Raw genomic sequence first — 43,984 nt, 5'->3', positions numbered from 1 at the left:
CCGCGTGTTTGGCGTGTTGGATCGAGAACCCATCCCCAGCGTCGTACCAGCGAAAGCAGGGACGACGCCGGCGATCTACTCCGCAGCCGCGTTCTGCCCGGGGCCGCCGACGAAGCCGGCGGGATCGCCGAACCGTTCGACCATCACGGCGGCAAGGTCCTTGGTCTTGCTGGTGACGCAGGCGCCGGAGCGCACGGTGTAGCGATCCTGGTGCGCGACATGCGGCGGCGCCTCGCCCTTTTGCAGCGCGCGGGCCGCCTCCATCATCAGCTTGCGGAAATGCATGATGCCGAGATCGGTCGGGCCAAGATGCTCGCGGGTGCGGTCGGCGATCGGGCCCTGGCTGTCCTGCACCGCGGCGTCCTGCTCGGAGACGCCCTTGATGCCGGTATAGCTCTTGGTCCGCTGCAGCTTGCGATCGATCAGATAGTCGTTCGACTTGTTGCGCAGCGGCACGTAGTTCTCGTCCACCACCGCCATCACGCCGTTGCCGTTGGCGTAGCCTTCGCGTTCGGCGTCGGTCAGCGGCCGGTGCGGATTCCAGGCATAGGTGTAGATCCAGCAATTGGTGTCGGTGACCGGCACGAAGGTCTGGCCGAACATGTTCTCGCCCGGCATCGAGCTCGGCGCGTAGCTGTGGAACGGCATCAGGAACTGGGCGATGCGCCAGTAGATGTTATCGCTGCCGGTGAGCCGGCCGCCCGCGACCGTCAGCCCCGCCTCATGCGGATTGATCTTGATCACCGGCCGCGGGTCCTCGGCGATCCAGCGCATGTGGTCGGTCGCAACCCGCGTCAGCGGGTTGACGAAGTGCTTCTTGATGTCGAGGATCTCGTTCTCCTCCTTCTCGAAGGAGAGATGCGCGAAGGTGAAATGCGCGGTGTCGATCGAACCTTCCACCGCCTGCACCCAATTGCAGTCCTGCCACTTCTTGGTGACGAAGCGGTGCGAGGCCGGCAGCAGCGCCATCTCCAGCGCGGGCAATTCCGGCATTTGATCGGCCGGGCCCATATAGGCCCAGATCATCTCGCCCCATTCGCGCACCGGATAGGATTTGATGCGGATCAGGTCCTTGGCGTTGAGGTCCGGATAGGAGGTCGGCATGTCGACGCAGCGGCCGTCGGTATCGAACTTCCAGCCGTGATAGACGCAGCGGATGCCGCATTCCTCGTTGCGGCCGAGCCATAGATTGGCGCCGCGATGCGGGCAGTATTGATCGATGACGCCGACCACGCCCCTCGAGTCGCGGAAGGCGAGCAGCTCCTCGCCCATCACAACGATCTTCTTCGGGTCGCTGTCCGGCTCCGGCAGTTCTTCCGACAGCAGCACCGGAATCCAGAACCGGCGCAGCAATTCGCCCATTCCCGTTCCCGATCCGGCTTCGGTGAGGAACTTGTTGTCTTCGGCACGGAGCATGGCATTTCCCCGGGAGTTGTTTTTGATTTTCCCGGAGCTTGGCGTAGCGGATGCGGAACGTCAATGCGATTGGCTGCGCGGCCGGAAGCCCTGCCCCGCGCGCCCGTGGATTTACGCCGGCGTTCTGCGCAGCAAGCCGCGCCCGCTGAAACGGAGGTCAGGGCCGGCAGGCCTTCCAGCTCACGGTTTCACGTAGGCCCATCCCTTCTCCTGCAATTCCATCACGCGCACGACGCCGGACTTCACGACTTCAGCCTGCTTGATGATCGGGATGGACTTGTTCTCGGCCTTCTGCATCTTCTCCTGGGTGTTGCCGCAGGCCTTGAACGACACCTCGGGTGTACTGAGGGCCATTTCCTCGATCCGCGCCTTCACCGGCGACGTATCCTCGCGCAGCATGTGCAGGCCCGGGCCGAACGTGACCACCTCGATCTTCACCTTTTCGCCAAGGCCCTTGTAATACTCGGCCACGTTGGTTGCGTTGTTGAGCGTGAGATTCATGGCGGCAGCATCATTGGAGTTCACCTGCAGGATCAGATGATGCTCCTTTCCCTTCGGCGCGGCCGGATCGTGCATGCGGGCATATGCGGAGCGCTTGCGCGTTTCGGCGGTGGCCCGCGGCGCTTCAGGTTTCCGAGCCTCGCTCACCGAGTAAGTCGCGGACTGCGCGGCCGGCACCCAGTATTTTCCGCCTTGCTGGGCCGCAGCAAATGGCGTGGACGCCAGCATAGCGACGGCGGCGATCGCAATGAATTTCGCAACAGCTTCAAAATTGCACATCAAGCATCTCCATTTCGAAAAATCGACAAGCACACTTTCTCAATTGCCGGGCCTTGCGACGGCGAGCGGCCATTTGCAGACCGCTGCCATCCTCGCGCGCATCGCATCCAGCCCCGCGAGCGAGAATGTTGCATCATGGGCAACCCCGGCACCGCGTGAGAGGTGGACGGCAAGCACCGCGTTATCGGGAAGCGATTGCAGCAGGCGAACCACATCGCCGGCGACGGCGACGCCGGAACCAGCCGCCGGCACGGTTGCCGCGACCTGCACCGGCGCACCGTCGTTGATGCGATAGGAAATCACAGAGCCGTCGCCCCGGCCCGAGATGGCGGGTCCGGCGAAGGACAATTCGGTCCGCCCGGCGCGACAGCGGATCGACAGCTTCACGGACGAATCGACCGAATCGGACATCGTCGCAGTGGCGATCGGTGAATAATCGACCGGCGACGTCGTCTCGCTAATGGTCCAACGATTCGCCTTCGACGCTTCGCGGCGGGCCGGTTCGGCGACATGCGACAGCTTGTCGAGGCACTCCAGCCGCGCTTCACGTTCGAGCTGCGAACAGGCGCGCAGCTGTGCCATGGGATCTGTCATGGGACCTGTCATGGGATTTTCCACCCCTTGCGCCACGGCAACGCCGTTGATGACGGCGATTGCCACTACAAGCGGGGTGGAAAGCCTGGTCATTGCGATGCCCGTGCGGTCGACGTCTGCCGATCGAGCCACGCCTGCGCGGCGGGAAAGCGCGCGAGGCCGGGCACGGTCGCTCCGAGGTTGATCGATTTCCATTTCGGATCGAAGCCGGGTCCCTGCAGCTTGTCGATCCGCGAGAAGAGATGATCGACGAAACGCGCAACGCGCTCGAAGCGGTTCGAGTTGGCCGGCCAATTGAAGGCGACGAGGGCGGTAGGTACGGCGATCGTGGCGACATGATCGCCCTGCTTGATTAGATTTGGGTAATCGGCCGCATCGAGCGCCGCCGGCAGATAATAGTCCTCGAACTTGCTGTCATACGGGACCGGCAGGAACTTGAAGCCCGCTTCAAATCGGCCCTTCACGAATGCATCGACCGGCTTCGAGGTGATGAAGACGACGGCCGCCATTTCGCCCTTCCGCATCTGCTCGAGCGCGACCTGGTGCGGAATGAACGTCTTCTCGATGTCGATACCGAGGCGACTGAAGATCAGCGGACCTGAATAGGCTGCGGCCGTACCCTGGCTATTGAAGTTCACCTTCTTGCCGGCGAGGTCGCTCAGACTCTTAATCTCCGGACGAACGAAGATATGCAGCTCGGACGGAAACAGGTTCAGGACGTAGGTGATCCGCCGCTGGATGTCCGGCACCTGGCTCTTGTATTCCTCGAGCGCGTCGGAATTGATGATCGCAGCATCGATGCCGCGCAAATACAGCAGCGAGTTCAGGTTCTCGACGGGCCCTCGCGTCACCACCGGGAGGACATGCAGATTGTCGCCGTCGTCGACCACGCGGGCGATCTCCGCGGCGAGGCGGATCGGCGCGCCCTCGAGGAGGCCGCCGGCGAGGCCCACGGTCCAGGCATTCATCGCCAGGGCTTCGGGCCTCGGCTGAGGCGGCTTGGCCCGGATCACGTGCGCCTTGTGGGGCCGGTCATGTTGCGGCCGCGCATCCGCCGGAGGCGGCTGCAGCGCCGGGAGCAGCGACATCAGGCCCGCAAGCAGCAGCGGGCGAAATCCGATCAACCTTGTCATCGAGCAGCTCCTTTGCACGAGTCAGCGCGTTCGTCCTTGCCACTGGGATCGTTTGATCAACGCAGCGCCTCGAACCGCGCCTTTGCCTCCTTGATTCCACCGGCCTCGGCCTTGGCGTAGAGATCGCGCGCCTTGGCCGCATCGCCACGCGTTCCATAGGTTCCCCAGTTCGACAGGGTCAGCGGATCATAGGTTTCCGCGAGCGCGAAGCTTGCCTGGGCGCTGCCCGTCTCGGCGACGCTTTCCAGCACGACCCGCGCACCCCCGATGTCTCCGCGTTCCAGCAGCAAGCGCGCCCGCGCCAGCAGTCTCGCCTCCTGCGCACCGTCGTCAGGCGGGGCCGCGGCATTGCCCGCGGTGCGCGCCGCGGCGGCCCGGTCCTGAGGCGGCGCCACCGCTGCGCCCGCCGGCTCCTCCTGGATGGGCCGGCCAGCGTTGCCGGTGGTGGCAACCTGAGACGCGACAGGCGGCACTTTCACGGCGAACGCAGCCATGTCGCGGCGCGCCGACGCAAGATCCCGCTCCAATTGCTCGGTCCTGCCACGCTCCCGCTGCAACAGGCTGCGCTGCTCGGCCACGGCCTGCTCCGCGGCTTGCTTCATCCCGGCGGCTTGCAAGTTCGCTTCGGCTGCCCGCTTGGCCAGCGCATCGAGTTCGCTTTTCTTTGTTGCGAGATCACGCGTCAGCGCTTCAGCCCGCTGCTGCTCTCGCTGGAGCGACTGTCGCAACTCGGCGGTTTCGTTTGACTCCGCCTGCTTGCGCTTTGCTGCTTCGTCGCTGGCTTGGGCTGCCTGCGCCTCGTATGCGTAGACTTTGCTGCGCGCGGTGGAAAGATCCCGCGCCAGTGCATCGCCCCTCTCGTGCTCCTTCTGCATCGATCGGCGCAGTTCCACAGTGCCGGCTTCCGTCGTCAGCTTCAGCTTGGCAAGTTCGTCGCCGGCCTTGGCCGCCAGTGCCGACTGCGCCTCCACGTCACGACGTGCTGCCGCGAGATCCAGCTCCAGTTTCGCGGCCCGCTTCTGCTCCTGCTCCAGCAACTTCTGCGAGTCCGCTGCGCCGCTTTGCGAGGCCGCCTTCAGTTTGGCCGTTTCATCGCCCGCCTTCGCCGCTAGCGCTGATTGTGTCTCCACGTCACGCCGCGCCGCCGCAAGGTCCTGCTCCAGTTTCGCGGCCCGCTTCTGCTCCTGCTCCAGCGACTTTTGCACATCGGCAGCGCCGCTTTGCGAGGCTTTCTTCAGTTGGGCTGTCTCTTCGCTCGCCTTGGCCGCCAGCGCGGTTTGCGTCTCCACGTCACGCCGCGCCGCCGCGAGATCCAGCTCCAGTTTCGCGGCCCGCTCGTGCTCCTGCGCCAGCGATTTCTGCACGTCCACAGCGCCGCTTTGCGAGGCCTTCTTTAGCCGTGCCGCTTCATCGCTCGCCTTGGCCGCCAGCGCGGTTTGCGTCTCCACGTCACGACGTGCCGCGGCAAGGTCCTTCTCCAATTTCGCGGCCCGCTCGTGCTCCTGCGCCAGCGACTTCTGCACGTCCACAGCGCCGCTTTGCGAGGCTTTCTTCAGTTGGGCTGTCTCATCGCTCGCCTTGACCGCCAGCGCGGTTTGCGTCTCGACGTCTCGACGTGCCGCTGCGAGTTCCTGCTCCAGTTTCGCAGCCCGCTTCTGCTCCTGCTCCAGCGACTTCCGCACGTCTGCAGCGCCGCTTTGCGAGGCTTTCTTCAGTTGGGCTGTTTCATCACTCGCCTTGACCGCCAGCGCGGTTTGCGTCTCGACGTCACGACGTGCCGCAGCGAGGTCCTGCTCCAGTTTCGCGGCCCGCTCGCGCTCCTGCGCCAGAGGCTTCTGCAGGTCCGCGTTGCCGCCCTGCGAAGCCTGCTTCAGCTTCGCCGTCTCGTCGTTTGCCTTGACCAGCATTGCGGCCAGCGTGTCCACATCACGGCGCGCCGTCGCAAGGTCCTGTTCCAGCTGCGCGGCGTGGTCGCGCTCCCCTTGCAGCGACTTCTGCAAGACTGCAGTGCCTTGCGGAATGTCCTTCAGCGACTTTCTCAGTTTTTCGACTTCGCCCTGCAAGGCATTCTCGACCTGAACCGAATTCTCGCGTTCCTTGGTCAGCAGGCCCTGCAGCAATTCGACATCCCGCCGCGCTGTCGCGAGTTCGCGGGTGAGCCCGTCAACGCTTTGCGCTTGGGCTCCGGCCGGACCGGCGTCGCCTGGAGAGCTCGTCTTCGCTTGCGCAAGTTGCGGGGAATCGCCGGCGATGCCATTGGACTGCGCGCGCGCTCCGGCGCCGGCATCCGCAAGACACATCATCACAAGGGTTGCTGCGATCCATGAGGGAGCAGCCGGACGCATCGTCCTCGGAGGACATGGCAGTTGATCCGATTTGACGCGCAAGCCCGCACCCCGCGCGCCCAGTATCACCTGTCGCATGGTGATAACGCCCAGTCTGATGCGGCATCATAGGGCTCAGCGGCTCGCGGATACTATGACCCGCAAGGGTTACCCCTGTTAACCGCGCGCGTGGGGCCAGGCCGAGGCATCGCGCTCAGCCGCGCACTCACACCGGCCGTTCGCCCTTCACCGTGACGCGGGTGCCGGAGCGGGTGTGCGGCCAGTAGTCCCACATCGCGCGGTGCTGGGCGCAGCGATTGTCCCAGAACGCGATCGCGTTCTCGGTCCAGCGGAAGCGGCACTGGAACAGCGGATTCTCGGCATGTTGGTAGAGATAGGCCAGCATGGCGTCGCTCTCGTCGCGCGGGATGCCGACGATGAAGCGGGTGAAGCCGCGATTGACGTAGAGCGATTTCTTCCCCGTCACCGGATGGGTGCGCACGACCGGATGCTCGGCGCGGGGATATTCCCGCTTGTCGGCGACGCCGTAATTCGCATAGAGGCCACGATAGGTCTGCTCGCCGTCATGCAGCGCGGTCAGCCCGTCGAGATAGGCCTTCATGCGGCCCGACAGCGCCTCATAGGCGGCGTACATGTTGGCGAACAGGGTGTCGCCGCCGCGCGGCGGGCACTGCTTGATGTAGAGGATCGAGCCCATCGGCGGCTCGAGATCGCAGGACACGTCGGTGTGCCAGCCCTCGCCATTGGCGCGCGGTGAATCCTTGTCGGCATAGATCTTCATCAGCGCCGGATCGCCCTCATTGGGGGCTGCGGGATGCACGTGCAGCTCGCCGAACTTGCGGCCGAAGGCGAGGTGCTGATCGGGGCTGATGTGCTGATCGCGGAAGAAGATGACGAGGTTTTCGGCGAGCGCACGATGGATCTCGTCCATTTGGCGGTTGGACCGCGCATCGTCGCCGACCAGCTTGCCGATATCGACGCCGGAGATTTCCGCGCCGATGATCGGCGTCAGCTTCTCGACCCCGATGGTCTCATAGGGCTCGGATTGGTCGGCGAGGTGGCGGTAGCGCGGACCTTGCTTGCCGGACAGCGAGCTCATGGTGTTCTCCCGATGGTTCTTGTTTTGACCATCGTAGCCGGGATCAAGCCAAGCGCAATCCACGCCGCAAAACGTTTACAGCAATCTTCTTTCTTGCGTGCGTAGCGGCGCTAGAGCTTGAACAGGTGGCGTTGCAAGAGATTTAGGATCAGGCCGTCCTTGTATTGAGGTCAGCCGATCATAAGCCAAACTACGCTCGCCATAAGCATAGCGAAGGACACCACCACAGCGCTGACTAAGGCGATTTCAACGCCGTCTATGCCATCATGATGATCCACCCGCATCCGGTGTCACCTCCCCACGGGTCGAAAACCGACCCTGACTATTAACTTTTGGGGAGCGTTCAAGTTCCGGCGACTTGTGGCGTTTGCCATAGTGTCAAAGAGTTGTGTTTTGCGAAGACTCGCAACCCACATCTCGCGCCATCAAGGGCTGTGGCTATGGTCCCTGCTTTCGCAGGGACGACACCGAGTATGCGTCACCAGCGGAGTGAATTACTCCGCTGCGCCGGCCTGCTCGGGCAGCTTGGCGCCGCTGCCGTAACGCTGGTCGATATAGTCGATCACCAGCGCCTTGAAGTCGGCGGCGATGCCCGGACCGCGCAGGGTACGGAACTTCTTGCCGTCGACGAACACCGGCGCCGCCGGCGCTTCGCCGGTGCCGGGCAGCGAGATGCCGATATTGGCGTGCTTGGATTCGCCGGGGCCGTTGACGATGCAGCCCATGACCGCGACGTTGAGCTGCTCGACGCCCGGATACTTGGTCTTCCAGGCCGGCATCTCGTCGCGGATGAAATCCTGGATCGAGCGTGCCAGCTCCTGGAACGTGGTCGAGGTGGTGCGGCCGCAGCCCGGGCAGGCCGCAACCAGCGGCACGAAGGTGCGGAAGCCCATGGTCTGCAGCAATTCCTGCGCGACCTGCACTTCCAGCGTACGGTCGCCACCGGGCTCCGGCGTCAGCGAGATGCGGATGGTGTCGCCGATGCCCTGCTGCAGCAGGATGCCGAGCGCGGCCGAGGACGCGACGATGCCCTTCGAGCCCATGCCGGCCTCGGTGAGGCCGAGATGGATCGCATAATCCGAGCGGCGCACGACTTCCTGATAGACCGCGATCAGGTCCTGCACGGCGGAGACCTTCGCCGACAGGATGATCTTGTTCTTGGGCATGCCCAGTTCCTGGGCGCGGGCCGCCGACAGCAGTGCCGACTGCACCATCGCCTCGCGCGTCACAGCGCGGGCGTCGCGCGGATTCGGCGATGCGGTGTTCTCGTCCATCAGCTTGGTGAGCAGCTCCTGGTCGAGCGAGCCCCAATTGGCGCCGATGCGCACCGGCTTGTCGTTCTTGTTCGCGATCTCGATGATGTCGGCGAACTGGGTGTCGCGCTTGTTCTTGAAGCCGACGTTGCCCGGATTGATGCGGTACTTGTCGAGCGCCTCGGCGCAGGCCGGATACTCGGCGAGCAGCTTGTGGCCGATATAGTGGAAGTCGCCGATCAGGGGCGTCGTGATGCCGCGCTTGCGCAGGCCGTCACGGATGTGCGGCACCGCGGCGGCGGCTTCCTCGCGGTCGACCGTGATGCGCACCATCTCGGAGCCGGCGCGGGAGAGCGCGGCGACCTGGGCGATGGTGCCATCGATATCGGCGGTGTCGGTGTTGGTCATCGACTGCACGACGATCGGCGCACCGCCGCCGACGGCAACGTTGCCGACCATGACCTGCGTGGTTTGGTGCCGGGCTTGAGGACCTGCGACGTCGTCTTGCGGCAAAATCTCGGGCTTGTTCATGGCGTCTCGAATATCAGGTTTTGGTGACATTCACCAAGGGGGCGATAAGCCTTGCGCAGGGCAGGCCAAACGGTCAGGTTTCGGAGTGAATTCAACAGCTTATGCCGCCGATTGAGGCCAAACGCAAGCCATGCAGCGGCGTCCTGCATGGTCCGCTATATTGGGCCGAATTGGGGTGAATCAAAGGGCAAAGTGACAGCTTTTCATGTGATCTGGCGCATCTTAGCATCCACTTAAGATCATACCGGGAGGGCGTGACATGGCCGACTATGGCGAGCTGATCACCACGGCGGAACTCGCCGAGATCCTGACCCGGCCCGAGTTGCGGCTGTTCGACTGCACGACCTATCTGGAGCCGGCCCCCGCGGGCAGCGGCGTTCCCTATATTGTGGTCTCGGGCCGCCAGACGTTCGAGGCCGGCCACATTCCGGGCGCCAATTTCCTCGATCTGCAGGCCGAATTCTCCGACGCCCATACCAATCTGCGCTTCATGATGCCGCCGACAGCCCAGCTCGAGGCGGCGTTCGGCCGGCACGGCATCTCGGCGGCCAGCCGCGTGGTGCTCTATTCGATCGGGACCGCGATGTGGGCGACGCGGTTCTGGTGGATGCTGCGCTCGCTCGGCTTCGAGGGCGCCGCGGTGCTCGACGGCGGCATCGACAAATGGACCGCCGAGGGACGCGACATCGAGACCGGGCTCGCCGGCGGCTATCCGCCGGCAACGTTCCCGGCGCGGCCGAAGGACGGCATGTTCGTCGACAAGCATGACGTGCTCGCCGCGACCACCGAGCGCGACGCCGTGATCGTCAACGCGCTCGGCCCGCAATTCTACAAGGGCTTGGAGCCGAGCCGTTACGGCCGGCCCGGCCGCATCCCCGGCAGCGTCAGCGTGCCGGCGGCAACGCTGATCGATCCCAAGGCCAAGACGTTCGTGCCGCTCGAAGAGGCCGAGGCAACCTTCGCCGCGCAGGGCATCACGAAGGATAAGCGCGTCATCGCCTATTGCGGCGGCGGCATCTCCGCGACCATCGACCTGTTCCAGCTGCATCGGCTCGGTTACGACAATCTCACGCTCTATGACGGCTCGATGGGCGAATGGGCGAAGGATGCTGAGCTGCCGATCGAAGTGGGGTAGTGGACGGGGGCGTGATGCCTCCTCCGTCGTCCTGGCCTAGTGCGCAATTGCGCACGGGCGCCAGGACCCATAACCACCGAATTTGCTTGTGAACGGGAACGCGGCCCTAGCGTGGCGCGACAACCGGCATTTGGGGTAATGGGTCCTGGCTTTCGCCAGGACGACACTGAGTTTGATTTTGCATCGCCCGCCAAACAACGCGGTGTCATCACCCGGCGAAAGCGGGTGATCCAGTATTCCAGAGACAGCAGAGCTTGAGCCGAGAGGCCGCGGCGTACTGGATCGCCCGGTCAAGCCGGGCGATGACAACTCGTAGGGCGGATTAGCCGAAGGCGTAATCCGCCGCCTGGCGTTCGACGCAGAATGGCGGATTACGCTGCGCTAATCCGCGCTACAGCAGCGAAGCTTCACGCCGGCACGTTCGGGTCCGGCGTCACCTTCGGGTCCGGCTTGTTGACGAGATAGAGGCCTGCGATCACGAACAGCGCGGCGACGCCGAACGCCGGGGTCAGGGTGTCGTGCATGACGAAATAGGCCGCGACGACGCCGAACAGCGGCGTAACGAAGGTGAAGGCGGACAGCTTGCTCGCCGAATAGGTCTTCACCATCGCGAACCAGATCACGAACGTGCAGCCGACCACCCAGACCGCCTGATAGGCCAGCAGCGAGATCGACAGCGCGCTCGGCAGGTGCTCGATGCGCTCGCCTGCAATCCAGGCGGCGAGGCCGAGGATCGGGATCGAGATTGCGACTTGGTAGCCGAGCGCCTTTTCCGGCGCGGCCTTGCGCAACTGCGTGCCCTTGGCGACCAGCGTGGTCGCCGCCCACAGCGCGCCGCCGCCGACCACCATGAGATCGCCGAGCAGCACCTTGGCATCGACATTGGGCTGCGGCACGCCGATCGCGAGCGCGACGCCGGCAAAGCTCAGCGCCAGCCCGCTCCACTGCACGGTGGAGAGCCGCTCGCCGAGGAACTGGTGCGAGCCGAGCGCGACGAAGAACGGCGCGGTGTAGAGGAACACCGAGGCGCGCGACGCCGAGGTGAAGACGAGGCCGGTGAAGATCAGCACGAACTCGCAGCCGAACATCAGCCCGGCAATGATGCCGGGCACCAGCGTGCCGTCGCGCTCGAAGAATTTGACGCCGCGCAAATGGCCGACGATCAGCATGACCGGCAGCGCGCCCGAGGAGCGGATCAACGCCTGCAGCATCGGCGGTACGTCGGGCAGCGCGAGCTTGACCGCCAGCTGGTTGAAGCCCCAGCTCACGCACAGCATCAGCATCAATGCGATGGCGCCGGGCGGCAGCCCATGGCCGACGCTGACGGGCCTCGTGACGCTGGCTGAGATCGCTTGGGTCGACATGTTTCCTCGCGGGCCGGCTTGCTGCCGTGTTGTTCTGTTTCAGTCTCGATTTAAGCCGTCATTGCGAGGAGCGGAGCGACGATGCAATCCATGCCTCAGCAAGCGGGGAGATGGATTGCTTCGCTCCGCTCGCAATGACGGGGAAAGACTTCGGAATATCTTGGCGACAATCATTTCTGGCAATGCGCGCAGGTGCCGGCGATCTCGACAACGGAGAGCTTCGGGATGAAACCCGAGGCCCGCGCTGCCGCGGTCAGGCTTTGCGCGACGGGGGCGGCCGGGATTTCGCCGACCGAGCCGCAATGGTCGCAAATCAAGAACGCCACCATCGAGGTCTCGTCATGGTCATGCGCGCAGGCGAGGAAGGCGTTGCGGCTCTCGATGCGATGGACGAGGCCGTTCTCCATCAGGAAGTCGAGCGCACGGTAGACGGTAATCGGTGCCGGGCGCGGCATGGTCTTGGCCAGCTCGTCGATCACCTCATAGGCGCCGAGCGGCCGGTGGCTCGACAGCAGCGCCTGCAGCACCTGACGCCGGATCGGGGTGAATTTCTGCCCGCGGCGCGCGCAGACCTGCTCGGCATGCGCCATCGCGTCCGCGGCGCAGCGGCCGTGATCGTGGTCGGGGGCGGGAAAGGTCGGCTTGGCCAGGCTCATTGCCTCGATATGTAGCATTTTTGCGCTCGTTCCCATAGCCCGGCCCGGACCCAGTCCCTCGCCGCTATGCAGCCATGCCCCCAATGCGGAGCAGCCCTCCGTTAACCCGATGTGCAGAATTCATAAGCAAGCTTATTATATCCCAAGCTTATGGAGATGACATTGATGCGCGGTTCCGTGGACGCGAACTTCATGTTTACGCTGGGCGAATTGTTCCGGCTGATCCGCGTCTATGCGGACAAGGAGGCCGCGCGCTACGGCATCACCCGCGCGCAATGGGCCGTCCTGTCCAAGGTGGAACGCCAGGAAGGGCTGAAGCAGACCGAGCTCGCCGAGTTGCTCGAGGTGCAGCCGATCACGCTGACGCGGCTGATCGACAAGCTCTGCGACAATGGCTGGATCGAGCGCCGCAGCGACGAGAACGACCGCCGCGTCAACCGCCTCTATCTGAAGAAGGCCGCGCGCCCGCTGCTCGGGAAGCTCGCAGGCCTGCGCTCCGAACTCACTGCGACCGCGCTCGAGGGCATCAGCCCCGCAGACGCGCATCGCCTGCTCACTCAATTGGAATCGATCAAGGAAAACGTTCGCAATGCCATCCAAAGCCCAGCCGGCGAGCCCTCCCGAAAGGAACAGCGCTATGGCTGAACCCGTCCTCAAACTGGCCCCCGAGCAGAAGAGCAATCCGGGCGTATCGGCGCCGGCCGGCAAGGCCAGCCGCGCGCCGCGCCGTCGCCTGATGGCGGGGCTGCGGCGCTATCGCCGCGTGCTGCTGCTCGTCGTGCTGCCGATCGTGGCTGTGATCGCCGGCGGCGTGTTCTATCTCAATGGCGGCCGCTATGTCGGCACCGACGACGCCTATGTCGGCGCGCAGAAGGTGCTGATCACGCCGGAGATCTCCGGCAAGATCGACAAAATCGTCGTCAAGGAAGGCCAGCACGTCAAGAAAGGCGACGAGCTGTTCGAGATCGACCCGGTGCCGTTCCGCCTCGCGGTCGACCAGGCCAAGGCGGCGCTCGACCAGACCCGGACCACCTATGACAACCTGGTCGACAACATCAAGATCAACACCAGGATGCTGGAATTCGCCCAGCAGAGCATCGAATTGAAGAAGCGCGACGTCGATCGCAAATCGACGCTCGCCAAGCAGAATTTCGGCTCGCAGCTCGACCTCGACAACGCGGCGAACGCGCAAGTGACCGCGGAGAGCCTCGCGCAATACATCAAGCAGCAGATCTCCAAGGACAAGACGCAGCTGCTCGGCGATGTCGAGCTGCCGATCGAGAAGTTCCCGCCCTATGCCCAGGCCAAGGCGAAGCTCGACGACGCCCAGCGTAATCTCGACCACACCGTGCTCCGCGCGCCGATGGACGGCGTCGCAACCCAGGTCGACCAGATCCAGCTCGGCCGCTTCGTCAACGCGGGCGCGCCGGTGTTCTCGGTGATCGACGTCGACCATCCCTGGGTCGACGCCAATCCGAAGGAAAGCGACTTCACCTATGTCGCGGTCGGCCAGCCGGTGACGCTCGACGTCGATGCGTTCCCGAACCACGAATTCAAAGGCAAGATCGGCTCGCTGTCGCCCGGCACCGGCGCGCAGTTCGCGATCCTGCCGCCGCAGAACGCCACCGGCAATTTCGTCAAGGTGGTGCAGCGCGTGCCGGTGCGGATCTATTTCGACGAGAACGATCCGTTCGTGAAGAAGCTGAAGGCCGGCATGAGCGTCTACGCGACGATCGACACCAACCACCGCCGCACGCTGGCCGGCCTGCTCGGGCTGCGCACGGCCTCGGCGCACCCGGACCATCAGGACTGAGATGGAGCAAGATCGAAACCCAGCGCACGACCTCTCCCCTTGTGGGAGAGGTCGGATTGCATCGCCAGATGCAATCCGGGTGAGGGGTTACGCTCTCTCGTGGGACCTGATCCCCCTCACCCGCGCCTTCGGCGCGACCTCTCCCCGATGGGGAGAGGTGGATTCCCGCTGCAATCAGCGAACAGGACTGAACTGAATGAATGCACCGTCACCATCAGCCGTGCCCGGCATGCGCCGGAACATGGTGACGATCTGCGCGATGACCGCGACGATCATGCAGGCGCTCGACACCACGATCGCCAACGTCGCGCTGCCCTATATGCAGGGTTCGCTGTCGGCCTCGCAGGACCAGATCAACTGGGTGCTGACCTCCTACATCGTCGCCGCCGCGATCATGACCGCGCCGGTCGGCTGGATCGCCAACCGCTACGGCCGCAAGCGCATCTTCATCATCTGCTCGGCCGGCTTCACCATCGCCTCGGTGCTGTGCGGCCTCGCGCAGGACATCAACCAGATGGTGCTGTTCCGCCTGTTGCAGGGCGTGTTCGGCGCGGCGCTGGTGCCGCTGTCGCAGGCGGTGATGCTGGATTCCTACGCGTTGCATGAGCGCGCCAAGGCGATGTCGATCTGGGGCATGGGCGTGATGATGGGCCCGATCATGGGCCCCTCGCTCGGTGCCTGGCTGACCGAGACCTATTCCTGGCACTGGGTGTTCTTCGTCAATTTGCCGTTCGGCTTCTTCACTGTGCTCGGTCTGGTCATCTTCATGGACGAGACCAAGCAGGACCTCAATCTGCGCTTCGACTGGTTCGGCTTCGGCGCGCTCGCGGTCGCGATCGGTTCGCTGCAGCTCGCGCTCGACCGCGGCGAGCAGCTCGGCTGGCTCGAGTCCAACGAGATCGTGATCGAATTCATCGTCTCGGCGATCGGCTTCTATTATTTCTTCGCCCATTCGCTGACCACCAGCCGGCCGTTCATCCAGTTCGCGCTGTTCAAGGACAAGAACTTCCTCGGCGGCTGCGTGTTCATGACGGTGATGGGCCTCGTGCTGTATTCGACCATGGCGCTGTCCTCGCCTTACTTGCAGAACGTCGTCGGCTATCCGATCATCACCGCCGGCCTGCTGCTGGCGAGCCGCGGCTTCGGCACCTTCGTCGCGATGATGCTGGTCGGCCGTCTGATGCGCTACATCGAGGCGCGCACGCTGATCATCTCGGGCCTCGCGCTGACCGCGGCCTCGCTGTTCCAGATGACCGGCTGGACCGACATGACCCAGGCGAACGAGATTATCGTCGTCAGCGTGATCCAGGGCTTTGGCTTCGGGCTCGTGTTCGTGCCGCTGTCGACGGTGGCGTTCCTGACGCTGCCGAACCAGCTGCGCACCGACGGCACCTCGATGCTGACGCTGCTGCGCAACGTCGCGAGCTCGGTCGGCATCTCGATCGTGATCGCGCAGCTGACGGAAGGCGGACGGCGGATCTACGCAAAGCTGTCGGAGCAGATCAATCCGTTCAATCACGCACTGCAGATGCCCGACGTATCAGGCATGATCAACCTTAACACCGATGCCGGCCGTGCGATGGCCGACAGGATGGTGGCGGCGCAGTCGCAGATCATCGCGTTCTCGCACGACTATCAGCTGGTGATGCTGTTCATCCTGGTCTCGATCCCGCTCGCGCTGATGATCGGCTCGACCAAGGCCGCGCTGCGCTCGCAGTCAGCGCCGTCGGACCACGCCGCGGTGATGGAGTAGGTTGCTGCGGCCCTGTGCCCGATAGCGCGCCCCAACCGCTTTATCGGTGTCATCGCCCGGCTTGACCGGGCGATCCAGTATTCCAGAGACCGCAGTGCTTGAGCCGATAAGCCGCGACGTGCTGGATCGCACGGTCAAGCCGGGCGATGACAGTCTTTGACGCGGGCTGACATCGACGAAAGCGCAAGACACCGCCCCCGCAATCGCGTTGACTTTCCAACCTCCCCTCCCAATACTCGCCGAAAAACAAATACCCGTCACGCAGCTGACGGTTTCAGGGGAGGACGCGATGCCGACTTCACGCAGGACGCTGCTGAAGACTTCAGCGGCTGCCGCCGCTGCTTTCAGCTTCGATTGGACACGCGCGCAGGCGCAGGCCGGAGCGGTCCGGATCGGTGTGATCTACGATTTGACCGGCCCGTTCGCCGCCGGCGGCTCGGTCGCCTCCTCGATCGGCACCCAGATCGCGATCGATCTCGTCAATGAAAAGGGCGGCGTCGGCGGCAAATACAAGATCGCGCCGGTCAACGTCGATTCCCAGAGCAAGCCTGATGTCGCGATCAACGAAGCCAATCGCCTGATCGATCAGGAGAAGGTCGACATCCTCAACGGCGTGTTCGCGAGCTCGCACGCGGTGCCGCTCGCCGCCAAGGTCGAGCAGCAGAAGCGCATCCTCTGGATCACCACCGCGGTCTCGACCGCCGTGTTCAAGGACAAGAACCTGCAATACGTGTTCCGCGCGCAGATCCATTCCGACCAATACGGCCAGGCCTTCGGCGGCTTCCTCGGCGAGCACGCCAAGGCCAGGCTCGGCATGGAGCCGAAGGACGTCAAGGTGGCGCTGATCCATGAGGACGGGCCCTACGGTGTCGGCGTCGCCGCCGCCGATGAGACCTTCGCGAAGGAGGCCGGGCTGCAGGTCGTGCTCAAGGAAGGCTATTCGGCCTCCGCGCCCGACCTCTCGGTGCTGGTGACCAAGCTGAAGCGCGCCAAGGCCGATATCATCTCGCATGCCGGCTACAACCCCGACATCACGCTGTTCCTGCGCCAGGCGCGCGAGAGCGGGCTGAAGTTCAAGATGCTGTTCGGCGCCGGCGCGGGCTACAGCCAGCTCGACAAGCTGCGCGCGACCTTCGGCGCCGACATCGACAATTTCTGCAACATCGATCCCGTTCCGGCGCAGCTGCTCGATCCCGCCAAGCTCGCGCCCGGCGTCGGCGATCTCACCAAGACCATGGTTGCGCGCTACCGCGAGAAGACCAGCGCCACCGAAGTGCCGCCGCACTGCTCGATGGGCTTCAACCAGACCTGGATCCTGCTCAACAACGTGCTGCCGGTCGCCAAGGAGAAATATGGCGGCTTCGATCCCGAGGCGATCCGCAAGGCGGCGCTCGACGTCGACATCCCGCCGGGCGGCACCATCCAGGGCTATGGCGTGAAATTCTATCCGCCGGGCACGCCGATGTCCGGCCAGAACGAGCGCTCGACGCCAGTGGTGATGCAGAACGCCGGCGAGCGCATCACCGTCGTGTGGCCGACGAATATAAGGACGCAGGATCCGGTGTTCCCGTTGCCGAAGGGTTCGGTGTACGGGGCTTAGTGGTTGATCCTTGTCCCGGCTGGTTGGCAACCATCCCCGTCATCCTGAGGAGCCCGCACTTGCGGGCGTCTCGAAGGATCGACGGCCACCGGCCGGGCCGGGCATCCTTCGAGACGCGCCAACGGGGCCGCGCTTCGCGCGGACCCGTTGGCGCTCCTCAGGATAACGGATCTGACGTGGCACACGCGAGAAAGTAATCCCGCTGTTGCCGACAACCTATAGCACCACCCGCCTGCCCTCATCGGCGGCCCAATAGCCGGCGTAGTTCACCTTCGTCGTCTCATACGCCAGCGCGAGGTCGGCGAGCGGTTGCCGGCCGGTGGCAACGCATTCCATGAAGTCCTGGATCTCCTGCAGATAGCCGCGGGTCCATTCCTCCTCGAGGCAGACATATTGCCAGCCGGTTTTGCGGTCGACCTTCTCGGTGATGTAGACGCTCGCGAGCTTCTCCTCCGAGGTCTGGTAGCTCGTCAAATGCGTGTTCGGCGTGATGTTGGCGAACAGCGAGCCGCCGCTTGTATAGGTCTCGATCAGATTGCGCACGCCGCCCATGATCATGTCGCCGGAGAACACCGTCGCCTTGGTGCCATCGGAGAAAGTCGCGGTCAGCGTGCCCCAATCCTCGACGTCGACCGGATTGGCCTTGATGTAGGCGCGCTCCTCCGGCTTGAGGGCGGCGGTGACGTTGCCGACGTCGCAGGTGACGCTCACGACATTGATGGTCTCGCCACGCGCGCGGGCCTCGACCTGCTTGAGATAGAGCACCGCCGATAAGGGATGGCAGCCCATCCGGATCAGCGAGCCGCCGCCGGTCATCGACCACTCTGCGGCGTGCGCCGCATGCGAGCCGGAATGGCTCTCCTCGCCCTTCATGAACAGGATCTTGTCGCGCGTCGCGCGGATGATCTCCGCGGTCTTGGTCACCGCCGGCGCATAGATCCAGTCCTCGGCATACATGAACAGCCTGCCGGTCTGCTCGATCGCGGTGCGCGTTGTCTCCATCTCCTCCATCACGCGCTGGTACATCAGCGCCTTCGGCACGTGCCTGCCGATCGGCGCCTTGTCGCCGTCGCGGCCGAAATAGCCGCTGAACGGCTTCTCGCAGATCACATGCTTGCCGGCCTGCATCGCCTCGACGATCATCGCGGCGTGAAGATTCGGCGGCGTGCAGATGTCGATCACGTCGAGCTCGCGGTCGGCAACGAGCTCGGCGAAGCTGCGATAGGCATTCGTGATTTGGTGCTTGCGGGCGAACTCGACCACATGATCGCCGCGCGCCGCGACCGCCCTCACCTCGACATCGACGCCATAGATGCGCCGGTACGCATACATGTGCAGCTCCGACACGAAGCCGCAGCCGGCCAGACCGATCCTGATTTTTGTCATTATATGTCTCCGCCCTTCAGGCGGGCGGAGAGTAGCGTGCGGCCATCACCGCGTCGAACGCATTTGCCATGACGTCCGTCGAAGGCATCATGCTCGTGAACAATTCGAATGCGTCCGCTGCTGCGTAGATCGCGAGATAGCGCCCGGTCAGGACTTTGGCGCCCCTGGCCTTGGCTGCCGTGAGCAGCGGCGTCCAGAGCGGCGTGTAGACGGCGTCGGCGACCCACATCGACGGATGCAACAAGCTGTCCTGCACGGGGCTGTCGCGGTTCGGCAGCATGCCGACCGGCGTTGCGTTGACGAGACCAGTCGCGCCATCGAGCGCTGCCTCGACGCTGGCGACGCCACGAGCCGCATGACGGCCGGCCAACTGGCCGGCCAGCCGCGCGACCTTGGCGCCGTCACTGTCGAAGATGCGCAGTTCGCCGACGCCGAGGATGGCCAGCGCAAAGGCGATGGCCTTGCCGACGCCGCCGGCGCCGATCAGCGCGATCGGGCCGCGCGGTGCGGTGGCAAGCAGCGGCGCAATCGCGCGCACGAAACCTGATGCATCAGTGTTGTACCCGACCAGACGTGCGCCACGGGCGACGATGGTGTTGACGGCGCCGATCGCGCCGGCATCCGGCGCGAGGTCATCGAGCAGGTCGATCATCGCTTCCTTGTAGGGAAAAGTGACGTTGACGCCGGCAAAGCCGAGCCGCCTGATGCCCTCGAGCATCGCGCGCAGGTCGTTGCGCCCAGCGTTCTTGACCTCGATGAGCTGGTAGTGCGCGTGAACGCCGAGCGCGGCGGCGGCCTGCTCGTGCATCGCAGGCGCTGCCGAATGCGCGATCGGATACCCAATCAGACCGGTCAGGAAGCGGTCGCGCATTGTCCCTCACATCGACAGAGCTCAGCTCATGCGGTCAAGCCGAGCATAGCTGTCTTCCATGCCGTGCTCCATGCCGGTCGCGAGCATCGCCGCACGCGTCTCGGCATCCGGCAGCGTCATCCGCATGGTCATCACGGTGCCGTCACCATCAGGTGCAAAGCGGGTCTCGACACGATTGTCCGGCGTCGGATCGGGCAGATGCATGCGCTCGACATGCACGATGCGGCTGAACGGTTCGAGTTCGAGATATTCGCCAGTCAGATGAAAGCCGCCGCCCTTGCCGTCGGTCCACTCGTAGCGGATCTTGCCGCCGGGCCTGAGCTCGCTGATGCAGACCGGCATGGTCCAGCCGTCAGGACCGAGCAGCCATTTCTGCAACAGCTCCGGCTCGGTATGCGCGCGATACACCGCCTCGGGCGGCGCGACGAAGCGCCTGGTCACGACGATATAGCGGTCGCCTTCGGTCTTCAGCGTCAACTTACTCATAGGGCACCTTTCACTGCTCAGGCTTCATGGCGGCCAGCACTCCATCCAGCCGGTCGTAATTGGTTTCCAGCGCGCGGCGCAGCATGCCGAGCCACTGATCGATCTCGGCAACGGCCGTCGGCGCCAGCCGGCACGGCCGCTTGGTGCCCTCGACGCGCCGCACGATCAGGCCGGCGCCCTCGAGCACCTTGAGATGGCGGGAGATCGCGGGCTGGGTCAGCTCGAACGGCTCGACCAGCTCCATGACGGTCGCTTCGCCCAACGCGAGACGCGCCAGAATCGCCCGGCGGGTCGGGTCAGCGAGCGCAGAGAAGGCGGCGTCGAGGTTGGCCATGCTTGATCTCGTACCTTTTATATAACTTACTTGTTATATAAACAGATGCGCATAGTCAAGCGAAATCCGCTGCGGCGAAGGCGCGCAGCGGATTTCGGTCGTCTCTTCAATGCTGGATTGGCGTGCCGCGCCGGCTAGACGTCGAAGAACACCGTCTCGTTATCGCCCTGCAGATGGACGTCGAAGGTGTAGGCGTTGCCGCCTATCTTCTTCGCGATCAGGGTCGCGCGGCGATCGGCCGGCACCAGCGCGAGCGTGGAGTCAGTGGCATTGCCGGCTTCATCGTCGAAATAGATTCGCGTGTAGAGGTGCAGCAGCATGCCGCGCGCGAACACCGCGAGCAGGATGTGCGGCGCCTGCGGCTTGCCGTCGGCATCGGGCACCATACCGGGCTTGATGGTGTCGAACGCATAACCGCCGCTCTTGTCGGTGCCGCAACGGCCAAAACCCTTGAAGCTCGAGTTCGGCAATGCGCGCTTGTCCTGCGGATCGGAGAAGTGGCCTTGCGCATCGGCCTGCCAGATCTCCAGCATGCAATCCGGGATGACAGCGCCATCGCCGTCATAGACCTTGCCCTCGATGCGGATGCGCTCGCCGGATGTATCAGGGGTCAGCAGGTTGCTGGTGAAGGCGTCGTTCCACTCATATTCGCCGTTCGGCGTCAGGCCGTATTTGAAATAGGGACCGACGGTCTGCGAGGGTGTGATTCCATCAGGACGCTGGTTCGACACTTACTTGGTCTCCATCGGCGTGGCGTTGCGGCCGCGCAGCACGATATCGAAGCGGTAGCACAGCGCCCATTCCGGCTTGGTGTTGTCGAGATCGAACGAGGAGATCATCCGCGCCCGCGCCTTCTCGTCGGTCACGGAGTTGAAGATCGGATCGAACGGAAACAGCGGATCGCCGGGGAAATACATCTGCGTGACGAGGCGCGAGACGAAGGAATGCCCGAACACCGAGAAGTGGATATGCGCGGGCCGCCAGGCGTTGTGGTGATTGCCCCAGGGGTAGGCGCCGGGCTTGATGGTGATGAACTTGTAGTAACCGCTCGCATCGCTCTGCGTCCGGCCGGCACCGGTGAAGTTCGGATCGAGCGGCGCGGGATGCTGGTCGACGACGTGGATGTAGCGGCCGCAGGCATTGGCCTGCCACAGCTCGACCAGCGTGTTGGGCACGCCGCGGCCGTCCTCATCCAGCACATGGCCGTGCACGATGATGCGCTCGCCGAGCGGCTCGCCCTTGGCCTGGATGGTGAGGTCGTTGTCGTGCTGACGCACCGTCTCATGACCATAGACCGGCCCAGTCAGTTCCGAGAGCGTGTGCCGCATCGGAATCAGCGGCTTTTGCGGTGAACGCTTCACCGTCGAGCGATAGTCCGGCGACAACCGCGCCGGATGGGCCGCAAGCGATTGCAGCGGGTACAACAAGGTCATGGCGAATTCCTCCGCGGCTCACGCGCCCGGTGAGCTCACATCAGATCATTATAGTGCATAACCAAATTGGGGAAGGGCTGTTTTCAGCCCTTCCAAGCGATTGGATTAGTTCAGCTTTTCGATCGCGACCGCGACGCCCTGGCCGACCCCGACGCACATAGTTGCCAAGGCAAGCTTCCCGCCCCGCTTCTCCATGCCGTGCACGGCAGTCAAAACCAGCCGCGCGCCGCTCATGCCGAGCGGATGGCCGAGCGCGATTGCGCCGCCATGCGGATTGACGAAATCGGCATCTTCCTTGACGCCGAGCTGACGCAGGCAGGCGATGCCCTGCGAGGCGAAGGCCTCGTTGAGCTCGATCAGGTCGAAGTCCGACACCTTGATGCCGAGCCGCTCGACCAGCTTCTTGGTCGCCGGCACCGGGCCGATGCCCATGATGCGCGGCGGCACCGCGGCCGAGGCCAGGCCAAGGATCTTTGCGCGCGGGGTCAGGCCGTGCTTCTTCACCGCAGCTTCCGAGGCGAGGATCATCGCGGCGGCGCCGTCATTGACACCAGACGCATTGCCCGCGGTCACCGTGCCCGGATTGCGCACGATCGGCTTCAGCTTGGCGAGACCTTCGAGCGTGGTTTCGGGGCGCGGATGCTCGTCCTTGTCGACGGTGATGGGGCCGGCCTTGCCGCCGGGCACCTGGATCGGCACGATCTCCTCGGCGAAATAGCCCGATGCGATCGCAGCACCCGCGCGCTGCTGCGAGCGGATCGCCATCGCGTCCTGATCGGCGCGCGACACCTGGAATTCCTCGGCGACGTTCTCGCCGGTCTCCGGCATCGCATCGACTCCGTACTGCGCCTTCATCAGCGGATTGATGAAGCGCCAGCCGATCGTGGTGTCGTAGATCTCGGACGAGCGCGAGAAGGCTTCCGCAGCCTTGCCCATCACGAAGGGCGCGCGCGTCATCGATTCGACGCCGCCGGCGATCGCGAAATCGATCTCACCGGCGCGGATGGCCCGGCCCGCGGCGCCGACCGCATCGAGGCCGGAAGCGCAGAGCCGGTTCAGGGTCTGGCCGGGAACCGACTCCGGCATGCCGGCGAGCAGAAGTGCCATGCGCGTGACGTTGCGGTTGTCTTCGCCGGCCTGGTTGGCGCAACCGAAATAAACCTCGTCGACCTCGTTCCAATTGAGCGTCGGGTGCTTGGCCATCAGCGCCTTGATCGGCGCCGCGGCGAGATCGTCGGCGCGCACCTTGGCGAGCGAACCGCCGAAACGGCCGATCGGGGTCCGGACGGCATCGCAAATGAACACATCACGCATTGAATCTCTCCCTGAATGCCGCGACTTAGGCGCTGGATCGGCTGGAACTTGAGGGCAGTTTTAGGAGCGTGCCCGCGACAGGTCAATTGACGCGGCTGCGCGCCCCGCACGCAATACCGTGAGGGCTGTCATAACTGCACCGTGGACAGGGTGGAAAACCCCGGCTTCGCGGATAGGACCGCGCGACGAAATTTTGTAGCTTCCGCCATCTGGAGCCCCGGCGGTTCTGATGAGATCAGAACCGGGCTCCAGATTCTTCTTTGGACGCGTTTTCTTCACGCGAACCGGTGCCCACTTCTCTCGAAAACGCTCTGATGACCATCCAGCAGCCCATTCCCGTTCCGCCCGAAGCCACTCCCGCCGAGGCGACCTCGCGCGTCACGCCGATGATGGAACAGTACCTGGAGATCAAGGCCGCCCATCCCGGCCTGCTGCTGTTCTACCGGATGGGCGATTTCTACGAGCTGTTCTTCGAGGATGCCGAAATCGCCTCGAAGACGCTCGGCATCGTGCTGACCAAGCGCGGCAAGCATCAGGGCATGGACATCCCGATGTGCGGCGTTCCGGTCGAGCGCTCCGAGGATTATCTGCATCGCCTGATCGGCGCCGGACATCGCGTCGCGGTGTGCGAGCAGACCGAAAATCCCGCGGAGGCCAAGGCGCGCGGCAACAAGAGCGTGGTCCGCCGCGGCGTGGTGCGGCTGGTAACGCCGGGCACGCTGACCGAAGACACGCTGCTCGACGCCCGCACCAACAATTATTTGATCGCGATCGCGCGTGCTCGCGGCTCGGCCGGCGCGGATCGTCTTGGCCTTGCCTGGATCGACATCTCGACCTCCGAATTCATGGTGACGGAGTGCGCGACCGCGGAGCTTGCGGCAACCTTGGCGCGGATCAATCCGAACGAGGCGATCGTCACCGACGGGCTCTATAGCGACAATGAACTCGCGCCGACCTTGCGCGAGCTGCCGTCGGTGACGCCGCTGACCCGCGACGTGTTCGACAGCGCCACCGCGGAGCGGCGGCTGTGCGACTATTTCGCGGTCGCGACCATGGACGGCCTCTCCGCGATGTCGCGGCTGGAGGCAACTGCCGCGGCTGCCGCCGTCACCTATATCGACCGCACCCAGGTCGGCAAACGCCCGCCGCTGTCGCCGCCGGCGCGCGAGGCCGCCGGCACCACAATGGCGATCGATCCGGCGACCCGCGCCAATCTCGAATTGACGCGCACACTGGCCGGCGAGCGCCGCGGCTCGCTGCTCGATGCGATCGACTGCACCGTCACCGCAGCCGGCTCGCGCCTATTGGCGCAGCGGCTTGCGGCGCCGCTGACCGATGTTGCCGTGATCGCGCGGCGGCTCGATGCGGTCTCCGCCTTCGTTGCAGACTCCGCGGCACGCGAGGACGTCAGGACCGTGCTGCGCGCGGCGCCCGACATGTCGCGGGCGCTGGCGCGGCTCTCGGTCGGCCGCGGCGGCCCGCGCGATCTCGCCAGTCTGCGCGACGGCATCCTCGCCGCCGACCAGGCACTGGATCTGCTCGCACAGCTCGCCGATCCGCCGGCCGAAGTTTCGACCGTGATGGCGGCATTGCAGCGTCCGTCGCGCGATCTGGCGCGGGAATTCTCCCGCGCACTGTCAGAACAATTGCCGCTGATCAAGCGCGACGGCGGATTCGTTCGCGAAGGCTATGAAGCCGCGCTCGACGAAAGCCGCAATCTGCGCGATGCCTCGCGCCTCGTCGTCGCCGCGATGCAGGCGCGCTACGCCGAGGACACCGGCATCAAGACCTTGAAGATCCGGCACAACAATGTGCTGGGCTATTTCGTCGAGGTCACCGCGCAGCACGGCGACAAGCTGTTCGCGCCGCCGCTGAATGCGACCTTCATCCATCGCCAGACGCTGGCGGGACAGGTCCGCTTCACGACCGCAGAGCTCGGCGAGACCGAGGCCAAGATCGCCAATGCCGGCGAGCGTGCGCTCAATCTCGAGCTCGAGATCTTCGAGCGGCTGAGCACGATGGCGCTCGCCGCCAGCGACGATCTCCGCAACGCCGCGCATGCCTTTGCGATGCTGGACGTCGCGACGTCGCTGGCAAAGCTTGCAATCGACGACAATTATGTGCGGCCCGATGTCGACGGCTCGCTCGGCTTTGCGATCGAGGGCGGCCGCCATCCGGTGGTCGAGCAGGCGCTGAAGCGCGACGGCCAGCCGTTCATCGCCAATGCCTGCGATCTGTCGCCGGCGCCGGGACAGAAGTCCGGCCAGCTCTGGCTGATCACCGGTCCGAACATGGCCGGTAAGTCGACCTTCCTGCGGCAGAACGCGCTGATCGCGCTCCTTGCTCAAATTGGCAGCTATGTGCCGGCGTCGCGCGCACGGCTCGGCATCGTCGACCGGCTGTTCTCACGCGTCGGCGCCGCCGATGATCTGGCGCGCGGCCGTTCGACCTTCATGGTCGAGATGGTCGAGACCGCCGTGATCCTGAACCAGGCCAGCGAGCGGTCGCTGGTCATCCTCGACGAGATCGGCCGTGGCACGGCGACCTTCGACGGCCTGTCGATCGCCTGGGCCGCGATCGAGCATCTGCATGAGAGCAATCGCTGCCGTACGCTGTTTGCCACCCACTATCATGAGCTCACGGCGCTCTCGGCCAAGCTGCCGCGCATGTTCAATGCCACGGTGCGGGTCAAGGAATGGCAAGGCGACGTCGTATTCCTGCACGAGGTGCTGCCGGGCTCGGCCGACCGCTCCTACGGCATCCAGGTCGCAAAGCTCGCCGGCCTGCCGCCCGCCGTGATCACGCGCGCCAAATCGGTGCTGGCAAAACTCGAAGCCCAGGACCGCGGCCAGACCGCGCGCGCGCTCGCCGACGACCTGCCGCTGTTCGCCGTCCCCTCCCGCGCCGCCGCCGAGGACAAGCCGCCGAGCGAGGCGGATCTGCTGGTGGAAGCGGTGAAGGCCCTGCACCCCGACGAGATGTCGCCGCGCGAGGCGCTGGATGCGCTGTATGCGCTGCGGGCGAAGCTGCCGAAGGGGTAACAGTGCCGTAGGGTGGGTTAGCCGGAGGCGTAACCCACCGTTGTCGCGGCAAGAAAGATGGTGGGTTACGCTTCGCTAACCCACCCTACGCTCTCTCTACGCCTTCGCCTTCCTCCGCCCGATCTGCCACAGCGCCAGATTCCAGGCGATGCAGGTGGCGAGCGCGCAGCAGAGGCCTACGGCTGAGCCGAATTGCAGCACCGCGACATGCAGCACGGCGATGCCGAGGCCGAAGCCGAGCAGGCCCCAGGCGCTGTTGGCGAGCACGGCGGCGGTGGCGGGGCCGCCGATCCGCGGATGCAGGATCAGCATCATCGAGGAGAACACGATCGGAAACAGCGCGATCACGCCGGTGACGCGCGGCCCGACCCAGGTCGACGCGGTGACCACGGTGCCGACCAGGCTCGCGACCAGTGCGGCGCGTAGTGGAATGTCGTACCAGCGCCGCGCGATCAGCGGCATCTTGGCGACGTGCCGATACGGCTTGAGCAGCGGAATGCAGATCGCGAAGGCAATCGCATTGAGGATCAGCCCGCCGGCCAGCGTCCAGGCGAACTGGCGGATGATGGTGCCCAGCACCAGCCACAACGCGATCGCGCTTCCCGCGCTAATCCACATGCTGAAGCGCTGCGCCAGCACGGCGTAAGTGAGGCCCATGAAGATCGTCGCCGCATTGACCGGCAGGCTCGACAGCGCGCCCTCGGCGATGAAGGCGGCGTCATGGTCGAGCGCGAGGAAGGTGTAGGACGGCCCCGCCGAGATCGGTAGCGTAGCGATCAGCGCGCCGATCACCGGCCCCGACCGCTCCGTGATGATGGATGCGCTGACCACGAACGCGGCCGCAACCGCCATGCGCAGCACGAGGAGCAGGATGAAGTGGAGTTCGGGGGACATTCTGCGTCATCCCGGCGAAGGCCGGGATCCATAACCACGACTGGGCGTGAGGAACGAAAGCCGTCGAACAGCGCGGCTTGAACCGAGAAGACACGGCGTATGGGTCCCGGCTTTCGCCGGGACGACACCGGTTAAAACCGCTTAGACCCGCTGCATCGACACGGTCACCTTCGGGCCGTTCTTGATGGTCTGATAGACCACGCAATAGCGCTCGGTGAGTTTCAGCAGCAGATCGAGCTTGTCCTGCGGCGCGTCGGTGCCGACGTCGAAGCGGAGGCGGATCTCGCGGAAGCCGACCGGGGCCTCCTTGTCGACACCGAGCGTGCCGCGGAAATCGAGATCGCCCTCGGCGAACACGTTGCCGACCTTGAGCGGCACCTCGACGGCGGTCGCGACCGATTTCAGCGTGACGCCGGCGCAGGCGACCAGCGCCTCCAGCAGCATGTCGCCGGAGCAGAGTTCGAGCCCGGAGCCGCCGGTGGCGGGATGCAGGCCGGCGACCGCGAGCGCGCGGCCCGTTTCGACCTTGCAGGAGAGGCTTTCGCTGTCGATCGTACCCTTGGCCTTCAACGTGATCACGGCGGCCTGCGGGTCGGTCTTGTAACGCTCCTTGATCGGAGCCTGCATTGCGCGGAGTTCGGCGGAGTCCATGGTTCTGCTCCCGGCTGTTTTTCTTTATGCCGGTGTAAGGCCTTAACGCGCGGATGTCACCACCACATCGCCTCGCCGGCGCTGGATTTGTCCGTGACGTCACGCACCGAACGGTCCAGCGAGCGGTCGAGCGCGGTCAGCACGCGGCGCTTGAAGCTATCGAACAGTCCCGATTTGCGATCGCGCGGCCGCGCCAGGTTGATGGTGATCTCTTCGAACAGCCGGCCCGGCCGCGGCCGCATCACCAGCACGCGGTCGGCAAGCACCACGGCCTCGTCGACGTCATGGGTGACCAGGATCAGGGTCGGCCTTGTGTCGGCCCAAAGATCGAGCAGATGGTCCTGCAAATCCCGCCGCGTGAAGGCATCGAGCGCCGAGAACGGCTCATCGAGCAGCAGCACTTCCGGCTGCGGCACCAGCGCGCGGGCGATCGCAACCCGCTGCGCCTGCCCGCCGGAGAGCTCGCGCGGCCAGGCTGAGGCCTTATCAGTGAGGCCGACGCGGGCCAGCGCCGATGCGACCCGCTCGCCCCTCGCATCGGCCGGCAAGTCGGCGAGACCGAAGCCGATATTGTCGGCGACGCTGAGCCAGGGCAGCAGCCGCGGCTCCTGGAAGATGATGCCGATCTTGGCGTGCGGCGAGGTGATGACGGCATTGTCGAGCGTCACGCTGCCGGTGCTGGCGCGATCGAGGCCGGCGATGGCGCGCAGCAGCGTCGACTTGCCGCAACCGGAGCCGCCGATAATGGCGATGATCTCCCCGGGCGCAATCTCCGCCGAAAAGCGCTCCAGCGCGTGGACGCCGTTCGGATAGGTCTTGCCGACGTCCTTGAGTGCGAGCATCACTGCCCTCCCCGCGCGCCGAACGCGTCCTGCCAGCGCAGCAGCGGCGCGGCGGCGACCTCGATCAGCCAGTCGGTCAGCTTGCCGAGGATCGCGAAGATCACGATCGCGGCGAGGATCTGTGCCGGCTTGCCGAGCTGCTGGCCGTCGAGCAGCAGATAGCCGAGGCCTTCGGAAGCGCCGATCAGTTCGGCCGCGACCACGAACATCCACCCCAGGCCAAGCCCGACCCGCAGCGCCACCACATAGGCCGGCAGCACGGCGGGCAACAGGATGCGGCGGATCATGGCCGGGCCGGACAGGCGGAACACGCGCCCGACCTCGACGATCTTGCGATCGACCGATAGGATCGCGCCCATCACACCGAGATAGATCGGAAAGAACACCCCGACCGCGATCAGCGCGACCTTCGAGGTCTCGAAGATGCCGAGCCAGAGCACGAACAGCGGCACCCAGGCGAGCGAGGGGATCGCGCGCAAGGCCTGCACCGTCGGATCAAGCAGCCGCTTGGCGAAATCCCAATAGCCCGAGATCGCTCCCATGATGGTGCCGGCGATGACGCCGAGCGCAAAGCCCGCACCGACGCGCCACAACGTCGCCAGGATGTGCCGCGACAACTCGCCGCTTTTGGCGAGCTCCACGATGGTCTGAAACACCTTTGACGGCGGCGGCACCAGGCGCCCGTTGGAATAGCCGAGATAAACCACCAGTTCCCAGCCGAGCGCACACACCACCGGCACCAGAAGTCCGAGCGCCGGCCGCGCAAAGCGCGACCACCGCGCCGGCGCCGCACGCGGCGCGGCCGTCTGTTCCAGCGCGGGCAGGTCAACGGTCATGGCCATAGCAAGAACTATTCTTCAAGCTGGATTGCAAGGTGGGGGCGATGACCTCTTATCCTCCCCTGGAGGGGGAGGATCGGTTCGCATGAAATGCGAACCGAGGTGGGGTGATCTCTCAACACGGGCACTGGTCGAGTGGAGAAACCTTCACCCCACCCCGCCGCTCATTTCATTCGCGTCGACCCTCCCCCTCCAGGGGAGGGTGAAAGCGGCATCAATTCGTCGGCAGCGGGACCTGGTCGTCGATCAGGCTGTCCAGCGCGGCCTTCACGTCGGTCTTGGCGTCGATCACGCCGGCCTGCTGCAAGGCGAGGCCCGCGGCGAGGATGGATTCCCGCTGCGGGGCGCCGATCCGGCTGTGGGTCAGCTCGGTGCGCTCCTTGAGCTGCTTGTCGACCACGGCGTCGGGCAGCTTGGTGACCGCAATGAAGGTCTTCTTCAGCTCGTCATAGTTGGCCAGCGAATATTTCCGCGCTTCCTCATACGTCGCCAGCACGCGGCGGACGATATCCGGATGCGCCTTCAAAAACTCCTCGCGAACATTGAGGATGCCCCAGGTGTTGGCGTCGGCCTTGCGGTAGAACAGCTTGGCGCCCTCCTCGACCTCGGCCTGCGCCATCATCGGGTCGAGGCCGGCCCAGGCGTCGACATCGCCGCGGATCAGCGCGGTCTTGCCGTCGGCGTGCTGCAGCAGCACTGGCGTGATGTCCTTTTCGGTGAGACCAGCGCCGAGCAGCGCGCGGACCAGGAAGATGTGCGGGTCGGTGCCGCGCGTCACCGCGACGCGCTTGCCCTTGAGATCCGCGACCGACGCGATCTTGGAGTCCTTTGATGTGACCAGCGCGGTCCATTCGGGGCGCGAATAGACGTAGATCGATTTTATCGGGTTGCCGTTGATCCGCGCGACCAAAGCGGCCGAGCCGGCGGTCGAGCCGAGATCGATCGAGCCGGCATTGAGGAATTCGAGCGCCTTGTTGGAGCCGGCCGACTGCACCCAGACGATGCTGATGCCGTCCTTGGCGAACTCCTTCTCCAAAAGGCTCTTCTGCTTCAGGACCATCGACACCGGATTGTAGGTTGCCCAGTCGATCCGGATCTCCTTCAGCGCGTCGGCGGCGAGCGCCGCGCCGGGCAAGAATGTCGAGACCGCGAGCAGCGCAGCGAAACTGCGCCGGGAAAATTTATGCATTCGTCGATCCCCTCCAGAGATTTAGGAAACAATCTTTTATTTCAATGAGTTAGACTTGCGGTCAACGAGAAAATCTCTACCCTTTGCACGACGGCGCGAGAACGATCTTGCTCAAAGCGCCGCCGGGAAAGCATGGAGCTGCTGCTGTCATACTTTGGTCCGTGACAGCAACAGCTCCGTCCGATATCGGATGAACGTATGGACAGCGTCGTAGCCGAAGTCCGCCCTGAAGCGGATGATCGTTTCGAGACCGAGCGGATTACCACCGCGGTCAATGCACTCGCCGAACAGCATGCCGGCCGCGAGGACCAGTTCCGCGCCGCGATGGCACAACTGCTCAAGGCCGAGCTGATCGCGGCGCGCGCCACGGCGCAGGCGCTGCTGCTGAAGGACCGTCACGGCCGCCGCTGCGCCGAACGGCTCTGCTTCGTGCAGGACGAGATCATCCGCATCCTCTATGCGGCGGCAACCCGGCATCTCTACCACTCGCCGATCCCCTCGGGCGCCGAGCGCATGGCCGTGGTCGCGACCGGCGGCTATGGCCGCGGGCTGATGGCGCCCGAATCCGACATCGATCTGTTGTTCATCCTGCCCTACAAGCAAACCGCCTGGGGCGAGCAGGTCGCCGAAGCCATTCTCTACTGTCTGTGGGACATGGGGCTGAAGGTCGGCCACGCTACGCGCTCGGTCGATGAATCGATCCGCCAGGCGCGCGGCGACATGACGATCCGCACCGCGATCCTGGAGACCCGCTTTCTGACCGGCGACCAGCCGCTCTATGACGAGCTGGTCGAACGCTTCGACAAGGAAGTGGTGCAAGGCACCGCGTCGGAATTCGTCACCGCAAAGCTTGCCGAGCGCGAGGAGCGGCATCGCCGCGCCGGCCAGTCGCGCTACTTGGTCGAGCCCAACGTCAAGGACGGCAAGGGCGGCCTGCGCGACCTGCACACGCTGTTCTGGATCGCCAAATACGTCTACCGCGTGCGCGAGACCGACGAGCTGCTGGAACGCGGCGTGTTCGACGCGCAGGAGTACCGCACCTTCCGCCGCTGCGCCGATTTCCTGTGGTCGGTGCGCTGCAATCTGCACTTCTTCGCCGGACGCGCCGAGGAGCGGCTGTCGTTCGACATGCAGCGCGAGATCGCGGTGCGGCTCGGCTACACCTCGCATCCCGGCATGCAGGACGTCGAGCGCTTCATGAAGCACTACTTCCTGATCGCGAAAGACGTCGGCGACCTGACCGCGATCCTGTGCGCCAAGCTCGAGGAAGAGCACAACAAGCCGGCGCCGGTGCTGAGCCGGATGGTGGCGCGGCTGCGGCCCGGCACCAAGCGGCGGCGGGTTAACGGCAGCGACGACTTCATCGTCGACAACAACCGCATCAACCTCGCCGCACCCGACGTGTTCAAGCACGATCCGGTCAATTTGATCCGGATCTTCCGCCTCGCGCAGCAAAACAACCTCGCCTTCCATCCCGATGCGATGCGCACGGTGACGCGCTCGCTGAAGCTGATCAACACCCAGCTCCGCGAGAACGACGAAGCCAACCGCCTGTTCATGGAGATCCTGACCTCCGACAATGCGGAGGTGGTGCTGCGGCGGATGAACGAGACCGGCGTGCTCGGCCATTTCATCCGCGCCTTCGGCAAGATCGTTTCGATGATGCAGTTCAACATGTACCACCACTATACGGTGGACGAGCATCTGCTGCGCTGCATCGGCTTCCTGCAGGACATCGAGCGCGGCGGCAACGAGGAGTTCACGGTCGCCAGCGACCTGTTCCGCAAGATCCGCCCCGAGCACCGCTCGGTGATCTATATCGCGACCCTCTTGCACGACATCGCCAAGGGCCGGCCGGAGGATCACTCGGTCGCCGGCGCCAAGGTGGCGCGGCGGCTGTGCCCGCGGCTCGGCTTCTCCGCCGCCGACACCGAGCTGGTGGCATGGCTGATCGAGGAACATCTGACGATGTCGACGGTGGCGCAATCGCGCGATTTGTCGGACCGCAAGACCATCGAGAATTTCGCCGCCGTGGTGCAATCGGTCGAGCAGATGAAGCTGCTGACAATCCTGACCACCGCCGATATCCGCGGCGTCGGCCCCGGCGTCTGGAACGGCTGGAAGGCGCAGCTGTTGCGCACGCTGTATTACGAGACCGAGCCGGTGCTGACCGGCGGCTTCTCGGAAGTCAACCGCGCGCAGCGCATCGCGGTGGCGCAAGCCGAATTCCGCCGCGCCTTCACCGAATGGCCGGAGGCCGAGCTCAACGCCTATATCGGCCGGCACTATCCGGCCTACTGGCTCAAGGTCGAGCTACCGCGCAAGATCCGCCAGGCACGCTTCATCCGCGCCAGCGAGCAGGCCGGCCACAAGCTGGCGATCAATGTCGGCTTCGACGAGATCCGCGCCGTCACCGAGCTCACGATCCTGGCGACCGACCATCCATGGCTGCTGTCGATCATTGCGGGCGCCTGCGCCTCGGCCGGCGCCAACATCGTCGACGCGCAGATCTACACCACGACCGACGGCCGCGCGCTCGACACCATCTCGATCTCGCGCGAATACGACCGCGACGATGACGAGGGCCGCCGCGCCACAAGGATCGGCGAGATGATCGAACAGGTGCTGGAAGGCAAGCTCAGGCTGCCCGAGGCGGTGGCGAAGCGCGCGGTGCGCAGCAAGGCGCGGCCGTTCGTCGTCGAGCCCGAAGTGACCATCAACAACCAGTGGTCCGACCGCTACACCGTGATCGAGGTCTCCGGCCTCGACCGCCCCGGCCTGCTCTACCAGCTCACCACCGCGATCTCGAAGCTCAACCTCAACATCGCCTCCGCCCACGTCGCGACCTTCGGCGAACGCGCCCGCGACGTGTTCTACGTCACCGATCTGCTCGGCGCCCAGATCACCGCGCCGACCCGCCAATCGGCGATCAAGAGCTCGCTGCTGCATCTGTTGTCGAGCGAAGACCAGGCCGCGAAGCCGGCGGCGTAGAAATCGTAGAGGCGCATAGGCCTGTCCCGTCATCCTGAGGAGGCCGCGGAGCGGCCGTCTCGAAGGATCGACGGCCCGGCTATTGCCGAACGAGTCGGAGTACGCGGAAGCGTCTGGGCCATTCACCCTTCGAGACGCGCGTTCCGCGCTCCTCAGGATGACGGAATGGAAAGCGCTCCGCGGAAGGAGCAACACCGCGAAGCCCGATCGCAGCGGTTCAACCAAACAGCCGCATCAGCAGCGCCTTGCCGACCGGGGCGGCGCGCACGCCGTGGAAGGCGCGGACATATTCGCCGGCATAGAATGCGCGCACGACATTGATCCGCGTCGCGGCCGCATCCTCGAAGCTATCGCCGGCGGGCTCGCTGACCGGCTCGCATGCGCCGGCTGCAGCCGGTCCTGCAAGTCGCGCTGCAATCCGCGTGCGCCCGCTTGCTCATCCCTGGTGACGGAAACATCGCCATCGGAAAACGGCTTGTGCTGCTGTGCCTGACTCATGATGACCGGCCCCTGATCTGTCGGTGCGCGAACCAACGCACAGCTCACCAGAGCGATGCCGTTGCCGGACCGATCCAATAATCAGGTGCTTCAAAAGCAGCTAAAGCGAACCCCGGCATCTTTCGGAAAGCTTTCTGCGATTCGCGGTGGCCGAGAACCCGGCGCGGGAAGGACGCCGCCGACCTGCGCGGCCCGTCATTCGGGCGCTTCCGAAAAGACTGAGCCCGGAATCCATCGGGGCTAGAGGGGACTGGATTCCGGGCTCTCTCGGAGGCTGTTATCGGACCCGTCTGCGCGACCCTGGCGTGAGCAGCCATCGCTCCGGTCCGGCAGCCTGCCGGGGCTAGCTCCTGGCGTGGCCTTACGATGCTTGATCCGGCACGCCTGCTTGCGCCTGCAGCGCCGCGAGGCTCGCGCCCAGCAAGGCCAGGTAGCTCGCCTGACAGATCGCGACGCCCAAATCGAAGACGTCGAGCAGATCGATCCAGGATTGATCGGCCGGCACGCTCGCGGCTTGCTTGCCGCCATCGATAACGGTCGGCTGGAAGCCGCGCTCGGGCCTCTGACGCGTTGCCTCGTGCCCGGCATCTTCGGAGCAGAGGATCAAATGCAGGCGCCTGTTGGGCATTTCAGTCTCCCGTCTCTGATTGGCGATTGCCGAAGCCCGGAAACCTCTACTGTCATCGAGTTACCCAATAAGCGTAGTCACCGGGAAGAAACGGGCCATTGAACGGAGGTTGATCCGGCCGTTACATTCGGCTGGGGAGGACCATACTTAGGTTTAGTCGCAACCTGGGCCTGAGGGCGCCTGCGCGCTTCGCTTCCCGCGCGATCTCTCACGCGCGTGGATCGCCGAAGGCCCCGCATGATTTCGTCCGGACGCCGGTAAAGCTGCTAATATCAAGCCCGTTAGGAGGGCGACGTTGTCGCCGCTGATGATAGCGGTCACCTAGCGACGCAGCGCGGCCCCATGACGGCCAAGTGCTGGTGCTGCCGATGATGCCCAACCCGACCACGAGGTCCTGGTCAGCCGAACAATGGCTGCTCGGCGGCATGGTGCTGGCCTTGGCCGCAACCTGCATTGGGCTGGTGCTTGGTCCGCAGCCTGCAGCGTCCGCCCACCTGGTTGCCCTCGCGCTGCTCGTCGCATCGCTGACCGCGGCATTGCTGATGATGCGCATGGTCGGCCGCGCCCACAGGCGGATGGAGGCGATGTTGCGCGGCCGGACCAGCGGCGAAGAGCGCGCGATCGAGGCGCTGCGCAACAGCGAAGCGCAATGGAAAGAGGTGTTCGAGCACAACCCGGTCATGTACTTCATGGTCGACGCGACGGGCCTTGTGCTGTCGGTCAACACGTTCGGCGCGGCGCAACTCGGCTACACCGTCGACGAATTGCTCGGACAATCCGTGCTGCAGGTGTTTGCCGCCGAGGAACACCAAATGGTCCAGCGCAGCGTCGCCGCATGCCTCGACAACATCGGGCAAACCCGCAGCTGGGAAATCCGCAAGGTCCGCAAGGACGGTTCCAGGCTTTGGGTCCGCGAAAATGCCAAGGCGGTGCGGCGGCTGGACGATCGGCTGATCGTCCTGATCGCCTGCGAGGACATCACCGAACGCAAGCACGCCGAGAATGCGCTGCAGCAGAGCGAAATGTACCTGACCGAGGCCCAGCGATTGAGCCATACCGGCAGCTTTGGCTGGCATGTCGCCAGCGGCGAGATCATCTGGTCGGAAGAAACCTTCAGGATATTCGAGTTCGACCGAGTTCCATCGATCAAGCATGGCACGGTCCTTCAGCGCGTCCATCCCGACGATCGCGACCGCGTGCAACGGACCATCGACCGTGCCTCGCTCGATCGCAAGGATTTCGAGCACGGCTACCGATTGCTGATGCCCAGTGGGGCGATCAAATATGTCCACGCCAGGGCGCATGCGGTGACGAGCATGTCGGGCGACACCGAATTTGTCGGAGCGGTCACCGACGTGACCGCGCGCAAGCTGGCCGAGGCGAAATTGCATGAAGCGCAGACCAACCTTGCGCATGTCACGCGCGTGACGGCGCTCGGCGAGCTCGCCGCATCGATCGCCCATGAAGTGAACCAGCCGCTTGCCGCCGTGGTCACCAACGCGGCGGCCTGCCTGCGCTGGCTCGACCGGGCGGCTCCCGATCTGAATGAGGCGCGCGGAGCGGTGAGGTCGATCATCAGCGACGGCAACCGGGCGGGCGAAGTCATTCAGCGTGTCCGCGCGCTGGTGAACAAGACCGCCGATCAGAAGGCGCCGCTCGACATCAACGAGGTCATCAACGAGGTGATCGGCCTGGTGCAACATGAACTGCAGCGCCACCTGATATTCCTGCAGCTCGACCTCACTCCCGCGCTCCCGCCTGTTGTCGCCGACCGTGTCCAGCTGCAGCAAGTCATTCTCAACCTGGTCCTCAACGGCATCGAGGCGATGCAACCGGTCACGGAGCGGCCGCGGCACCTCGTGATCCGAACCCGCCATGACGACGATGCCGGGCAGATCCTGGTGACGGTCACCGATTGCGGCGTCGGGGTTGCGACCGGGAATGCCGACCGGCTGTTCGACGCCTTCTACACCACCAAGGCCAGCGGCATGGGAATGGGCTTGTCGATCTGCCGCTCGATCGTCGAAGCCCACCAAGGCCGCCTGTCCCTGGTCGAACAGATCGGCCCCGGCGCGACGTTCCAGTTCACCCTGCCACTCCGTCAAGAGGAGCATGCATGGTGACCGGGCGTGCGGCATCGCCTCCCACTCAAGCCAACGCCGAGGATCCGATCGTCTTCGTCATCGACGACGACGCGTCGGTGCGGGACGCGTTGAGCAATCTTTTCCGGTCGGTCGGCCTGCGAACCGTGGCGTTCGGCTCGGCCCATGAATTTCTGCAGCACAAGCCGGCGGATGTCCCGAGCTGCCTGATCCTGGACATCAGGCTGCCCCGACTGAGTGGCCTCGACTTTCAGGCGGAGCTGGCGAAGGCCGGCATTCATATTCCGATCATCTTCATGACCGGCCATGGCGATATCCCGATGACGGTCAGGGCCATGAAGGCTGGAGCGGTCGACTTCCTGACCAAGCCGTTCCGCGATCAGGACATGCTGGATGCCGTTACGACGGCGATCGACCGCGACAGGAACCGGCGCGATGAGGCCAAGGTTCTCGCGAACCTCCGCGCCGCCTTCGCGACCCTGACGCCGCGTGAGCGTCAGGTGATGACTCTCGTCACGGCCGGACTGATGAACAAGCAGGTCGCCGCGGAAATTGGCGTGGCCGAGATCACGGTGAAGATCCACCGCGGCCAGATCATGCGGAAAATGGCCGCGAAGTCGCTGCCCGATCTGGTCAGGATGGCCGGGATCCTCGGGATCGGACGGGCATCCGGCGGGGCGCAAACCTAAGTATGATTCTCCGGCGCCGATCGGCGACGCACTGTGCGCCGCATCATCGCACAAACCGAACCCTATCCGACCGTCCCCGGGAAGACCTCCTTGTCCAATCCGCCAGTGATATCAATCATCGACGATGACATCTCGGTTCGCACCGCGACCCACAATCTCGTCAGGTCGCTGGGCTATGCGGTCGAGACCTACGCGTCGGCCGAGGAATTCCTGCACTCGCCCCGCCTGAATGAGACATCCTGTGTGATCACGGATGTCAGGATGCCGGCGATGAGCGGGCTCGACCTGCAGAGTCACCTGATTGCCAACGGACGGCACTTTCCGTTCATTTTCATCACAGCCTTCTCCGTCGAAAACGATCGCGCCCGAGCCCTCAAGGCAGGAGCGGTCTGCTTCCTGATCAAGCCCTTCGACGGGGACGTCCTGATCAAATGCCTCGATACCGCCCTCGGCCAGCGCGGCGCCGTGACGAGCGATTGAGCTCAAATCAGGCATGACCGGACCGGTATACGCAAAGATGATGCCGCCAAACATCTGGACAGATTGTGCGGGCACGGCGGCGGCGCGAGATTTCGCGGCGCCGCTCTTCACCGGCGGCAAGGACCACGTCAGACATTTTGAATGGCAAATGGCAATTCCTCGGAGGGAGGTCGCCATGCGTGCGGAACCGCGCTGTGCCCAGTGCGACAGCGAAGAGCCCAAGATCATCTGCTTGCGAAATCCGGCGGGTGAACGCTACTGCGGACGCCTCTGCCTCTACCAGGGCCAGGCGAATTTCATTCGCTGGTTTACGCGTTCGAATGCCGAGGCCGCGTCATGACAGGCCGCTGCGGGAATCCGGGATGCAAGCGGCCGTTCGGGTTGATCCGGCATAGCTGGCACTTCGAGCAGTTTTGCTCGGTGAAGTGCCGCGAAATCTACAAGCGGCAATTGGAGCGCAACAGGGCCTATTGGAAGTGGCTGTATCCTTTCGCCAGAACCTGCGGCCCATCGAAGAAATTGATCTGACGGCGAGGACCAGATTCTTGTTTTGACGCGTTTTCTTTGCGCGAACCGGCGTCCATCCCGCATCACGTGCGGGACAGGCTTCGCTCGAAAACGCTCTCACGCTCAAGGGAGTTCCCATGACGACGGTCGATGCGATCCTGGTAGGAGCGATCCTCGCATGGGTGCCCTCGCTCATCGTATTCCTCTATATCGTGCGCGATCTGCGAAACATGCCGAGCGAGGATCTCGACTGATCGCCTCACGGGCAGACAGTCGCCCGCTAGACCTCCACGCCCTCATGGCGCAGCAGCCAGCGTTTGCGCTCGAGACCCCCGCCATATTTGACCAGCGAGCCGTTGGCGCCGATCAGGCGGTGGCAGGGCACGACGACGCTGATCGGATTGGAGCCGTTGGCATGGCCGACCGCGCGCATCGCGTTCGGCACTTTCAGCCTCACAGCCAGCGCGCCGTAGCTCATGGTGGTGCCGTGAGGAATCTTCGGCAGCGCGCGCCAGACCTTCTGCTGGAACGCGGTACCGGCGACGCGCCATTCGACATCCGCGAGCCGATCGAGATCGCCGTTGAAATAGTCGCCGAGCGCCTTGCGCATTGCGGCCGGGGCGCGGCCGCCCCGCAGCGTCACCGCGCCGTAGTGCAGCCGCAGCAGGTCGAGCATCCGTCCCTCATAGTCGTCCCAGTCGAGCGCGCGCAGCACGCCGTCATCGTCGGTCACCAGCAGCGCCGTGCCGATCGGGGTCTTGAGGCGGTCGAGATTGAAGGTCTGGGCGGTCTTGCGGTCGGTCATTGTCATCGCTCTGGAAACAGGTCGCTCGGCATACAATTCACTCCCTGCGTGCTAGCGTCCACCCGAATTCCGGTAGGAGCGTTTTCGAGCGAAGCCTGTCCCGCACGTGATGCGGGATGGACGCCGGTTCGCGTGAAGAAAACGCGTCAAAATAAGATCTTGAGCTTCGGTTCTGATTCAATCAGAACCGAAGCTCTGGGGGGACCGCAATATGCTTTTGCTTGCCAATGTCCTGGTCGCAGTGGTGGCCGCGCTGCACGTCTATTTCCTCGTGCTCGAGATGTTTCTCTGGACCAAACCGCTCGGGCTGAAGACCTTCCGCAACTCGCTCGAGAAGGCAACCGACTCGGCGGTGCTCGCCGCCAATCAGGGGCTCTATAACGGCTTCCTCGCCGCCGGACTGATCTGGGGTCTCGCGCACGGCAATGCGAGCTTTGCGTTCCAGATCAAGACATTCTTCCTGCTCTGCGTGATCGTCGCGGGCGCCTATGGCGCCGCCACCGTCAGCCGCCGCATCCTTTATGTGCAGGCGGCTCCGGCTGCGCTCGCGCTGGTCGTGCTCTGGCTTGCCTAAAGCACGGACGCGCTTTTGGTTTTCTGAGCATGATCCGCTCGGAAAGCCGCTTCACACTTTTCCGGATCATGCTCGAACGCGACATCGCGCGCAGGGCGCCCTGCCTTGCAATGCTCAGGGCGTTCCTCCATCATCCCTGACAACGGTGACATCCGCTGGCCCACCGCTTGCGGACAAGATCATCGGCAACATGGGAGGTCACGGACATGAGGAGCGTGCAATTGCTCGCGGCGACAGCGCTTGCCATCGCGTTGTCGGTTACATCGGCCGCCGCGCAGAAGAAATACGATATCGGCGCGACCGACACCGAGATCAAGATCGGCCAGACCGTGCCGTTCTCGGGCCCCGCATCCGCCTATGCCGGCATCGGCAAGACCCAGGCGGCCTACCTCAAGATGATCAACGACCAGGGCGGCATCAACGGCCGCAAGCTGAACCTGATCCAGTATGACGACGCCTATTCACCGCCGAAGGCAGTCGAGCAAGTGCGCAAGCTCGTCGAGGGCGACGAGGTGCTGTTCACCTTCCAGATCATCGGCACGCCGTCAAATGCCGCCGTACAGAAATATCTGAATGCCAGGAAGGTGCCGCAGCTGCTCGCCTCGACCGGCGCATCGCGCTTCTCCGATCCGCAGAACGCGCCGTGGACGATCGCATTCAACCCGAACTACCAGTCCGAAGGGCGGATCTACGCCAAATACATCCTGGCCAACCATCCGAACGCCAAGATCGGCATCTTCTACCAGAACGACGATCTCGGCCGCGACTACATCACCGGCCTGAAGAGCGGGCTCGGCGACAAGGCCGCCAGCATGATCGTCGCCGAGGTCTCCTACGAGCTGACCGACCCGACCGTCGATTCCCAGATCGTCAAGCTGAAGGCCGCGGGCGTCGATCTGCTGTACGACGCGTCGACGCCGAAATTCGCGGCGCAGGCGATCCGCAAGGTCGCGGATCTTGACTGGCACCCGGTCCACATCCTCGACATCAACGCAAGCCCGGTGTCGGCGACCTTGAAGCCGGCCGGCCTCGACATCTCCAAGGGCATCATCTCGACCAATTACGGCAAGGACCCCGCCGATCCGCAGTGGAAGGACGATCCCGGCGTGAAGGCCTATTTCGCCTTCATGGACAAGTATTATCCGGAAGGCGACAAGCTCAACACCGTCAACACCTACGGCTATTCGACGGCCGAGCTCTTGATCCAGGTGCTGAAGCAGTGCGGCGACGACCTCACCCGCGAGAACCTGATGAAGCAGGTGACCAGCCTGAAGAAGTTCGTGCCGTCACTCGCGCTGCCGGGCATGTCGATCACAACAGGACCGAACGACTATCGCATCAACAAGCAGATGCAGATGATGAAGTTCAACGGCGAGCGCTGGGAGCTGTTCGGCCCGATCATCGAGGACACCGGCCCGGCGGGCTAACGGCTTCGCCGTTTGAGACCCGTCATGCTGAGGAGGCCGTGCAGCGGCCGTCTCGAAGCAGGACGGCCCAACTGGGGCCGTTCATCCTTCGAGACGCGCTACGCGCTCCTCAGGATGACGGGATAACGCGGTTACAGCGGTAGGTTCGACGAACTCAACACTGCCGCGACAAGCACGGCCCTTCCCCGCCGCGCCCTTCCTCTTGCGCCGCCCCCTACTTTCGTTGACTGAAATCGCTCACCTTTTCGCCATTGCTCGTCTTGCGTCGCAGCAAGCGTTCCGCCAGTATCCCGGCCCAGCGATGGCGACCGCGGACCTTGACCCCGCGGACAAGATCATCGGCCAACATCAGTCACGTGAGGGAAACAGCATTATGAGGAACGGGATTTTCCACCTGGTCACGGGAACGGCGCTCGCGATCGCGCTGTCAGCAACGTCGGCCTCCGCGCAGAAGAAATACGATCCCGGCGCGAGCGATACCGAAATCAAGATCGGCCAGACCGTCCCCTTCTCCGGACCGGCCTCCGCCTACGCCTCGATCGGCAAGACCCAGGCGGCTTATTTCAAGATGATCAACGATCAGGGCGGCATCAACGGCCGCAAGATCAATTTGATCCAGTATGACGACGCCTATTCGCCGCCCAAGGCGGTCGAGCAGGTGCGCAAGCTCGTCGAGAGCGACGAGGTGCTCTTGACCTTCCAGATCGTCGGCACGCCGTCGAACGCCGCGGTGCAGAAGTATCTCAACGCCAAGAAGGTGCCGCAGCTGTTCGCCGCCACCGGCGCCTCGAAGTTCACCGACCCGAAGAACTTCCCCTGGACGCTCGGCTTCAACCCGAACTACTTCGTCGAAGGCCGCATCTACGGCCAGTACATCCTGAAGGAGCATCCGAACGCCAAGATCGGCGTGCTCTATCAGAACGACGACCTCGGCAAGGACTACCTGAACGGCATCAAGGCCGGCCTCGGCGACAAGGCCGCCAAGATGATCGTGGCCGAAGCTTCCTATGAGGTCTCCGACCCGACCATCGACTCCCAGGTGATCAAGATCAAGGATGCCGGCGCCGACCTGTTCTTCTCGGCCTCGACGCCGAAGCAGGCCGCGCAGGCGATCAAGAAGATCGCCGAGCTCGGCTGGCATCCGGTCCACATCGTCGACATCAACGCCACCTCGGTCGGCGCGGTGTTGCAGCCGGCGGGCCTCGAAGCCTCCAAGGGCCTGATCTCGACCAACTACGGCAAGGATCCCGCCGATCCGCAGTGGAAGGACGATCCGGGCATGAAGCGCTATTTCGACTTCATGGCCAAGTATTATCCGGACGGCGACAAGAACTCGAACTTCAACACCTACGGCTACTCCACCGCCCAGCTGATGGTGCATGTGCTGAAGCAGTGCGGCGACGAGCTGACCCGCGAGAACGTGCTGAAGCAGGCCACCAATTTGAAGAACGTCGACCTCGACATGGCGCTGCCCGGCATCAAGGGCAACACCACGCCGAACGACTATCGCGTCAACAAGCAGCTGCAGATGATGAAGTTCAACGGCGAGCGCTGGGAGCTGTTCGGCCCGATCCTCGAGGACAGCAGCCCGGCGGGCTAGCGGTTCATGCAGGTTTGAAATGCAATCGGCGGCCTCCGGGCCGCCGATTTGTTTTTGGGGCGTACACTCCCCGTCATTGCGAGGAGCGACAGCTACGAAGCAATCGATCGCTCCGCAAGCGGCGAAATGGATTGCTCCGCTTCGCTCGCAATGACGGGGATAGAGCGGTGCGTTCCGTCACCCTGAGGAGCGCGTAGCGCGTCTCGAAGGGTCGACGGCCCGGCTGTGGCCCATTCATCCTTCGAGACGCCGCTTCGCGGCTCCTCAGGATGACGGGATAAGCATCTCGCGGCGCGCGGCTACTTCGGAATCTCGCCGAAATTCTTCCCGACCGGCAACACCGAATGCCGGATCAGCCGCGAATCCTCCACCGCCGCCTGACGGTGCTTGACCGCCTCGCGATAGACGGGATCGCGGATCATCTCGACGAAGGCGGCAACGCTTGGATATTCGGCAATGAAACAGTGATCCCAGCGCTCCTCTTGCGGACCGATCAGCATCAGCTCGAAGCGGCCCTGCCAGACGATGCGGCCGCCGAGCCGCTCGAACACCGGGCCGCTCTCGCGGCCGTAGGCGGCATAGGCCTCCGCGCCGGTTGCCTTGCGGCCGTCGGGATAGGCGGCCGATTCGCGCAGGCGCACCAGGTTGAGCATGTGGATCGGGCCCGGCCGGTTGTTGTCCCGGAATTGCGCAAACACCTCTTTGGTCGGATCGATATGGCCCATGCGGTGCTCCTTCGTTTTCTTGTTCCATCTCTATCTAGCACGCGCTGCCTCACCTCCTAATCCCGCGTTAAGCTTTGCGTAACCGCCCCTTAAACCGGGAACGCTAGCGTGCGCCCCCGTAAGGGTGAGCGTTGCGAATGGCGTGGGGACGTAAAAAAGGCGGTGGACGCAAGGAGCCGCTGTTCGGGCTCCCGGCCGCGCTTGCC

General features: G+C 64.4%; 39 protein-coding genes (1 of these 39 cut by a window edge). 15 read left to right on the top strand and 24 right to left on the bottom strand.

Annotated elements, in window-relative coordinates; all coding sequences use genetic code 11:
* Positions 1 to 75: 75 nt before the first annotated feature.
* The 7 genes from QDT69_RS31755 to ispG form a co-directional block, all read right to left on the bottom strand.
* Positions 76 to 1,416 carry a Rieske 2Fe-2S domain-containing protein gene (locus tag QDT69_RS31755; protein ID WP_279710405.1) on the bottom strand — a complete coding sequence of 447 codons (1,341 nt, stop codon included), beginning with the start codon at positions 1,414 to 1,416 and terminating at the stop codon, positions 76 to 78.
* 180 nt (positions 1,417 to 1,596) lie between these two features.
* Positions 1,597 to 2,196, bottom strand: a complete 600-nt coding sequence (locus QDT69_RS31750) for a DsrE family protein (protein ID WP_279710404.1) — start codon at positions 2,194 to 2,196, stop codon at positions 1,597 to 1,599.
* A gap of 39 nt (positions 2,197 to 2,235) precedes the next feature.
* Positions 2,236 to 2,883: a hypothetical protein gene (locus tag QDT69_RS31745; protein ID WP_279710403.1), complete on the bottom strand. Its 648-nt coding sequence runs from the start codon at positions 2,881 to 2,883 to the stop codon at positions 2,236 to 2,238.
* The gene (locus QDT69_RS31740) at positions 2,880 to 3,923 is read right to left on the bottom strand and encodes a TAXI family TRAP transporter solute-binding subunit (RefSeq protein WP_279710402.1); all 1,044 of its coding nucleotides are present in this window, start codon (positions 3,921 to 3,923) and stop codon (positions 2,880 to 2,882) included. The genes QDT69_RS31745 and QDT69_RS31740 overlap by 4 nt, the downstream gene beginning before the upstream one ends.
* A 56-nt stretch (positions 3,924 to 3,979) precedes the next feature.
* Complete coding sequence (locus QDT69_RS31735) at positions 3,980 to 6,226, bottom strand: hypothetical protein (protein ID WP_279710401.1); 2,247 nt, start codon at positions 6,224 to 6,226, stop codon at positions 3,980 to 3,982.
* A 247-nt stretch (positions 6,227 to 6,473) separates the two neighbouring features.
* Positions 6,474 to 7,367 (bottom strand): TauD/TfdA family dioxygenase, encoded by an 894-nt coding sequence (locus QDT69_RS31730; RefSeq protein WP_279710400.1) that lies wholly within the window; start codon positions 7,365 to 7,367, stop codon positions 6,474 to 6,476.
* A 494-nt stretch (positions 7,368 to 7,861) separates the two neighbouring features.
* Positions 7,862 to 9,151: a flavodoxin-dependent (E)-4-hydroxy-3-methylbut-2-enyl-diphosphate synthase gene (ispG, locus tag QDT69_RS31725; RefSeq protein WP_279710399.1), complete on the bottom strand. Its 1,290-nt coding sequence runs from the start codon at positions 9,149 to 9,151 to the stop codon at positions 7,862 to 7,864.
* 259 nt (positions 9,152 to 9,410) lie between these two features.
* On the opposite strand from ispG, the gene QDT69_RS31720 reads away from it, so the two are divergent.
* Positions 9,411 to 10,286 (top strand): sulfurtransferase, encoded by an 876-nt coding sequence (locus QDT69_RS31720; protein ID WP_279710398.1) that lies wholly within the window; start codon positions 9,411 to 9,413, stop codon positions 10,284 to 10,286.
* Positions 10,287 to 10,693: 407 nt separating this feature from the next.
* Here the strand turns inward: QDT69_RS31720 and QDT69_RS31715 are convergent, their stop codons facing one another.
* Positions 10,694 to 11,650, bottom strand: coding sequence for a DMT family transporter (locus QDT69_RS31715; RefSeq protein WP_279710397.1), 957 nt, complete (start codon positions 11,648 to 11,650; stop codon positions 10,694 to 10,696).
* Positions 11,651 to 11,820: 170 nt separating this feature from the next.
* Positions 11,821 to 12,306, bottom strand: a complete 486-nt coding sequence (locus QDT69_RS31710) for a transcriptional repressor (protein WP_028338147.1) — start codon at positions 12,304 to 12,306, stop codon at positions 11,821 to 11,823.
* Positions 12,307 to 12,468: 162 nt separating this feature from the next.
* On the opposite strand from QDT69_RS31710, the gene QDT69_RS31705 reads away from it, so the two are divergent.
* From QDT69_RS31705 to QDT69_RS31690, 4 genes are all read left to right on the top strand, one after another.
* Complete coding sequence (locus QDT69_RS31705) at positions 12,469 to 12,951, top strand: MarR family transcriptional regulator (RefSeq protein ID WP_050426377.1); 483 nt, start codon at positions 12,469 to 12,471, stop codon at positions 12,949 to 12,951.
* Complete coding sequence (locus tag QDT69_RS31700; protein ID WP_279710396.1) at positions 12,944 to 14,119, top strand: HlyD family secretion protein; 1,176 nt, start codon at positions 12,944 to 12,946, stop codon at positions 14,117 to 14,119. Before QDT69_RS31705 ends, QDT69_RS31700 begins: the two co-directional genes overlap by 8 nt.
* 196 nt (positions 14,120 to 14,315) lie before the next feature.
* The gene (locus tag QDT69_RS31695; RefSeq protein WP_279710395.1) at positions 14,316 to 15,872 is read left to right on the top strand and encodes an MDR family MFS transporter; all 1,557 of its coding nucleotides are present in this window, start codon (positions 14,316 to 14,318) and stop codon (positions 15,870 to 15,872) included.
* Between the two features lie 289 nt (positions 15,873 to 16,161).
* Positions 16,162 to 17,472: an ABC transporter substrate-binding protein gene (locus QDT69_RS31690; RefSeq protein ID WP_279710394.1), complete on the top strand. Its 1,311-nt coding sequence runs from the start codon at positions 16,162 to 16,164 to the stop codon at positions 17,470 to 17,472.
* A 216-nt stretch (positions 17,473 to 17,688) separates the two neighbouring features.
* Here QDT69_RS31690 and QDT69_RS31685 read toward each other — a convergent pair whose 3' ends face one another.
* From QDT69_RS31685 to pcaF, 7 genes are all read right to left on the bottom strand, one after another.
* Entirely contained in the window at positions 17,689 to 18,858 is a 1,170-nt protein-coding gene (locus QDT69_RS31685) for a Gfo/Idh/MocA family oxidoreductase (RefSeq protein WP_279710393.1), read from the bottom strand.
* 16 nt (positions 18,859 to 18,874) lie between these two features.
* Positions 18,875 to 19,729 (bottom strand): shikimate dehydrogenase, encoded by an 855-nt coding sequence (locus QDT69_RS31680; RefSeq protein WP_279710392.1) that lies wholly within the window; start codon positions 19,727 to 19,729, stop codon positions 18,875 to 18,877.
* Positions 19,730 to 19,750: 21 nt separating this feature from the next.
* Positions 19,751 to 20,215, bottom strand: a complete 465-nt coding sequence (locus tag QDT69_RS31675; RefSeq protein ID WP_279710391.1) for an SRPBCC domain-containing protein — start codon at positions 20,213 to 20,215, stop codon at positions 19,751 to 19,753.
* Positions 20,216 to 20,225: 10 nt separating this feature from the next.
* Positions 20,226 to 20,549: a metalloregulator ArsR/SmtB family transcription factor gene (locus tag QDT69_RS31670; protein ID WP_279710390.1), complete on the bottom strand. Its 324-nt coding sequence runs from the start codon at positions 20,547 to 20,549 to the stop codon at positions 20,226 to 20,228.
* Positions 20,550 to 20,683: 134 nt separating this feature from the next.
* Positions 20,684 to 21,280: a protocatechuate 3,4-dioxygenase subunit alpha gene (gene pcaG / locus QDT69_RS31665; protein WP_279710389.1), complete on the bottom strand. Its 597-nt coding sequence runs from the start codon at positions 21,278 to 21,280 to the stop codon at positions 20,684 to 20,686.
* Positions 21,281 to 21,982, bottom strand: a complete 702-nt coding sequence (gene pcaH / locus QDT69_RS31660; protein WP_279710387.1) for a protocatechuate 3,4-dioxygenase subunit beta — start codon at positions 21,980 to 21,982, stop codon at positions 21,281 to 21,283.
* Positions 21,983 to 22,087: 105 nt separating this feature from the next.
* Positions 22,088 to 23,296, bottom strand: coding sequence for a 3-oxoadipyl-CoA thiolase (gene pcaF, locus QDT69_RS31655; protein ID WP_279710386.1), 1,209 nt, complete (start codon positions 23,294 to 23,296; stop codon positions 22,088 to 22,090).
* A gap of 314 nt (positions 23,297 to 23,610) precedes the next feature.
* Between pcaF and mutS the strand changes: the two genes are divergently transcribed.
* A complete protein-coding gene (gene mutS, locus QDT69_RS31650; protein WP_279710385.1) occupies positions 23,611 to 26,337 on the top strand; it encodes a DNA mismatch repair protein MutS in 2,727 nt (908 codons plus the stop codon).
* A gap of 96 nt (positions 26,338 to 26,433) precedes the next feature.
* Here mutS and QDT69_RS31645 read toward each other — a convergent pair whose 3' ends face one another.
* From QDT69_RS31645 to QDT69_RS31625, 5 genes are all read right to left on the bottom strand, one after another.
* A complete protein-coding gene (locus QDT69_RS31645; protein WP_279710384.1) occupies positions 26,434 to 27,231 on the bottom strand; it encodes a hypothetical protein in 798 nt (265 codons plus the stop codon).
* A gap of 141 nt (positions 27,232 to 27,372) precedes the next feature.
* Positions 27,373 to 27,882 (bottom strand): OsmC family protein, encoded by a 510-nt coding sequence (locus QDT69_RS31640; RefSeq protein WP_279710382.1) that lies wholly within the window; start codon positions 27,880 to 27,882, stop codon positions 27,373 to 27,375.
* Between the two features lie 56 nt (positions 27,883 to 27,938).
* On the bottom strand, positions 27,939 to 28,724 hold the full coding sequence (locus tag QDT69_RS31635; protein WP_279710381.1) for an ABC transporter ATP-binding protein: 786 nt from the start codon (positions 28,722 to 28,724) through the stop codon (positions 27,939 to 27,941).
* Positions 28,724 to 29,560, bottom strand: coding sequence for an ABC transporter permease (locus QDT69_RS31630; protein WP_279710410.1), 837 nt, complete (start codon positions 29,558 to 29,560; stop codon positions 28,724 to 28,726). The genes QDT69_RS31635 and QDT69_RS31630 overlap by 1 nt, the downstream gene beginning before the upstream one ends.
* 217 nt (positions 29,561 to 29,777) lie before the next feature.
* Complete coding sequence (locus tag QDT69_RS31625; protein ID WP_279710380.1) at positions 29,778 to 30,752, bottom strand: aliphatic sulfonate ABC transporter substrate-binding protein; 975 nt, start codon at positions 30,750 to 30,752, stop codon at positions 29,778 to 29,780.
* Between the two features lie 198 nt (positions 30,753 to 30,950).
* On the opposite strand from QDT69_RS31625, the gene QDT69_RS31620 reads away from it, so the two are divergent.
* On the top strand, positions 30,951 to 33,743 hold the full coding sequence (locus tag QDT69_RS31620) for a [protein-PII] uridylyltransferase (protein WP_279710379.1): 2,793 nt from the start codon (positions 30,951 to 30,953) through the stop codon (positions 33,741 to 33,743).
* Positions 33,744 to 34,602: 859 nt separating this feature from the next.
* Here the strand turns inward: QDT69_RS31620 and QDT69_RS31615 are convergent.
* Positions 34,603 to 34,869 (bottom strand): hypothetical protein, encoded by a 267-nt coding sequence (locus tag QDT69_RS31615; protein ID WP_279710378.1) that lies wholly within the window; start codon positions 34,867 to 34,869, stop codon positions 34,603 to 34,605.
* A 353-nt stretch (positions 34,870 to 35,222) separates the two neighbouring features.
* On the opposite strand from QDT69_RS31615, the gene QDT69_RS31610 reads away from it, so the two are divergent.
* The 4 genes from QDT69_RS31610 to QDT69_RS31595 all read left to right on the top strand — a co-directional run bounded on the left by QDT69_RS31610 (position 35,223) and on the right by QDT69_RS31595 (position 38,480).
* Positions 35,223 to 36,992 (top strand): PAS domain S-box protein, encoded by a 1,770-nt coding sequence (locus QDT69_RS31610; RefSeq protein WP_279710377.1) that lies wholly within the window; start codon positions 35,223 to 35,225, stop codon positions 36,990 to 36,992.
* Positions 36,986 to 37,660 (top strand): response regulator transcription factor, encoded by a 675-nt coding sequence (locus tag QDT69_RS31605; protein WP_279710376.1) that lies wholly within the window; start codon positions 36,986 to 36,988, stop codon positions 37,658 to 37,660. The genes QDT69_RS31610 and QDT69_RS31605 overlap by 7 nt, the downstream gene beginning before the upstream one ends.
* A 105-nt stretch (positions 37,661 to 37,765) precedes the next feature.
* Positions 37,766 to 38,140: a response regulator gene (locus QDT69_RS31600; protein ID WP_279710409.1), complete on the top strand. Its 375-nt coding sequence runs from the start codon at positions 37,766 to 37,768 to the stop codon at positions 38,138 to 38,140.
* A gap of 13 nt (positions 38,141 to 38,153) precedes the next feature.
* Positions 38,154 to 38,480: a hypothetical protein gene (locus QDT69_RS31595; RefSeq protein ID WP_279710375.1), complete on the top strand. Its 327-nt coding sequence runs from the start codon at positions 38,154 to 38,156 to the stop codon at positions 38,478 to 38,480.
* A 447-nt stretch (positions 38,481 to 38,927) separates the two neighbouring features.
* On the opposite strand, the gene QDT69_RS31590 is transcribed toward QDT69_RS31595, so the two are convergent.
* Positions 38,928 to 39,452, bottom strand: a complete 525-nt coding sequence (locus QDT69_RS31590; protein WP_279710374.1) for a methylated-DNA--[protein]-cysteine S-methyltransferase — start codon at positions 39,450 to 39,452, stop codon at positions 38,928 to 38,930.
* Positions 39,453 to 39,663: 211 nt separating this feature from the next.
* Between QDT69_RS31590 and QDT69_RS31585 the strand changes: the two genes are divergently transcribed.
* From QDT69_RS31585 to QDT69_RS31575, 3 genes are all read left to right on the top strand, one after another.
* Positions 39,664 to 40,026: a DUF1304 domain-containing protein gene (locus QDT69_RS31585; protein WP_279710373.1), complete on the top strand. Its 363-nt coding sequence runs from the start codon at positions 39,664 to 39,666 to the stop codon at positions 40,024 to 40,026.
* A gap of 206 nt (positions 40,027 to 40,232) precedes the next feature.
* Positions 40,233 to 41,453, top strand: coding sequence for an ABC transporter substrate-binding protein (locus QDT69_RS31580; protein ID WP_279710372.1), 1,221 nt, complete (start codon positions 40,233 to 40,235; stop codon positions 41,451 to 41,453).
* A gap of 373 nt (positions 41,454 to 41,826) precedes the next feature.
* Positions 41,827 to 43,053, top strand: a complete 1,227-nt coding sequence (locus tag QDT69_RS31575; protein ID WP_279710370.1) for an ABC transporter substrate-binding protein — start codon at positions 41,827 to 41,829, stop codon at positions 43,051 to 43,053.
* Between the two features lie 299 nt (positions 43,054 to 43,352).
* Here QDT69_RS31575 and QDT69_RS31570 read toward each other — a convergent pair whose 3' ends face one another.
* A complete protein-coding gene (locus tag QDT69_RS31570; RefSeq protein ID WP_279710369.1) occupies positions 43,353 to 43,778 on the bottom strand; it encodes a DUF1330 domain-containing protein in 426 nt (141 codons plus the stop codon).
* A 137-nt stretch (positions 43,779 to 43,915) separates the two neighbouring features.
* Here QDT69_RS31570 and QDT69_RS31565 point away from each other — a divergent pair, with 137 nt between their 5' ends.
* Positions 43,916 to 43,984, top strand: partial view of a penicillin-binding protein 1A gene (locus QDT69_RS31565; RefSeq protein WP_279710368.1) — the start only. 2,193 nt of this gene lie beyond the right edge of the window; only the first 69 of its 2,262 coding nucleotides appear in the window; the start codon lies at positions 43,916 to 43,918; its stop codon lies beyond the right edge, outside the window.

It is taken from the genome of Bradyrhizobium sp. CER78, from assembly GCF_029846235.1.
Lineage (GTDB): Bacteria > Pseudomonadota > Alphaproteobacteria > Rhizobiales > Xanthobacteraceae > Bradyrhizobium.
The sequence above is the reverse complement of the archived record's forward strand: the minus strand, read 5'-3'. Positions and strand labels throughout refer to the sequence as shown.

Bases quoted from the DNA above. Each gene is read 5' to 3' on its own strand.
- QDT69_RS31755 (WP_279710405.1), bottom strand. From the start codon at position 1,416: ATGCTCCGTGCCGAAGACAACAAGTTCCTCACCGAAGCCGGATCGGGA.
- QDT69_RS31750 (WP_279710404.1), bottom strand. From the start codon at position 2,196: ATGTGCAATTTTGAAGCTGTTGCGAAATTCATTGCGATCGCCGCCGTC.
- QDT69_RS31745 (WP_279710403.1), bottom strand. From the start codon at position 2,883: ATGACCAGGCTTTCCACCCCGCTTGTAGTGGCAATCGCCGTCATCAAC.
- QDT69_RS31740 (WP_279710402.1), bottom strand. From the start codon at position 3,923: ATGACAAGGTTGATCGGATTTCGCCCGCTGCTGCTTGCGGGCCTGATG.
- QDT69_RS31735 (WP_279710401.1), bottom strand. From the start codon at position 6,226: ATGATGTGTCTTGCGGATGCCGGCGCCGGAGCGCGCGCGCAGTCCAAT.
- QDT69_RS31730 (WP_279710400.1), bottom strand. From the start codon at position 7,367: ATGAGCTCGCTGTCCGGCAAGCAAGGTCCGCGCTACCGCCACCTCGCC.
- ispG (WP_279710399.1), bottom strand. From the start codon at position 9,151: ATGAACAAGCCCGAGATTTTGCCGCAAGACGACGTCGCAGGTCCTCAA.
- QDT69_RS31720 (WP_279710398.1), top strand. From the start codon at position 9,411: ATGGCCGACTATGGCGAGCTGATCACCACGGCGGAACTCGCCGAGATC.
- QDT69_RS31715 (WP_279710397.1), bottom strand. From the start codon at position 11,650: ATGTCGACCCAAGCGATCTCAGCCAGCGTCACGAGGCCCGTCAGCGTC.
- QDT69_RS31710 (WP_028338147.1), bottom strand. From the start codon at position 12,306: ATGAGCCTGGCCAAGCCGACCTTTCCCGCCCCCGACCACGATCACGGC.
- QDT69_RS31700 (WP_279710396.1), top strand. From the start codon at position 12,944: ATGGCTGAACCCGTCCTCAAACTGGCCCCCGAGCAGAAGAGCAATCCG.
- QDT69_RS31695 (WP_279710395.1), top strand. From the start codon at position 14,316: ATGAATGCACCGTCACCATCAGCCGTGCCCGGCATGCGCCGGAACATG.
- QDT69_RS31690 (WP_279710394.1), top strand. From the start codon at position 16,162: ATGCCGACTTCACGCAGGACGCTGCTGAAGACTTCAGCGGCTGCCGCC.
- QDT69_RS31685 (WP_279710393.1), bottom strand. From the start codon at position 18,858: ATGACAAAAATCAGGATCGGTCTGGCCGGCTGCGGCTTCGTGTCGGAG.
- QDT69_RS31680 (WP_279710392.1), bottom strand. From the start codon at position 19,729: ATGCGCGACCGCTTCCTGACCGGTCTGATTGGGTATCCGATCGCGCAT.
- QDT69_RS31675 (WP_279710391.1), bottom strand. From the start codon at position 20,215: ATGAGTAAGTTGACGCTGAAGACCGAAGGCGACCGCTATATCGTCGTG.
- QDT69_RS31670 (WP_279710390.1), bottom strand. From the start codon at position 20,549: ATGGCCAACCTCGACGCCGCCTTCTCTGCGCTCGCTGACCCGACCCGC.
- pcaH (WP_279710387.1), bottom strand. From the start codon at position 21,982: ATGACCTTGTTGTACCCGCTGCAATCGCTTGCGGCCCATCCGGCGCGG.
- pcaF (WP_279710386.1), bottom strand. From the start codon at position 23,296: ATGCGTGATGTGTTCATTTGCGATGCCGTCCGGACCCCGATCGGCCGT.
- mutS (WP_279710385.1), top strand. From the start codon at position 23,611: ATGACCATCCAGCAGCCCATTCCCGTTCCGCCCGAAGCCACTCCCGCC.
- QDT69_RS31645 (WP_279710384.1), bottom strand. From the start codon at position 27,231: ATGTCCCCCGAACTCCACTTCATCCTGCTCCTCGTGCTGCGCATGGCG.
- QDT69_RS31640 (WP_279710382.1), bottom strand. From the start codon at position 27,882: ATGGACTCCGCCGAACTCCGCGCAATGCAGGCTCCGATCAAGGAGCGT.
- QDT69_RS31635 (WP_279710381.1), bottom strand. From the start codon at position 28,724: ATGCTCGCACTCAAGGACGTCGGCAAGACCTATCCGAACGGCGTCCAC.
- QDT69_RS31630 (WP_279710410.1), bottom strand. From the start codon at position 29,560: ATGACCGTTGACCTGCCCGCGCTGGAACAGACGGCCGCGCCGCGTGCG.
- QDT69_RS31625 (WP_279710380.1), bottom strand. From the start codon at position 30,752: ATGCATAAATTTTCCCGGCGCAGTTTCGCTGCGCTGCTCGCGGTCTCG.
- QDT69_RS31620 (WP_279710379.1), top strand. From the start codon at position 30,951: ATGGACAGCGTCGTAGCCGAAGTCCGCCCTGAAGCGGATGATCGTTTC.
- QDT69_RS31615 (WP_279710378.1), bottom strand. From the start codon at position 34,869: ATGCCCAACAGGCGCCTGCATTTGATCCTCTGCTCCGAAGATGCCGGG.
- QDT69_RS31605 (WP_279710376.1), top strand. From the start codon at position 36,986: ATGGTGACCGGGCGTGCGGCATCGCCTCCCACTCAAGCCAACGCCGAG.
- QDT69_RS31595 (WP_279710375.1), top strand. From the start codon at position 38,154: ATGACCGGACCGGTATACGCAAAGATGATGCCGCCAAACATCTGGACA.
- QDT69_RS31590 (WP_279710374.1), bottom strand. From the start codon at position 39,452: ATGACCGACCGCAAGACCGCCCAGACCTTCAATCTCGACCGCCTCAAG.
- QDT69_RS31585 (WP_279710373.1), top strand. From the start codon at position 39,664: ATGCTTTTGCTTGCCAATGTCCTGGTCGCAGTGGTGGCCGCGCTGCAC.
- QDT69_RS31580 (WP_279710372.1), top strand. From the start codon at position 40,233: ATGAGGAGCGTGCAATTGCTCGCGGCGACAGCGCTTGCCATCGCGTTG.
- QDT69_RS31575 (WP_279710370.1), top strand. From the start codon at position 41,827: ATGAGGAACGGGATTTTCCACCTGGTCACGGGAACGGCGCTCGCGATC.
- QDT69_RS31570 (WP_279710369.1), bottom strand. From the start codon at position 43,778: ATGGGCCATATCGATCCGACCAAAGAGGTGTTTGCGCAATTCCGGGAC.